Origin of the sequence: Yeguia hominis (assembly GCF_014384705.1) — a bacterium.
In the GTDB taxonomy this organism is placed as follows: Bacteria; Bacillota; Clostridia; order Oscillospirales; family Acutalibacteraceae; genus Yeguia; species Yeguia hominis.
In genome coordinates, this window is sequence record NZ_JACRSN010000004.1 from 1 (window position 1) to 57,671 (window position 57,671).

At 48.7% G+C, this 57,671-nt stretch carries 56 protein-coding genes, 1 tRNA gene and 2 pseudogenes (1 of these 59 running past the window's edge); 41 read left to right on the forward strand and 18 right to left on the reverse strand.

Annotation, left to right across the window (positions count from 1 at the left end; translation table 11 throughout):
- From IAG03_RS14500 to IAG03_RS03600, 19 genes are all read left to right on the forward strand, one after another.
- The coding region (locus tag IAG03_RS14500; protein ID WP_430472435.1) for an IS3 family transposase at positions 1-128 on the forward strand (128 nt) is incomplete at its 5' end.
- A 40-nt stretch (positions 129-168) separates the two neighbouring features.
- On the forward strand, positions 169-2,193 hold the full coding sequence (locus tag IAG03_RS03515; RefSeq protein ID WP_430472436.1) for an AIPR family protein: 2,025 nt from the start codon (positions 169-171) through the stop codon (positions 2,191-2,193).
- Positions 2,194-2,214: 21 nt separating this feature from the next.
- The gene (locus tag IAG03_RS14375) at positions 2,215-3,834 is read left to right on the forward strand and encodes a DNA cytosine methyltransferase (protein WP_249318415.1); all 1,620 of its coding nucleotides are present in this window, start codon (positions 2,215-2,217) and stop codon (positions 3,832-3,834) included.
- A complete protein-coding gene (locus IAG03_RS03525) occupies positions 3,824-4,270 on the forward strand; it encodes a very short patch repair endonuclease (protein WP_249318416.1) in 447 nt (148 codons plus the stop codon). Before IAG03_RS14375 ends, IAG03_RS03525 begins: the two co-directional genes overlap by 11 nt.
- The gene (locus IAG03_RS03530; RefSeq protein WP_249318418.1) at positions 4,267-6,228 is read left to right on the forward strand and encodes a DUF2075 domain-containing protein; all 1,962 of its coding nucleotides are present in this window, start codon (positions 4,267-4,269) and stop codon (positions 6,226-6,228) included. Before IAG03_RS03525 ends, IAG03_RS03530 begins: the two co-directional genes overlap by 4 nt.
- 26 nt (positions 6,229-6,254) lie before the next feature.
- Positions 6,255-6,917, forward strand: coding sequence for an SIMPL domain-containing protein (locus tag IAG03_RS03535; RefSeq protein ID WP_249318420.1), 663 nt, complete (start codon positions 6,255-6,257; stop codon positions 6,915-6,917).
- Positions 6,914-8,017: a hypothetical protein gene (locus IAG03_RS03540; protein ID WP_249318421.1), complete on the forward strand. Its 1,104-nt coding sequence runs from the start codon at positions 6,914-6,916 to the stop codon at positions 8,015-8,017. Before IAG03_RS03535 ends, IAG03_RS03540 begins: the two co-directional genes overlap by 4 nt.
- A 258-nt stretch (positions 8,018-8,275) precedes the next feature.
- Positions 8,276-9,514: a WYL domain-containing protein gene (locus IAG03_RS03545; protein WP_249318422.1), complete on the forward strand. Its 1,239-nt coding sequence runs from the start codon at positions 8,276-8,278 to the stop codon at positions 9,512-9,514.
- Positions 9,511-10,419 (forward strand): WYL domain-containing protein, encoded by a 909-nt coding sequence (locus tag IAG03_RS03550; protein ID WP_249318424.1) that lies wholly within the window; start codon positions 9,511-9,513, stop codon positions 10,417-10,419. Before IAG03_RS03545 ends, IAG03_RS03550 begins: the two co-directional genes overlap by 4 nt.
- A 631-nt stretch (positions 10,420-11,050) precedes the next feature.
- Positions 11,051-12,259 carry an RtcB family protein gene (locus IAG03_RS03555; RefSeq protein ID WP_249318427.1) on the forward strand — a complete coding sequence of 403 codons (1,209 nt, stop codon included), beginning with the start codon at positions 11,051-11,053 and terminating at the stop codon, positions 12,257-12,259.
- Between the two features lie 37 nt (positions 12,260-12,296).
- Positions 12,297-13,766: a DUF2828 family protein gene (locus IAG03_RS03560; RefSeq protein ID WP_249318428.1), complete on the forward strand. Its 1,470-nt coding sequence runs from the start codon at positions 12,297-12,299 to the stop codon at positions 13,764-13,766.
- 241 nt (positions 13,767-14,007) lie between these two features.
- Entirely contained in the window at positions 14,008-14,622 is a 615-nt protein-coding gene (locus tag IAG03_RS03565; protein WP_249318429.1) for a LexA family protein, read from the forward strand.
- A gap of 459 nt (positions 14,623-15,081) precedes the next feature.
- Positions 15,082-15,324 (forward strand): hypothetical protein, encoded by a 243-nt coding sequence (locus IAG03_RS03570; protein WP_249318431.1) that lies wholly within the window; start codon positions 15,082-15,084, stop codon positions 15,322-15,324.
- Between the two features lie 848 nt (positions 15,325-16,172).
- A complete protein-coding gene (locus IAG03_RS03575) occupies positions 16,173-16,352 on the forward strand; it encodes a sigma-70 region 4 domain-containing protein (RefSeq protein ID WP_249318432.1) in 180 nt (59 codons plus the stop codon).
- A gap of 65 nt (positions 16,353-16,417) precedes the next feature.
- A complete protein-coding gene (locus tag IAG03_RS03580) occupies positions 16,418-16,645 on the forward strand; it encodes a hypothetical protein (protein ID WP_249318434.1) in 228 nt (75 codons plus the stop codon).
- Positions 16,636-16,866 carry a helix-turn-helix domain-containing protein gene (locus IAG03_RS03585; protein WP_015559102.1) on the forward strand — a complete coding sequence of 77 codons (231 nt, stop codon included), beginning with the start codon at positions 16,636-16,638 and terminating at the stop codon, positions 16,864-16,866. Before IAG03_RS03580 ends, IAG03_RS03585 begins: the two co-directional genes overlap by 10 nt.
- Positions 16,867-16,973: 107 nt before the next feature.
- Positions 16,974-18,212 carry a tyrosine-type recombinase/integrase gene (locus IAG03_RS03590; RefSeq protein WP_249318435.1) on the forward strand — a complete coding sequence of 413 codons (1,239 nt, stop codon included), beginning with the start codon at positions 16,974-16,976 and terminating at the stop codon, positions 18,210-18,212.
- 443 nt (positions 18,213-18,655) lie between these two features.
- The gene (locus IAG03_RS03595; RefSeq protein ID WP_249318436.1) at positions 18,656-19,225 is read left to right on the forward strand and encodes a helix-turn-helix domain-containing protein; all 570 of its coding nucleotides are present in this window, start codon (positions 18,656-18,658) and stop codon (positions 19,223-19,225) included.
- Positions 19,226-19,540: 315 nt separating this feature from the next.
- Positions 19,541-19,912 carry a TnpV protein gene (locus IAG03_RS03600; protein WP_249318438.1) on the forward strand — a complete coding sequence of 124 codons (372 nt, stop codon included), beginning with the start codon at positions 19,541-19,543 and terminating at the stop codon, positions 19,910-19,912.
- A 169-nt stretch (positions 19,913-20,081) separates the two neighbouring features.
- Here IAG03_RS03600 and IAG03_RS03605 read toward each other — a convergent pair whose 3' ends face one another.
- Genes IAG03_RS03605 through IAG03_RS03615 form a run of 3 tightly spaced genes read right to left on the reverse strand, consistent with a single transcriptional unit; the run spans position 20,082 to position 25,500 of the window.
- Entirely contained in the window at positions 20,082-21,161 is a 1,080-nt protein-coding gene (locus IAG03_RS03605; RefSeq protein ID WP_249318440.1) for a hypothetical protein, read from the reverse strand.
- A 2-nt stretch (positions 21,162-21,163) separates the two neighbouring features.
- The gene (locus IAG03_RS03610; protein ID WP_249318441.1) at positions 21,164-24,226 is read right to left on the reverse strand and encodes a type I restriction endonuclease subunit R; all 3,063 of its coding nucleotides are present in this window, start codon (positions 24,224-24,226) and stop codon (positions 21,164-21,166) included.
- A gap of 2 nt (positions 24,227-24,228) precedes the next feature.
- Positions 24,229-25,500: an FRG domain-containing protein gene (locus IAG03_RS03615; RefSeq protein WP_249318443.1), complete on the reverse strand. Its 1,272-nt coding sequence runs from the start codon at positions 25,498-25,500 to the stop codon at positions 24,229-24,231.
- Positions 25,501-25,667: 167 nt separating this feature from the next.
- Between IAG03_RS03615 and IAG03_RS03620 the strand changes: the two genes are divergently transcribed.
- Entirely contained in the window at positions 25,668-26,234 is a 567-nt protein-coding gene (locus IAG03_RS03620; protein ID WP_283242992.1) for a restriction endonuclease subunit S, read from the forward strand.
- On the opposite strand, the gene IAG03_RS03625 is transcribed toward IAG03_RS03620, so the two are convergent.
- From IAG03_RS03625 to IAG03_RS03655, 7 genes are all read right to left on the reverse strand, one after another.
- Positions 26,231-26,764 carry a restriction endonuclease subunit S gene (locus tag IAG03_RS03625; RefSeq protein ID WP_249318445.1) on the reverse strand — a complete coding sequence of 178 codons (534 nt, stop codon included), beginning with the start codon at positions 26,762-26,764 and terminating at the stop codon, positions 26,231-26,233. The genes IAG03_RS03620 and IAG03_RS03625 overlap by 4 nt on opposite strands.
- Positions 26,765-26,777: 13 nt before the next feature.
- Entirely contained in the window at positions 26,778-27,761 is a 984-nt protein-coding gene (gene xerA, locus IAG03_RS03630; protein WP_249318448.1) for a site-specific tyrosine recombinase/integron integrase, read from the reverse strand.
- Between the two features lie 323 nt (positions 27,762-28,084).
- The gene (locus IAG03_RS03635) at positions 28,085-29,197 is read right to left on the reverse strand and encodes a restriction endonuclease subunit S (RefSeq protein WP_249318454.1); all 1,113 of its coding nucleotides are present in this window, start codon (positions 29,195-29,197) and stop codon (positions 28,085-28,087) included.
- Entirely contained in the window at positions 29,187-30,692 is a 1,506-nt protein-coding gene (locus IAG03_RS03640) for a type I restriction-modification system subunit M (RefSeq protein ID WP_249318455.1), read from the reverse strand. Before IAG03_RS03640 ends, IAG03_RS03635 begins: the two co-directional genes overlap by 11 nt.
- Positions 30,693-30,747: 55 nt before the next feature.
- Positions 30,748-31,830, reverse strand: a complete 1,083-nt coding sequence (locus IAG03_RS03645; RefSeq protein WP_249318460.1) for a Fic family protein — start codon at positions 31,828-31,830, stop codon at positions 30,748-30,750.
- A gap of 9 nt (positions 31,831-31,839) precedes the next feature.
- A complete protein-coding gene (gene fic / locus IAG03_RS03650; RefSeq protein WP_249318461.1) occupies positions 31,840-32,454 on the reverse strand; it encodes a protein adenylyltransferase Fic in 615 nt (204 codons plus the stop codon).
- Between the two features lie 18 nt (positions 32,455-32,472).
- A complete protein-coding gene (locus IAG03_RS03655; protein WP_177465015.1) occupies positions 32,473-32,661 on the reverse strand; it encodes a helix-turn-helix domain-containing protein in 189 nt (62 codons plus the stop codon).
- Between the two features lie 1,106 nt (positions 32,662-33,767).
- Between IAG03_RS03655 and IAG03_RS03660 the strand changes: the two genes are divergently transcribed.
- From IAG03_RS03660 to IAG03_RS03685, 6 genes are all read left to right on the forward strand, one after another.
- The gene (locus tag IAG03_RS03660) at positions 33,768-33,995 is read left to right on the forward strand and encodes a helix-turn-helix domain-containing protein (RefSeq protein WP_249318462.1); all 228 of its coding nucleotides are present in this window, start codon (positions 33,768-33,770) and stop codon (positions 33,993-33,995) included.
- Positions 33,988-34,347, forward strand: coding sequence for a cysteine-rich VLP domain-containing protein (locus IAG03_RS03665; RefSeq protein ID WP_249318463.1), 360 nt, complete (start codon positions 33,988-33,990; stop codon positions 34,345-34,347). The genes IAG03_RS03660 and IAG03_RS03665 overlap by 8 nt, the downstream gene beginning before the upstream one ends.
- A 116-nt stretch (positions 34,348-34,463) precedes the next feature.
- Complete coding sequence (locus tag IAG03_RS03670; RefSeq protein WP_249318464.1) at positions 34,464-35,480, forward strand: AAA family ATPase; 1,017 nt, start codon at positions 34,464-34,466, stop codon at positions 35,478-35,480.
- A 57-nt stretch (positions 35,481-35,537) separates the two neighbouring features.
- Entirely contained in the window at positions 35,538-35,798 is a 261-nt protein-coding gene (locus IAG03_RS03675; RefSeq protein ID WP_249318465.1) for a plasmid mobilization protein, read from the forward strand.
- A 199-nt stretch (positions 35,799-35,997) separates the two neighbouring features.
- Positions 35,998-36,909 carry a ParB/RepB/Spo0J family partition protein gene (locus IAG03_RS03680; RefSeq protein ID WP_249318466.1) on the forward strand — a complete coding sequence of 304 codons (912 nt, stop codon included), beginning with the start codon at positions 35,998-36,000 and terminating at the stop codon, positions 36,907-36,909.
- Between the two features lie 124 nt (positions 36,910-37,033).
- The gene (locus IAG03_RS03685) at positions 37,034-38,245 is read left to right on the forward strand and encodes a site-specific integrase (RefSeq protein WP_249318467.1); all 1,212 of its coding nucleotides are present in this window, start codon (positions 37,034-37,036) and stop codon (positions 38,243-38,245) included.
- Positions 38,246-38,334: 89 nt separating this feature from the next.
- Here the strand turns inward: IAG03_RS03685 and IAG03_RS03690 are convergent.
- Positions 38,335-38,422: transfer RNA gene (locus tag IAG03_RS03690), tRNA-Ser, on the reverse strand.
- Positions 38,423-38,875: 453 nt separating this feature from the next.
- Positions 38,876-39,448, reverse strand: coding sequence for a sporulation protein YunB (locus IAG03_RS03695; RefSeq protein WP_249318468.1), 573 nt, complete (start codon positions 39,446-39,448; stop codon positions 38,876-38,878).
- Positions 39,449-39,707: 259 nt separating this feature from the next.
- On the opposite strand from IAG03_RS03695, the gene IAG03_RS03700 reads away from it, so the two are divergent.
- Together IAG03_RS03700 and IAG03_RS03705 are read left to right on the forward strand one after the other, a co-directional pair.
- Positions 39,708-40,646 carry an ROK family protein gene (locus IAG03_RS03700; RefSeq protein WP_249318469.1) on the forward strand — a complete coding sequence of 313 codons (939 nt, stop codon included), beginning with the start codon at positions 39,708-39,710 and terminating at the stop codon, positions 40,644-40,646.
- Between the two features lie 23 nt (positions 40,647-40,669).
- Positions 40,670-41,866 (forward strand): MFS transporter, encoded by a 1,197-nt coding sequence (locus IAG03_RS03705; protein WP_249318470.1) that lies wholly within the window; start codon positions 40,670-40,672, stop codon positions 41,864-41,866.
- Between the two features lie 331 nt (positions 41,867-42,197).
- Here the strand turns inward: IAG03_RS03705 and tnpA are convergent.
- The 6 genes and pseudogenes from tnpA to IAG03_RS03735 form a co-directional block, all read right to left on the reverse strand.
- Positions 42,198-42,659 (reverse strand): annotated as a pseudogene (gene tnpA / locus IAG03_RS03710) (IS200/IS605 family transposase).
- Positions 42,660-42,960: 301 nt separating this feature from the next.
- Entirely contained in the window at positions 42,961-43,359 is a 399-nt protein-coding gene (locus IAG03_RS03715; protein ID WP_249318471.1) for a VOC family protein, read from the reverse strand.
- A gap of 115 nt (positions 43,360-43,474) precedes the next feature.
- Positions 43,475-44,650, reverse strand: a complete 1,176-nt coding sequence (locus IAG03_RS03720) for an NAD(P)-dependent malic enzyme (RefSeq protein WP_249318472.1) — start codon at positions 44,648-44,650, stop codon at positions 43,475-43,477.
- 277 nt (positions 44,651-44,927) lie between these two features.
- Positions 44,928-46,127: a peptidase U32 family protein gene (locus IAG03_RS03725; protein ID WP_249318473.1), complete on the reverse strand. Its 1,200-nt coding sequence runs from the start codon at positions 46,125-46,127 to the stop codon at positions 44,928-44,930.
- A complete protein-coding gene (locus tag IAG03_RS03730; RefSeq protein ID WP_249318474.1) occupies positions 46,124-46,624 on the reverse strand; it encodes a GNAT family N-acetyltransferase in 501 nt (166 codons plus the stop codon). The genes IAG03_RS03725 and IAG03_RS03730 overlap by 4 nt, the downstream gene beginning before the upstream one ends.
- Positions 46,625-46,654: 30 nt before the next feature.
- Positions 46,655-46,927, reverse strand: a complete 273-nt coding sequence (locus tag IAG03_RS03735) for a hypothetical protein (protein ID WP_249318475.1) — start codon at positions 46,925-46,927, stop codon at positions 46,655-46,657.
- A gap of 829 nt (positions 46,928-47,756) precedes the next feature.
- Between IAG03_RS03735 and IAG03_RS03740 the strand changes: the two genes are divergently transcribed.
- The 13 genes and pseudogenes from IAG03_RS03740 to IAG03_RS14385 form a co-directional block, all read left to right on the forward strand.
- Positions 47,757-48,458, forward strand: coding sequence for a response regulator transcription factor (locus tag IAG03_RS03740; protein ID WP_249318476.1), 702 nt, complete (start codon positions 47,757-47,759; stop codon positions 48,456-48,458).
- The gene (locus IAG03_RS03745) at positions 48,455-50,440 is read left to right on the forward strand and encodes a sensor histidine kinase (protein WP_249318477.1); all 1,986 of its coding nucleotides are present in this window, start codon (positions 48,455-48,457) and stop codon (positions 50,438-50,440) included. Before IAG03_RS03740 ends, IAG03_RS03745 begins: the two co-directional genes overlap by 4 nt.
- 60 nt (positions 50,441-50,500) lie before the next feature.
- Positions 50,501-51,754 (forward strand): glycosyltransferase, encoded by a 1,254-nt coding sequence (locus IAG03_RS03750; protein ID WP_249318478.1) that lies wholly within the window; start codon positions 50,501-50,503, stop codon positions 51,752-51,754.
- 24 nt (positions 51,755-51,778) lie between these two features.
- The gene (locus IAG03_RS03755; protein WP_249318479.1) at positions 51,779-52,234 is read left to right on the forward strand and encodes a hypothetical protein; all 456 of its coding nucleotides are present in this window, start codon (positions 51,779-51,781) and stop codon (positions 52,232-52,234) included.
- 699 nt (positions 52,235-52,933) lie between these two features.
- Positions 52,934-53,671 (forward strand): DUF1638 domain-containing protein, encoded by a 738-nt coding sequence (locus IAG03_RS03760; protein ID WP_249318480.1) that lies wholly within the window; start codon positions 52,934-52,936, stop codon positions 53,669-53,671.
- A gap of 21 nt (positions 53,672-53,692) precedes the next feature.
- The gene (locus IAG03_RS03765) at positions 53,693-54,328 is read left to right on the forward strand and encodes a corrinoid protein (RefSeq protein ID WP_249318481.1); all 636 of its coding nucleotides are present in this window, start codon (positions 53,693-53,695) and stop codon (positions 54,326-54,328) included.
- Positions 54,329-54,629: 301 nt separating this feature from the next.
- Positions 54,630-54,744: pseudogene (locus tag IAG03_RS03770) on the forward strand (transposase); the annotation flags it as partial.
- Between the two features lie 277 nt (positions 54,745-55,021).
- On the forward strand, positions 55,022-55,255 hold the full coding sequence (locus IAG03_RS03775) for a helix-turn-helix domain-containing protein (protein WP_249318482.1): 234 nt from the start codon (positions 55,022-55,024) through the stop codon (positions 55,253-55,255).
- 11 nt (positions 55,256-55,266) lie between these two features.
- Complete coding sequence (locus IAG03_RS03780) at positions 55,267-55,851, forward strand: recombinase family protein (RefSeq protein WP_249318483.1); 585 nt, start codon at positions 55,267-55,269, stop codon at positions 55,849-55,851.
- A gap of 623 nt (positions 55,852-56,474) precedes the next feature.
- Positions 56,475-56,732, forward strand: coding sequence for a phage holin (locus IAG03_RS03785; RefSeq protein ID WP_249318484.1), 258 nt, complete (start codon positions 56,475-56,477; stop codon positions 56,730-56,732).
- A 1-nt stretch (position 56,733) separates the two neighbouring features.
- On the forward strand, positions 56,734-56,958 hold the full coding sequence (locus IAG03_RS03790) for a hypothetical protein (protein WP_249318485.1): 225 nt from the start codon (positions 56,734-56,736) through the stop codon (positions 56,956-56,958).
- A 4-nt stretch (positions 56,959-56,962) separates the two neighbouring features.
- On the forward strand, positions 56,963-57,484 hold the full coding sequence (locus IAG03_RS14380) for a peptidoglycan recognition protein family protein (protein ID WP_346726097.1): 522 nt from the start codon (positions 56,963-56,965) through the stop codon (positions 57,482-57,484).
- A 31-nt stretch (positions 57,485-57,515) separates the two neighbouring features.
- Positions 57,516-57,671, forward strand: the 5' portion of a protein-coding gene (locus IAG03_RS14385) for a hypothetical protein (protein WP_346726098.1). 117 nt of this gene lie beyond the right edge of the window; 156 of the gene's 273 nt are visible here — the first part of the coding sequence; it begins with the start codon at positions 57,516-57,518; the stop codon falls past the right edge of the window.

Here is a 57,671-nt window from a genome sequence, read left to right on the forward strand (position 1 = left end):
CTTCCTTTGAATCCTTCTCTAAGGCGATTGCCGAGTATATTGATTATTACAATAACACCAGAATCCAAGCTAAAACAAAATGGATGCCTCCCTCTAAATTCAGGGAAGCATCCATGATGGAAGCTTAATTATTCATTTTTAAGCCGGTGTCCAGAAAACCGGGTACATATCACTTCCACTGGTGAGGGTTCCTGCGCAGCCTTTGTTGGCTCTGTAGCGCAGTATCTTGTTGAAGCGGAAGTCTTACCGGACTTCACTCCTGCTTTCTATACAAGTACAACATCCAAGAGAAAAATCTATCGTGTAGATGGGTACGTTTTTGACGAATTCGACTATACGATGAATTTAATCATTGCGGATTATGACGGCGTGGAAGAACGGACGATGGGTAAGGTTGTATCTTCAACGAATTTTCAACGCTTAGCCGTGTTTGTGGATCAGGCCCTAAACACGAATTTGTATAGAGAGATCGAGATGAGTACTCCATGTGCAGATTTGGTAGATCTGCTTCGGTTGGAAAAAGAGAGAATTCGAAAATACAGACTTCTCATTTTCACAGATGCAGATGTCAGCGATACGCTGAAGAATCTTGACAATCTCGATATTGGAGGCATTCCTGCTGAATGTCAAATCTGGGACATCGACCGTGTGTTTCGTGTATGCTGCTCTGATCTGGGGCGTCAAAATATTGAGATTGATTTTCGAGAATATATCCCTGCAGGCATCCCTTGCCTGGAGGCCAGCAGCGCTGCGACGGCAGAATATAACAGCTATCTTTGCATTATTCCGGGAAAGGTTCTTGCAGATATTTATGATAAGTATGGCAGTCAATTGTTGGAGGGCAATGTTCGGTCATTTCTTTCTACAAAGGTCGCCGTAAATAAAAAAATCAGGGAAACTATTTTGAAATGCCCCTCAATGTTTTTTGCGTATAACAATGGCGTATCTGCAACCGCAATGGATGTCCAGCTTGAACGTACAGCAGGTGGAACACACATTGTCGGGGCAAGAGACTTTCAGATTATTAACGGCGGCCAGACGACAGCATCCCTTTCTAATACCCGTCATAAGGATAAAGCTGATTTAGAAGGCATCTACGTACAGATGAAACTGACTGAGATTGATGAAAGCGACATGGACCGTTCAACAGAGTTGGTGCGAAATATATCTCGGTCTTCAAATAGCCAAAACAAAGTTACAGATGCAGATTTCTTCTCTACTCACCCATTCCACATACGCATGGAGCAGCATTCCCGGAGAATTTTTGCTCCTGCAGAATCTGGTGCGCAGTATGAAACAAAATGGTTTTATGAGCGTGCCAAGGGTCAATTTCTTCAGGCACAAATGCGTCTTACTCCGGCCAAGAAGCGACAATTCCTGCTGCAGAATCCCAAGAGCAAAGTCATCACTAAAACGGATTTGGCTAAAGTACGCAACACGTGGAGTGAAATGCCCCACATCGTCAGCAAGGGTGCTCAGACAAACTTTATGAAGTTTGCTGAGTTGATTGATGAAGCTTGGACGACCAACGATTCGCAGTTTAATGAGCGATACTTTACAGAAAGCGTGGCGCTGGTTATCTTATTTAAGCATCTCGAAGCGTTGATACCGAGGCAGGAGTGGTATGAACAGGGCTACCGAGCGAACATTGTTACTTATTCATTGGCACTGCTTCATCAGTTAATTCGGAAGCAGTTCAAAAATATGGAGTTGGATTTGCAGAGTATTTGGCAGCGCCAAAGCGTTCCAGAAAGCGTTACAAAAGCTTTGGAACAGATAGCTGAGCAGGTCTTCTATAGGATAACTGATCCAAATAGACCTACAATCAATGTCACGCAGTGGTGCAAGCGCGAGGGATGCTGGAACAGCGTTCAAGAAATTAATCTAATTCTGCCAGCAGAATTTTCTAGTGTATTGATTGGAAAAACTGAAGTGAGGGCAGCAGAAAAAGAAGCGAGAAAAGACCAAAAAGTGCTTTCCGAAACGGAGGCACAGGTTAAAGTACTTCAATATTCTGCAGATCAATGGAAAAAGCTATCTGCGTTTGCGATGCAGAAACGCATGGCATCGCCCGATGAAAATATGGCGTTGAAATATGCATGCCAAATCCCCAACAAAATGCCGAGTGGATACCAGAGCCAACGACTCCTTGCGCTCCTTGATCGAGCATTATCCGAGGGTTTTAACCTTTAACAAGAGAAAGAGGAATGTGTTGTGTACAAAGTTGTGGACTTGTTTGCAGGAGCAGGAGGCCTGAGCCTCGGCTTTATGCAGACGAGAAAATATGATATCAAGGTAGCGTTTGAGAACAGTCCTTATATGCAGGAAACATATCGCCTGAATCATCCCGGCGTTGAAGTACAGGGAGATGTCTGCGCTGCAAATTATGACGAGATTAAGGAAAAATATGGGGATATAGACGTGGTCATCGGCGGCCCGCCCTGTCAAGGCTTTTCTAATGCGAATCGCCAAAAGAACCATGCTATCAGTCAGAATAATATGCTGGTAAAACAGTATATCAGGGCTATTCTCGAACTCAAACCAAAAGCATTCGTTATGGAAAATGTCAGCATGCTGAAATCTGATGTTCACCGATTTTATATGGAAGAGAGTGATATTGAAACTGTCGCAAAATACAAGATTCCTGTTAAATCCACATATCTTCACTTGCTGGATCAGGCGTATGTATTTGACGGCGCACTGGAGATTGTTAAAGATCAGCAGAAGATTCAGCAGTATCTTTGGCCGGAACAGCATTACTTTGAGCTGAACGTTATCTATAAGGCCGCGAAGAATCTTGAAAAAATGAAATCTGCACTTGAAAAGCACAAAAAGAAGCTTTGTGCTGCGGCTGCTGACTATGCGAAATTGCATGATAGTAATCATATCGCCAGTGTCTCTGCGGAAGCATTTCAAGCGATCTCAGAATACTATTCTGGTGAGTTGGATGCGTCTGCGCTCAAAAGCAGGATTGAACCAGCGATTCTGATCCAGCGTATGCTCAGCAAGGCACAGGAGATACACGAAAATCACATAGTTGTGGATGCCTACTCTGTCGAAGATGGAATCGCAGCCGTGATTCGCTCTTTTGCTGTTTACGATTATCTGAAGCGCGTATTGCAGGCACCTGAAAATGGCTACGTTTTGGATAAAGATGTCCTTTGCGCTGCAGATTATGGCGCACCTCAGAAACGAATGCGTTTCGTTGTGATAGGCATTAAACGCAGTATTTCTTCTAAAATAGCCCTTCCTAAAGGCCGTTTTGATGCTGACGAATATCGAACCGTGCGAGACGCCATCACCGATTTGGAAGATGTCGAGCCGGTCGTTGAGCTTGAAGACGACAAAGAAGGGATTGCACTGCAGCCAAAAGAGAACCTGGGTGAATTGGCTTCCTCACTCCGAGATTCTAAAATACTAAAAAACCATATGGTTACAAAAACAACCGATACAGCGATGCAGCGTTTTAAGGCACTCAAACAGGGAGAAAATTTCCACGCTTTAGATGATTCGCTGAAAACCAATACATATACGGACGCATCCCGAACACAGAATACGATTTATCTTAGATTAAACTACGACGAACCCTGCGGGACAGTGGTAAATGTCCGCAAATCTATGTGGATACATCCGACACGGGATCGAGCTATCAGTGTTAGAGAAGCAGCGCGTCTGCAAACTTTCCCAGATAGTTTTGTGTTCTGCGGCTCAAAGGACAAACAGTATCAGCAGGTGGGCAATGCGGTTCCGCCGATTATGGCTAAGTCGATTGCCAAGAAGTTAGCCAAAGTTTTGAAAGACAATTTGCCGGAAGGTGAACAGAATGGCGGATAACCATAGTAAGGAAGTCCGAAGTATAAACATGTCTCACATCCGCAGTACGAATTCGAAACCTGAAGAAATTGTACGAAAGTATCTTTTTGCAGAAGGATTCCGTTATCGTAAGAATGTGAAGAAGCTGCCGGGATGTCCTGATATAGTTCTCCCCAAATATAAAGCTGTAATCTTTGTGAACGGCTGTTTCTGGCATAAGCATGATTGTCCTCGGTTTGTTTGGCCCTCATCCAATCAAGATTACTGGAGGCCAAAAATTCTTAGAAATGTTGAACGGGACAATCAAAGCCGCAAAGAATTAGAAACTCTGGGCTGGAAGGTAATCACTGTCTGGGAATGCGAGTTGAAAAAGAATGTACTTAACGAGACCCTTGGAAAACTGATTGCAGAACTGAAAGCCATTGACTTCAGTGCTGATAATAAGGAGACGACATGAAAAGAGAATATTACACCGCCTCTATCGCCGATTTTTTATCAGACGACCCTGAATATGTACTTGGACAGCTTCTAATAAATGATGAATTCGAGACGACAGACCTGCAGAAAAATGCATGGCGCAGAGAGATAGAAATCCTTCAAGGCCAGCTATACGATTTCCCTGATGGTGAAATTGCGTTTGAATACACCATTCCAAGAATAGGCCACAGAATTGATGTCGTGTGTATTATTCGCGGAATTATTTTTCTGCTGGAGTTTAAGGTTGGAGATAAGGTGTACAAGAAAGCAACAGATGATCAGGTCGTCGATTATGCCCTGGACTTGAAGTATTTCCATGAGGCAAGCCAGAATCGCTATATCGTTCCGATTAGTGTGTCTACTGAGGCGCCGAATGCAGAAAATCGCATTTTCTTTATGGAGGATCAAATAGCCGAGGTATTACACAGCAATAAAAAAACAATTAGCAGTACAATAACTACCATATTAGGAACGGCATCTGATGCGTCTCTGTCGATGACCGCGTGGGGTAATTCGAGATATGCGCCAACACCTACAATTATTGAAGCGGCTCAAGCTCTCTACAGAAATCACTCTGTGGATGATATTTCCAGAAACGATGCAGGCGCACAAAATCTTACAGAAACTACTGCGGCGATCAGCAGAATAATTGATGACTGCAAAGTGAATGGGAGGAAGGCCATTTGCTTTGTTACAGGTGTTCCTGGCGCAGGAAAAACGCTGGCTGGTCTAAATATCGCAAATTCCAGACATCAGTTTGAAGCAAATGAACACGCAGTGTTCCTTTCGGGAAACGGCCCTCTGGTGGATGTCCTTCAAGCAGCCCTTGCAAAGGATTGTGCTATGCGCGAAGGTATTACTGTTGCAGAAGCCAAAAGAAGAACAAAGGCTTTCGTTCAGATTATTCATAAATTTAGGGATGAGGCTTTAATGACAGAGCAGCCTCCCACTGAAAAGGTTGTTATATTTGATGAAGCTCAGCGAGCTTGGGATGAGGCAAACCTTACGGAGTTCATGAGGCGTAAGAAGGGCATTGCGGATTTCGATCAGTCAGAGCCAGAATTTCTGATCCATATCATGGACAGGCACAAGGACTGGGCAACGATTGTATGTCTCGTTGGCGGTGGTCAGGAAATATATACAGGCGAGGCGGGAATTGAGGACTGGTTTCGCACCTTAAAAAAAGATTACCCTGACTGGGATGTCTATCTTTCGGATAAGATGACCGATTCCGAGTATATAGGAAAATCTTCGGTTGACCAACTGTTAGGTGGACGCGATTATACAGTAGAACCCTCACTGCACCTTGGCGTTTCCCTTAGGTCATTTAGAAGCGAAAAACTTGCGGCGTTTACAAAAGCACTGCTGGATAATCATGCAGAACAAGCCGCTGCCGTGTATTCGGAGTTTTGTGAAAAGTACCCGATAGTTATAACTCGCAACTTTGATAAAGCAAAAGGGTGGGTGCGAAAAAAAGCCAGAGGAACAGAACGCTATGGTCTCCTGGCAAGTTCCGAAGGAAAACGTCTTCGCGGTGCCGGAATATGGGTGCCTTCGGAAATCAATCATGTTGGCTGGTTTTTGAACGGTAAGGATAATGTCGATTCGTCTTACTATTTAGAGGTTGCCGCGTCGGAGTTTAAGGTTCAGGGGCTTGAAATTGATTATGGCCTTTTAGCATGGGATGCTGATCTGAGAAGATCAAACGGCGACTTTGACTTTTATCGATTTAGGGGTACAAGTTGGAACCATATCAATATCGAGAAAAGGCAGAAATATCTTAAAAATGCATATAGAGTGCTGCTTACCAGAGCAAGACAAGGTATGGTGATATATGTTCCCCAAGGTGTGCCCTCTGAAGATGATCCGACAAGAAATTATATATATTATGACGAGATATATGAGTATCTAAAGAAATGTGGAATAAAGGATCTATAGGAAATCTGTACGAGGGGGAAATATTTATGACCAGAACCATAACCATCAAGGGCGTCGGCAAGCTGAGCCTGAAGCCGGATCAGGTGGTGGTATCACTGACCCTGAATGCGACCGATAAGAACTACGACAAGACAATGGATACAGCTGCGAAGCATTTGGAGCAACTCCGGGGAGCGCTTGTCGGTATTGGTTTTACAAAGGATGACCTGAAAACTACCAATTTCAATGTGAATACGGAATATGAAAGTGAGCGGGACAAAAACGGCAATTACAAGAGAATCTTCATCGGTTACAGCGTCACCCATCAACTAAAGCTGGAGTTTGATTTTGACTCTCAGCGCCTTTCCCAAACACTTGGAGCCATTGCAGGCTGCATCGCTGAGCCGGAACTGAATGTGCAGTTTACGGTAAAGGACAAAAAGTCCGTGGATGCGGCGCTTCTGGAGAATGCCTGCGTCAACGCAAAGGCAAAAGCCGGTATCCTCGCCAAGGCTTCCGGTGTGACGCTGGGCGATCTGATTTCTATCGACTACAATTGGGGCGAGCTGCATCTGTTTTCCCAGACTCAGTATGATATGGAGGACAATTGCATGAGAATGGCCAGTGCCGCACCTACCAGTATTGAAATCGAGCCGGACGACATCGATATCAGCGACAGCGTGACATTTGTGTGGGAGATCAGTAAATGAATGCAGCGATTTTAGGCGAACTCATCCATCTCTATGAAGAGAATATGGACACCCTTTATGGCGGTGCACATAATGAGATTTTTAAGTGGAGGGCCTTAAAGACCTTCCAGCGGGAGTGGTTCCGAAACGATTATCCCGATTTTGCTTCCCGATTCAATGCCGCCACAAAGGACTTTTCGGTCCTGATCGACAACAGCCGTATGCATCCCCGGAACGCCGTCGTGAAGCTCTGCGAAAAGGATTCTGCCGAAGTGGAGCACCTGTTCTGCGATGTTCTCTTTGCCGAGGATCACGGCGATCTGAAGCTTCGGCAGGAACATATGGATCAGTTCCTGGACGGAATGGAACGGCTGCGCATTGCCTATTATCCGGGCAGTTGGTCCTTTAAGCACGATCGGCACGCAGCCTCTGCGTATCTGGCCATGTATGCGCCAGAGGACAATTACATTTACAAGTACAGCGAGGCCGCCCAGATGGTTGCCTATGGAGAATACGGATTTGACATCGGGTCCGGCGGAAGCTTTGACCTGAGCAAGTACTACCAAATGTGCGATGAAATCGTGGATCAGCTGAAAGCGCATCCTGAATTCCTCCGAAAGCATTTCGACAAGCTCCGCAGTGACGACCATTGTGCAGAAGAGCGCAGCCTGCATTTGTTGGCGTTTGATTTAATTTACTGCTGCCGGACCTACGGCTACTATAAGGAAATCCCCTACGTCCCAAAAGCAAAATCCCCGAAGCGGACAAAAGTGATCGAGCGACAGGAAGCCGATGCGGCAATACGCCAGGCTCGGATTGCAGATATTACAGCTCAAATTAAGGATTTGAGGGCGTCGCTCCCGGATGTTTCGGATATTTCGCTGGTGAATGTTGCCGTCACTTCCAGGCTATACGGTGGCGGAATGGTGACGGAGCATAATCTGAATACGATTCGGGTCCGGTTCCCAGGTGCAACAAAAACATTTATTCTGGATGCAAAATTCCCGCAGCGCCCAACCTTTGAAAATGATGCAGATGTGGTCGCTGCCTACACGGAATACACGAGTATCAGCGGCAAAATCGAAAAGCTGGAAAAACAGTTGAAGCAGTTGGGCGGTTAAATCTGTCTTTTGGGTGGTAAATATGAAAGCACTAACCTACGTAGAACACGTCTAAGGCTGCAGGAACTGCCGGAACCGTTTGCGCCCGCACTTTGAGGAGATAACCGCTGAGAGAGCCCTTTACCTTGCCTTCGGGAGAGATAATATTGGAAGCCCTCATGGAGGAGTGCACGGAATAACAAGATTTCGCAATCTTTTTTCCGTGAACTGTAAGCAAAAACAATATAAAATCCATTATCATGAAAGGGGTGTGTCTGCATGGCTTATAACGAGCTCATTAAAAACTTTGAAAAAGTCAGAGCTTATATGCGTGAGTTTTATGTGTATGGCTTTAAGAGCAGAACAAAATATGATGCCAAGAGTGCACGCTCCTATGATGATGAACGCCGCAGGCTGGAGAGCTGGTTGGGAGACTACATGCGGTTCACGCAGACGCCGGAAGGAAAGAACGTTTTCCTGTCGGTAGATAGCCGCGTGACCCGTAAGAACCCATTCTATAAGGCGTGGAAGGCCAAGAGCTTTACGGATGGAGATATCACACTGCATTTTGCGATTTTTGATATTCTCTATGATCCTGAAACAAAAATGACGCTTACAGAGCTGATTGAGGAGATCGATCAGCGGCTGTCATCCAGTATGGCCTTTGATGAGTCTACCTTGAGAAAGAAACTCAAGGAGTACGCCGAAGAGGGTATCATTCGGATGGAGAAGGATGGGCGGAAGGTCCTGTATAGCAGAGCTCCGGATACGGACATCACTGCCTTGCATGATGTGATCGACTTCTTCAGCGAGGTAGCCCCGTGCGGCGTTATCGGCTCATTCCTGCAGGACAGGCAGCCGAAGCACCCTGAGCTGTTTTCCTTTAAGCATCACTACATAACGCAGGCAATGGATAGTGATGTAATGGCCACACTGTTTGAGGCTATTCACGGCCATCGCTACATCACCGTTGACAATTTGGGCAAACATTCAAACGAAGTCAGAACGGTTCGGTTAGTCCCACTCAAGCTCTACATAAGCACTCAAAACGGAAGACAAAACCTTTTGGCCTTTCACGAAAAAGCCAATCGCCTGAATTCCTATCGCTTGGACTATATGTCCAACATCAGGATTGAAGATGAGATTTGCGAAAAGTTCGATGCGCTGCGCGCCGCACTCAGCAAAGCTGAAGCCCATATGTGGGGCGTGAACTGCAGATGGAATGTCAAGCATACCGAGCATGTGGAGTTTGAAATAAAGGTTGAAGACGATGAGCAGTTTATTGTCCGCCGGCTGGAGAGAGAAAAACGCTGTGGGTGTGTAGAGAAAATCGACGACAACCACTACCGGTACGTTGCAGAGGTTTTTGACACAACAGAAATGCTGCCGTGGATACGCACATTTATCTCCCGCATTACGAGAATGAGCTTCTCAAATCGAACGGCTGAAAACAAATTCAAGGCAGACATTCAGGAAATGTGCCGTATGTATGGGCTTGACGGAGGTGCTGCACAATGATTTTCAGTGAGTTATACTCCGCCTATTACAATACGGTCGCAAAAATCATGGAAGCAGCGTTTAACCCCGAAGCAACCGAGAAGGATTTGCAGCGCTGCGTTATGGAAGAAGCATTTTCTGAGAGCGTCCTGACCATACTTCCTGCGCTGAAGTCCGGGAAATGGCCGCTGCTTCACGAGGATCTTTCGCCGGTTCTGTTACATAAGCCCACCATGCCCTTGACCAATCTGGAAAAGCGGTGGCTGAAGGCAATAGCAGAAGATCCCCGTGTTAAGCTGTTCGGCGCCAAGTTCCCCGAGCTTGACGATGTGGAACTGCTCTTCACAAGGGATGACTATAAAATCTATGACCAATACAGTGACGGAGATCCTTTTGAAGACGAGGCCTACATAGAGCATTTCAGGCTGATGCTTTCTGCTATACAGAGTGATCGGCCTGTTCAAATGACTATGGTGAACCGTCACGGCAGGAAGGTGCGGGTTCGCTTTTATCCCAAAGGATTTGAGTATTCGTTAAAGGACGACAAGATCCGTATATTGGCTGCCGGGTGTAAATTTAGGCAATTCAATCTTGGAAGAGTTTTAAGCTGCGACTTTTATAACGGGCGGGGCCCGTGGCGCGAGAAGCCTAAAGCAGAGCGTCGGAAGAATCTGACCTTGCTGATCACCGATGAGCGCAATGCGCTGGAGAGAGCCATGCTGCACTTTGCGCATTTTGAAAAGCAAGCAGAGCGAACAGACGATGGCAGATATATCCTGCGGCTGAAGTATTACGAAAACGATGAGACCGAGATCGTGATCCGCGTGCTGTCTTTCGGTCCGTATGTCAAGGTTCTGGAGCCGGAAAGCTTCGTGAATTTAATAAAAGAACGACTCATTTCTCAAAAAAGCTGTGAACTCAAGTGAGTTCGCAGCTTTTTTTCCGTGAAATGCCTGCGTTTGAACCGTATAATATGCGTGTAAGATGCAGATGACGAAAAACTGCTTCTTATCAGAGGTACTTACAGCAATTGTTTTTCTTATTAGAAAAGGACTAAAAATCCTTGTCGCTGGCGGACATTATCCGTTAAAGGATGTACCTTGTTTGTAAAAGATGCATACAGCAACCAAAAGACGATGATAACGCACCTCTCTTTGAGCTGGAGCGATGGCTTGCCGAAAAACTGCATCTTGAAAAGGCACCAACAGCAATGACGAATAGCTAAGTGGTTATAGCAGATGACTCATAATCATCGTTCGCGGGTCCGAATCCCGCTTCAAATGGTGCCTTGTTTTTGTGAAAGACGCGAACAGCGATTATATATCTTATGTTACCGAAACATTAACTGGATAACCGGAGATTGCTGCCGGGCAAACATTGGTGAGGTGAAATCCCTCGCATGTATTAAAAAAAGAGCGCGTCTTGTATAAAGGCATCTACAGCAATGAAGTGGTACGATCTGACAGCCGGAACCTGTCGAAGGCAGGACACCGACTTCGATTTTACGGGTTCAATTCCCGGTGATGCCTTGTTAATTAAAATGAAAGGAGCGGCACGATGATTGAAATCAAAGGAAAGGTAAATACGGCGATCTGTTATGCAACGGTTGTAGAGGGCGAAGCGATTGAACAGATCCGCAGAATGTGTGACCATGATTTCACAGCAGGATCTCAAATACGGATCATGCCCGATGTACATGCCGGAAAGGGCTGCACGATCGGCACCACAATGACGATCACAGATAAAGCGGTTCCTAATATCGTTGGAGTCGATATCGGCTGCGGCATGTATACTGCTGAGCTGGGTAAGGTGGATGTTGATTTTGAAAAGGTCGATGCTGCCGCTCATGATATTCCCAGCGGAAGAGATGTTTGGGAAGGGCGCATGGAGCGTTTTGACCTGACCGGACTTCGCTGTTATAGAAACCTGAAGCAGGCAAAGCGCTTGGAGAGAAGCCTGGGGACGCTGGGCGGAGGGAACCATTTTATTGAGATTGATGCAGCTTCAGACGGCACAAAGTATTTGGTGATCCATTCTGGCAGCCGTAACCTTGGCAAGCAGGTTGCGGAGCTCTATCAGTCTTTAGCCATCGACTTAAATGTCGGTAAGGCAGATTACTTCGAGCGTCGGGATGAGCTGATCCGTACCTATAAGGAGCAGGGCCGCAGAGCTGAGATTCAGGCCGCATTGAAGGCTATGGAGAAGGAATGGGCAGCAAAGGAGCCGACGATCCCTGCAGACCTTTGCTATCTGTATGGCACCTACTTAGAGGATTACCTCCACGATGTAGAAATCTGCCAGCAATTTGCAAGGCGCAGCCGTGAAAGAATGGCGGAGATCATTTTAGAAAAGACCGGAATGACTGCGCTTTCTTCTTTTCACACCATACACAATTATATTGATACGAAGGAAATGATCCTTCGCAAGGGTTCTATTGCAGCCCATGACGGAGAACTTGTCTTGATTCCGATCAATATGCGGGATGGCAGCGTGTTGGCTCGCGGAAAAGGAAATCCGGAATGGAATTATTCTGCCCCGCATGGCGCCGGACGCCTTATGTCTCGTACAAAGGCAAGAGAAACGCTGGATTTAGAGGCGTATAGGAAGACGATGGAAGGTATCTACACGACATCGGTCAATGAGGCCACCATCGATGAAGCACCCATGGCATACAAGTCGCTGAAGGACATTATCGATGTCATCCGAGAGTCTGTCGATGTGATCGAAATACTAAAACCTATTTACAATTTTAAGGCGTCTGAGTGATAAAATTCTTCTGCGCCATCTGATTGGAGGAATTGAAATGTTGAATCATTTGAAGAGTGAGGCGAATATTGCCTACACAGAAAACGGCGCAGTTACCAACGCAAGCACAATGTCTGACTGTCTGGATCTGTTCGCAGGCATCGGCGCGCTCCGTGCAGCCGACGATCAGGAAATCATCAGACGCTTTGTCCGTGCATATGCGGAGGACGCGGATATTGCCATGAAGATCCTGTTCTTCGGACGCGATGTTCGCGGTGGCCTTGGTGAGCGCCGGGTGTTCCGCGTTATCATCAATTGGCTTGCCGAGAACAGAGCGGAGTCCTTGCGCAAGAACATTGAGCTTATCCCTGAGTTCGGACGCTACGACGATCTGGTATCTCTCATCGGCACGGCCTGCGAAAAGGATGCTTTGCGTACCATTTGCAAGCAGCTGGAGGCCGACCTTGCGTCTGACGCAGAGGTGTCCCTGCTGGCGAAATGGCTTCCGTCTGTAAATGCGTCCAACGCAGAGACGGTCCGCAAAGCAAAACGCATCGCCCGCTATCTTGGAATGTCCGATGCGGAGTATCGCAAGACCCTTGTAGAGCTGAGAAAGAAAATCCGCATCATAGAGAATCATCTCCGCGAGAAGGACTACTCTTTCGACTATGCGAAGCAGCCGTCCAAGGCCATGTTCAAATACCGGAAAGCATTCCTGCGTAATGATGGTGAGCGCTATAACGCGTTCCTGGAGGCTGTAAGCAGCGGTGAAAAGCAGCTGCATGCAGATAACCTTGCTCCTTATGAGATCGTCAGATCTGCGCTGAATGCAAACCGGTGGGGCTTTCATGCTGACTTGACCGTCGGAGAGAAGGCTGCACTCAATGCGTCCTGGGCGTCACTTCCCGACTTCTGCGACAACAGAAATGCGCTGGCAGTAGTGGATACATCCGGATCCATGTACTGCCATGACAACGCGCTGCCGGCGGCTGTTGCGCTGTCCTTGGGACTGTATTTCGGAGAGCGTAATACCGGCATATTTCATAACCATTTTATCGAGTTTTCCGCTCATCCGCAGCTTATTGAGATCAAGGGCAAGACCTTTGCCGAGAGGCTGGAGTATCTGTGCACCTTTAACGAGGTTGCCGATACAAATGTGGAAGCGGTCTTTGATCTGATCTTGGATGCGGCAGTGCGCAACAATGTCCCACAAGAAGAGCTGCCCGAGACTTTGTATCTGATTTCGGATATGGAGTTCAACGCCTGCGTTCGAAATGCATCTGTGTCTAATTTTGCCAGTGCAAAGCGCAGATTTGCGGAGCATGGGTACAGATTACCTCAGATTGTCTTCTGGAATGTTGCGAGCCGGAACAGCAATCAGCCCGTGACAAAGAACGAGCAAGGCGTTGCCCTGGTTTCCGGATGTACGCCGCGTCTGTTTTCCATGGTGGCAAGCGGAGACCTTTCCCCTTACTCTGTCATGATGGATATCATAGAGTCAGAGCGGTACGCAAAAATTTCAGCATAAAGCGAAGGCGGTACCTACCGGTATCGCCTTTTCTTTCATATGAATCATCCCAGGGCAGGCCAAACGAAGAACACCCAGAATCTGGACAGGCATGAATTGATAACGAAAAAACAATTATATGAGGTGACGAACAAAATCGCCACCTCGTTTTGCTTTTCTACAAACCTATTGCATTTCTTTTTTGCCTGAGTATAATAGCATTATGGGATTTGAAATCCCATATAGAAGCAGAGGTGCTGATATGAGAACAAAGAATCAAGAAACTCTGGACAGGATATTGAAGTTCGTCAACAAGTATTATCAGGAGCATCACAGCTCTCCTACGATCAACGATGTTGCTGAAGGTGTCGGCGTTGCCAGATCCACTACGCATCGCTACCTTCAGGAGCTGAGTGACCGCAACCTGATTGATTACGGCAGAGGTATCTTGTCTGCTCCCCAGAGCGCCAAAATGAAAACGGCCTATGTATCCGCCCCGTTAGTAGGCTCTATTCGCTGCGGCAATCCGGAGGATGAGGAAGAGTCGATTGAGGAGTATGTCAGCCTCCCGGTCTCTATGTTTGGCAAAGGAGATTTCTACATTCTCCGCGCCAAAGGCGATTCCATGGTGGATGCCGGAATCGACGAGGACGACCTGCTTGTCATCGAACGCAATTGCCCTGCTCTCGAAGGGGATATAGTCGTTGCGCTGGACGAGGACAACCAGAATACGCTGAAGCGATATGCCGGCTACGACGAGGACAGCGGGTATTACATTCTCGAATACGAAAACGAGGCTCGATACCCTGGCAAAACAATAAAGGTGCGGAGCTTTCAGGTACAAGGTGTTGCTCGGCACGTAATCAAATCACTCTAAACAATAATCTTGATTCGATGGGAGATGTGTTGTTTTGAATGCAAAAGATGTGAAATGCCCTATTTGCGGCACAGTCAACAGGAGTCTCGATTTAGATAAGACCGACGGATGGATGGAATGTGAACACTGCCATAACGCCGTTCAGATATTGGAGTACGCTAAAAGCAGGCGTGTTCCGGTATATCAGATGGCGGATTGCAATCTCCTCGTTCCGTTGAGCAAAAAAAGATAAAAGGAGTATGGCGATGCTGGAGGACTGGACGATTTACTCTTGGTATTGCCCAAACTGTAAGACGCAGGTAGCGGGGCTAAAAAACAAGAAAAATCAGATTAGAGTTATTTGCACGAAATGCAGTGCCGAAATGGTCCGCACGGTAGTGGGCAGAAGGCACGATGTGATTGACATATATGCACCGATTGGAATGGAGCATAGTGACTTGGAATTGAGGGAGCATTGATATGACGATGTTAGAGGCTTTTGTAAAAGAGCGCAACGAGGCGCTGTTCAGCCTTGACCGAAAGAAGATCGAGGCCTACATGATCAAATATGGAGAAACGGAAATTGCGCAGACACCCGATGTTGTTTTCTGGGCATCCGTGTACAAGGCCATTTGCGGTATCAAGGATGCGCCGGAAGCCATTGTAAGCAAGGCAAAGGCATGGCTGCACGAGCATGGCATGAGCCCTAATCTGGCGGGATGATAATCCCCCCATTGATCTGCCTGAAGAACATCGAAGCGAGTTCCTATAACAACTGAATCAACGACATCACGACGGAACGGTCGGGCTGAAACAGGGCCACGCTAAATCCGCTTCCAGGTCACTTGATCGTGGGCAGCAGCCCGAACATGAACCGGTAGTTATTCCAGACATACGTGAGAGGCCACCGGCAAGGTAAGACACTATAGTTCTATCTATAGGTCTGCCTTGTCGGTGGCCTTTTTTGTTTTTTACCGACATTACAAATACATATTCGCAGCCTGAAGTACAAGGGCCAAGGATACAAATACGCTGATTTCAAACTCTTTTGAAAAAGCAGTATGGGTACCCTTAGATTTCTGCGCCCTTTTTAGGCAGGTAGCATCGGGAGTCCTTTTCGCCAGCGTAGTTGTGTCCTTTAGACCGCAGCAGGCGGAAAGGACTTTTTATGTGCGACCAGTGGCTCTGCTATATCGCTGAATACCCGTGATCTCTGAATTTTTGACTTTCACCCAAATTCAAAAATTCAAAGGAGATTACGACAAATGGGATTTAATTATGGACTCGAAAAGAGAAAGTTCACCGAGGAGTGGAAGAAGCTCTACCGCGAATATAAAGCTGCCGGCATGAGCGAAGAGGATATTTAGGATATCTATGCGTTCGACCTGAATGTGTTCAGGAAAAACAGGACGGAGTTCCAGCGCACACAGCCCCTCTCAGAAAGCTCCTGTGACGACGGAACCGAACAGGGTGAATCTATGTCTGCCTTATTAAAAAAGTTCTCCAACGCACTTTCTGCGTGCGACAAGTACGCTTTCCAAAGTGACCCCCGCTTTGCGTGAGTTGATGAAATGGAGAATGACGAATTATATCGGAAGATTATTTCTCTGCCCAAAAGAGATATGGACCTGCTGACGCTGATCGCATTTGAAGGATATTCACAGCGGGAGGTTGCAGAAATTCGCGGCATTGCCCCCGCCGCGATCTGCAAAAAGATCGCAAAACTCAAAAAACTTCTGTATGGGGGTTAATTTTTGCCCGTTTTCGTTGCCTACCAAGTGGAAGGATTATTTTGAAAACAAAGGAGCATCAGAATATGAACTATTTGAGCGAGAAGAACTCCGTTTTGAATAGACCGATGTATTTGTGCCTTTGCCCGGTTTGCCTTGGTCAGTTCCTCGACACAGGAATCTATAAGATCGTGCGGGAGAATCACGGACAAGCAAAAGAGCGCTGTGATTTCTGTAATTATCGCAACGGGTACGATTTCATCATCTACTCCAAAGCGGAAAAGAAAGATGAGGTGGCAGACGAATGGCAATGAAAAAGTCTGAGCTGAGAGAACTGTACTTGATGATGTTTCCGGAGTATCCGGACATCGTGAACATCACTCAGCTCCAATCGATGCTTGGTATCAGCCGCCATCTTGCCTATGACTTGATCAATGACGGGTATATCAGAGGCCTGAAAATCGGAAATGCTTTCCGGATACCCAAGGTCAATGTCATTGAGTATGTCATGGATCAGGGAAAAAGTGCGATTTGAACTCCGTTTTGATAATCGCATATTTGAGTATCTCCCACCGACCGAATAAAATATAGATGTCGGTGGGAGATGCCTGTAACAATTCAATGATTCCGGAGGTAATAAAAATGGTATCAGGAACTCTTGCGCTGAAGAACGGCTACTATTATGCCGTTCTCAGCTATCGGGATGCAGCAGGAAAGCGTCATCAAAAGTGGGTATCGACAGGATTGCCCCAAAAAGGCAATAAGCGCCGGGCAGAACAGGAACTTATTCGTATTCGCAGCGAATTTGAGGTTCCTCGGGTTGCCGGAGAACTAAGCTCGAATATGCTCTTTGCAGACTATTTGGATCAATGGCTTGAGATTGTCAGAGCGAGAATCAAGCCCGCAACATTCGGCTCGTATCAAGGAATGGTCAAAAGCACGATTGGCCCGTATTTCCGTAAAAAGGAGCTAACCTTGAAAGAACTGGAGGCTCGGCACATCCAACAGTTTTATACGGAGAAGCTGAAAACCGTCACGCCGAATTCGGTTATCCACTATCATGCGGTAATTTATCAGGCCTTGAAGTATGCGATGAAAACCGACATGGTACCGCAGAATGTTGCTATGAAGGTGGATAGGCCGAGGAAAAACTCGTTTCAGCCGACCTTCCTTGATGCGGAGCAAATGCAGAAGCTGTTTGAGGTTGTCAAGGGAACGCGGCTGAAACTTCCGGTTTTGATTGCTGCGTTTTATGGACTGCGCCGTGGCGAGGTGCTCGGGCTAAAGTGGGATGCGATCGATTTCAATCGCGGAACGCTGACCATCAAACGAACAGTCACTGAGGCAACGATTGACGGCACCATGAAAATTATCGAGCAGGATTCTGCTAAGACCAAATCAAGCCTGAGAACGCTTCCCTTGGTGGGGAGCTTCCGCGACTGCTTTCAAAAGGTAAAAGAGGCCCAGGAGCTAAACAAGAAGGTTTGCGGCAATTGCTATAACTACGATTATGACGGTTATGTCTTTGTGAATGAACTGGGAGAGCGCATGCGCCCGAACTATTTGACGGAGTACTTTCCTAAGTACATAGCAAAACACGGGATGCCGAAGATGCGGTTTCATGATCTTCGCCATAGCTGCGCCAGCTTGCTGCTGGCTAACGGCGTGCCGCTGAAGCAAATCCAGGAATGGCTCGGCCACTCGGATTTCAGCACGACCGCTAATATTTATGCCCATCTCGACTACAGATCCAAAATATCCTCGGCGCAGGCCATGGAGCAGGGAATGCTTCTTCCGAGGTCAGATGATTTCGGGAGCCGCTGGGAAAATGTAACCGAGCAGGGCAAAATAACAGAACCGGATTTGAACCCCGTTTTTTGACTAAAAAAACACGCTGTTCTAACGCAAAAACGGCCAATTCTAACGCCGTTCCAACGCGAAAATCGGAAAATTCAAGGAGTCGGACGAAAAAGGAAAGTCCAGCAAACCCTTGAGTTTACTGGACTTTTTTGGCGGAGAGGATGGGATTCGAACCCATGTGCGATTGCTCGCAAACTGATTTCGAGTCTTTTATGCAACTGTGACGGGGGTGTCCGTTTTGGGGTCGTTTCTGTAAGCCCCGTACCCGCCGAAAGCCGCTTGAAATCAGGCTTTTTCGCCCGGAAAGCCTTGCTGGACAGGCTTTTTTGAAAGTGGGTTCAAATCGGCATTTTTCCCGATTTTGGAGAGAAATGCGGGAAGATAGGAGAGAAAAATCGGGAGACGGCCATACACCGCAGGATAGAGCTTCCAACCGACGAAAATCTATTTTTGAGGTGTTACAAATGGATGTATTCCCCGTTAACTGGGACAGCGTTCCCGAGGTGATGAACAAGGAGCAATTCTTCCGAATATGCCACATCAGCAAGTCCACGGCGCTGCATCTGCTCAAAAGCGGCAAGGTGCCCTGTGAGTGGTCGGGTAAGAAAACCCGGTGCTATAAAATCCGAAAAGAGGATGTGAAAGCATATTTGGAGGAACGGGCGATTTTCCCTGAACTCTACTCTGCGCCGAAGGGCTGGTACGGCACCCACTATGTGGCGAGGCTCTCTAAGGAGCTGCCCGAGTACACCCTCCGGCAGATGCACGGCTACTATGAAAAGCTGCTGCGCAAATATCCGGACGTGGTCACGGTAAAGGATGTGGTGGCCCTGACCGGCTATACCCTGACCACCGTCCACAACTGGTGCAGCCGTGGGTCACTGAAAGCCTTCCAAAAGGGACTGAAGTTCTGTATCCCGAAAATTTTTCTCGTGGACTTCTTTTGTTCCCTGACCTTCCGCTCCATTACCCGTAAAAGCCTCTGGCATATCCAGACGCTGAACGAGTTCAGCAGGAAGATGAAGCGGAAGTGATCTTTGCAACGATTTAAGGGCATTTGCAAAGTTCGTTGTAAAAAGTGTGCCCGCACAGCAAAAGTTCGCTGCATTTTTTGTGGATACAAGGTGGGGGCCTGTTGCAGATGTACGGAATTGCCCCGTTCGGGCCAAAATACAGGTGCATCGTATTTTGGCCTAAAGCCTATAACCTGTCACAATATCGTACTGACCTTGCGATTCTGAAATTCGCACACTCGCACCTGCCTTTCGGTTTTGGTAGACTGTAACCGAAAGGCGGGTGCATTTTGCATTGCAGGCCTGCCGGGGAAATTTTGAATGGGAGGATCACATATGAAATCGCTATTTGAGCAGCTGGGCGGCACTTACACAAGGCAGGGCGACTACTGCCTACCGGATGTTTGCTTACCACCCGAAGAAGAACGCCCCATCGGCATTTACGGCCAGCGGCGGCGAGCTTATCTGAAGGAGCATCACCGAGTGCTGTATTATAACCTGCTGACCGCCGGGACGCTGGACGGGCACCTTGCAGACATCGAGAAGCAGGCGCAGGAACTCTTTCTTCGGCTGGTAGAACAATACGCAGATGCCGAGGGTGTGACGGAGGAGGTAAAGGCCAATGACCCGCAGGCGTGGGTGCGGAAGATGAACGGCATCCGACATCGGGCAAACGAGGCCGTGATGCAGGAGATTGTATACGGGTAACGAGCAAGCGGAGGTCGATGGCCTCCGCTTGTTTTATATACAGCTCTGACCGAACGAAAAAGAACAATGTTCGGAACAATATCAAAAATTACCGGAACAATGTCATTGTTTTATCGGAACTATGTCAAACTAAATTTGATATTGTTCCGAACTTTATCAGAGCAAGAGGTCAGAAGCTTTCCGGTACAAGCGCCAGTTTGTTGATTGATTCGTGTGCCCGCACTAGCGCATCATAAACTGCCAAAACATCTTCGGAGTCCCAAGTTCGCAGAGATTTTTCATCAATCACACCGGCACTTTCCTGAATGATCTTCGCAAGCTGTTCTTCATCTGCAACGGCGACAACAGCTTGAACCGCTGCATTGCTCTGTGCCTTTTTCAGATTTAGAATAAGGCTATCGATGGAACCTTTAGACTGTACCTCAAAAACATAAATTGCTTTCCCCATATTGCCGATTTTAGCTTCCCAGACAGCATCCACAACTGCGCCTGTTGCAATCTTTACTTCAGAGCGGCTGTCAAAGCCAAGCAGCTTTCCTATGTCCACCAGCTTGTCTTTGATTTCATCGTGAAGCGATCTTGAATCTCTGGCAGAAACGGGCTCCTGAGAAATAGAAATTGCATCTGTGGTGGGGACATCCTTTTCTGCGAGAGGGAGAATTTCATCCCACAGGAAATAGTCAACAGCCAGCAAGTCCGAATCAGCAGCGCCTGCTTTTTTCAGACTGGATGCAATTTCCTTTGCAACCGCACACACTTCAGTATATTTCTTTCCGGTGTATTGGTAGTTGTACTTGGGCATATTCGGAATCCCCAAGTAACCGTAACAAAGAATGGTTGTCTTGTTGAATACGATGTACTCCTGCGGATTCATATAGGAAAGCAGTTCACTGATTGTAGCAGGTCCCATACCTTTTACAGATTTCAGAAAAATATCCCACCGCTTCTCTACAGAGGCAGATCCGTACAACAGGTCGGCTAACTGCTTTTTAAGCGTAGAAAAGCCATTATCTTCAATCAGCTTATCGACAACATATTTTTTGTTTCCCCACATCAGAACTGCCCAAAGCCTGCTGATATACTCAAGGAAATCTTCTTCGGTCATTGCCAAGAGCTTATCTTTGGTGAAGGATTGGTAGTATGCTTTTCGCTCTTTCCGTTCATTCCAGTTTTCTTCGTAATATGCGGCATTGGTGGATTGCTTTTTTATAAACGCCTGAATTGCTATAGAAAGCTTCTGTGTGTCCATACTCACTCCTCCATATTATCCGTCCAAAGCTCGCACTGCGTCATAACAGTTTGAACAGCATCGTCCATCCCTTCGGGCGGATACTTATGTTTTTTCAAAAGGCGTTTAATCAGCATGCGCATTCTTGCCCTTGCCTGTTCACGCCTGTTCCAGTCAATCGTGCGGTTCTTGCGAAGGGTTTCAGCAAGTTCCTTGGTAATGGCGATCAATTCATCATTTTTATAAAAATCTTTGATTGCCTGTGGCTTTGTCAGCGCATCATAGAATGCTAACTCATCCGCCGTGAGGCCAAGTTCTTTACCTTCGTTGTGCGCAGCGGCGATCTGCTTGGCAAGCTTCATCATCTCATCAATGACCTGCTCATTTGTCAGCATACCGTTCAGATAGGCGTTCATCGCCCGCTGCATAATCTCACTGAATTTTTCGGATTTGACCACATTTGTCCTGCGGTAAATCTGAACCTGCTCGGCGATCAATTTTTTCAGCAATTCTACGGCGAGATTCTTTTCCTTCATCTTGGAGATTTCTTCAAGGAACTTCGGATCAAACAGAGAAAATTCGGAGTTAACATCAGAAAACAGATTGATGACGCCGTCACTCTTGATGCTCTGCTTCAAAAGCTCATTGATCCGGGCATTCATCTCCGGGAGAGAAATCTTTTGCCCACCGCCCTGATTAGTCAGCCGAATGACAAGGACACGGACAGACTCAAAGAAAGCTGCTTCAAACCGCATCGGCTCATCTACCAAGGAAGAACAGAGAGACAGCGCTTGGTGAAGCATCAGTGCCTCTTTGAGGAAAGTATCCCGTTCTTCCTCCAATTCCCGTCCCATTATGAAGTTTACAGCGCCGCTGATTGTTTTTGCCCGCTCAAGATCCGTGCCGGACATAAACTTTGAGTAGTCGTAGTGATGGAACAGATCTTGGCATATAGAGAGCTTTTCGAGGAACTTGGGATATGCAACCTTTGCGACATCGGTATCGCCATAGTTCTTTTTATCCCGTACCGTATAGTCGTTCATTGCCTGCTTCAAGGCGGAAGCGATACCTACATAGTCGACGACAAGACCGCCTTCCTTATCACGGAAGACTCGATTGACACGGGCAATGGCCTGCATCAGGTTGTAGCCCTGCATCGGTTTGTAGACATACATTGTTGCAAGGGATGGTACATCAAAGCCCGTCAGCCACATATCTACGACAATAGCAATTTTCAGGGGACTGTCATTATCCTTGAATTTCTGTGCCAGTTCGTCTTTGTGGTGCTTGTTTCCAATGATTTTACGCCATTCTTCCGGGTCTTTGTTGCTCTCGGTCATTACAACGGCGACTTTTTCCGTCCAAGCCGGACGCAGTTCGAGAATGCGGTTGTATATCTTCATAGCAATGGCACGAGAATACGCAACAATCATCGCTTTACCCGTGAGCAGGTTCGCACGGTTATTTTCGTAGTGGTCAAGAATGTCGCAGACTAACGAATTGATCGTCTGGTCGTTGCCCAGGACAGCCTCCATCTGGCCAAGTTGTTTTTTGCTCTGCTCGATAACCTGCGGATCGGCGTTATTGGCCATAATATCATATTCAGCATCAATGAGGCGCAAGGTGGCTTCATCCAAATGCAGTTTGATAACACGGCTTTCATAGTAGACCGGGCGTGTTGCACCATCCTCGACAGCCTGCGTCATATCGTAGATGTCAATGTAATCACCGAACACCTCACGGGTGCTGCGATCTTTGGAAGAAATCGGCGTACCGGTAAAGCCGATGTATGTAGCATTGGGCAAGCTGTTGCGGATAATGCGAGCCGTGCCAACAACACGTTTGGCGACTTCTTCGCCATCCTCGTTAGTTGTGATTTTGATTCTCTCCGCAAGCCCGTACTGCCCACGGTGGGCCTCATCTGCCATCACGACGATATTGCGGCGCTCAGAAAGTGGCTCGTGGGATTCCTCAAACTTCTGCATTGTAGTAAAGATAATCCCGTTTGCCTGTCTGCCGGCAAGCAGCGACTTCAAATGCTCTCTACTTTCTGCGTGGATAGGTTCCTGCCGCAGAAATTTTTTGCATTTGGCAAACTGGCCGTAAAGCTGATCGTCAAGGTCGTTGCGGTCGGTAAGCACAACGATCGTGGGACTGTCCAAGGCATCTTGCAGTAGATGCGCATAAAAAACCATAGATAACGACTTTCCGCTGCCCTGTGTATGCCAAAAAACACCGCCCTTGCCGTCGGTCACGGTTGCGTGCTTGGTAGATTCGATTGCTTTTCTTACTGCAAAATACTGATGGTATCCGGCAAGAATTTTGAAGCTCTTGATCCCCTCGTTTGAAAAGCATATAAAGTTTTTGATAATATCCAGCAGGCGATCTTTTTGGAACAACCCTTCAAAGAAGGTGTCAAACTGTGCATACTGGGTATTTTCATAACTGCCGTCTTTTGTTTTCCACTCCATAAAACGATCTTCACCTGAGGTGATCGTTCCTGCCTTGGAAGTAGATTGATCGCTCATCACACAGATGGCGTTGTAAATGAACATCGACGGAATTTCCTGCATATAATTCCGAAGCTGCCGATAGGCCTCAGAAGCGTCTGTTTCCTCACGGGAGGGGGATTTTAGTTCAACAAGAACAACAGGCAAGCCGTTAAGAAAGAGAATAATATCCGGACGCTTGTTGCTGTTCTCAATGAAGGTCCATTGATTGGCAACGATAAAGGAGTTGTTTTCGGGGTGGGAATAGTCAGCGAGATACACAATGCCGGAACGCTCCTCGCCTTTTTCTAAGTAGCGGACCGGAATGCCGCTTTGCAGGTACTCCATAAATTCGGCGTTCTTCTGCACAAGCTCGCCATTTTCAAAGTTGCGCAGCTTGAATAAAGCGTCGTTAATGGCGTCAGCAGGTAAGCCCTTGTTCAGACGATACAAAGACTCCTCCAATACAGTATCATAGAGCGGGCTCTTAAAGTCCCGTTCCACATCTGGGCCATAAACATACTCATAGCCCAAATCGTTTTTGAAAAGCTCGATTATAGCGTTTTCATAATCAGCTTCTGTGTTATATCCCGGCATATTTACTCCCCACCTTTTATATTGGTTGCAGTATAATCATTTACTGCTTGTCTCAGGCAAGTGGTAATCTGTACAGCTTTTTCTTTTGCTTCTTTTTTATCCTTGAGCTTTACAAAATAATAACCTGAGATAGACATTCGAAGCTTGCTTATGATTGCATCTCGGTTATACCAATCAACAGCGAAATTGCTTTGAATGATTCCTTTTAGATCTTCAATTTCTTTTGGCTTGGCTATACCACTCAAAAGATTAGACAGATTAGAGAGGATATAGGTGTTCAAGGATTCATCGTCAAGATTTTGAGGCGTACTATCTGCTTTTGCATGTGTGTCATACTTCTCAAAATCGGCAACTGCTTGTACATTTCCGCTATTTATATATTTGATATAACTGAGCTGGTGCTCCAATTCAGGAAACAGGGTTGCTTCGTTAATGTTGTACAGGTCAAGCTCTTTCAGGATTTCTTCCTTATTTTCACCACGAATGAAGAAGAATTCTTTTTCAAATGCATTCCGCAGATCGCCCCTCGATTTGGATATAACTGATTTTGCTATATCAGCGACGCCTGAAACAGAAAAGAGACTGGCTAAGAGGAATACACCGCTTTGCTTTCTTAATCGCTCATTCGTATATGTAGGAGTGACCATATAGTTTTCCTGAACAATCTTTGCAAACTCTTGAAACCCGTTTTGCGTGGACCACTTTTTCCTTGTTTCTTCGTCGATTATATGATCCCGCTTTAATCTGGCAAGGACATTCGCAACCGTGTTTTCTTTTGAAAGATCGTAATTTGCTAATGCGGAGACGATTTGAACTTCAAGATCCGTTGGCAAAGAGGGATAGTAGTTTCGGGTGTAGTAAATCACTCCGTATGGCTCGTGTTTTTCCTCACCGTCATCGTCAATATAAGATTCCTCGCCGTGACATTTACAAGCAAAGTACAGCGCTACCAGCGGGTTTGTGGTCAGATCCAGCAGTCTTGTACACATACCATAGTGTTGATACTTTGTCATAATGTCAAAAGTCGTATGAAATTCTTTGAATTCTGCCGGGATTTTTTGCAAAGGAATCTGCATAAGCCGGTGCTCTATACTAAGCATATTGTTTCTAAATATGCTCGGCTCAATATCCCAGAATTCTGCATCTTGCCCGCGAAAATATAGCTCAGTGGAGGTACCGTCATCAGATTCCTTCAGTGCTTTTACAGCGCTGATAAATGAACTGACAGAATCAATCTCGGTCAGCTCGCCAACTTCTAGTTCTTTATAAGCCAATGTGTTACCTCCTCTTTAGCGCAGCAACTATAGTATGTGCCATTGTATTCTCAATGAATGAGTTGTTTTTGTGTATGGGATAGGTAAATGATAATTTAGAGCAGCAAGCAAAAGCGCTCTATAAAGACTGGTTCTTAGATTTTTCTCCATTTTCAAGCGATGGCACACTGCCCGAAGGATGGAGAATCGGAACCGTTGGTGATATTATCCAACTCCACGACTACAAACGAGTCCCGCTTTCAGGCACCGAAAGGAGCAAAATGGCGAAATTATACCCATACTATGGGGCGACTTCGCTTATGGACTATGTCGACAACTACTTGTTTGACGGGATTTATCTACTGCTTGGTGAGGATGGAACTGTTGTTGATAATCTGGGCTTCCCAATTCTGCAATATGTTTATGGTCGGTTTTGGGTAAACAATCACGCACACATAATCACCGGCAAAGAAGGCTTTTCTGTCGAAGAACTCTACCTGTTTTTCGGCTTGACCAATATAAAGTCCATAGTAACAGGCGCTGTTCAGCAGAAGGTCAGTCAGCAAAACTTAAAGAAAGTCCCGGCAATTATTCCTTCAAGCACTGCGCTTTTCTCTTTTGACGAACTCATTCAGCCAATCTTTTCTCAGATACGAAATTTACGAGATGAAAATGCTCGATTAACTTCACTGAGAGATACTTTGTTGCCCAAGCTAATGTCCGGCGAACTGGATGCATCTGTCATCGAGCTTTAAGCCGCTAAATTATCATTTATCTTTCTATTTGCGGCGATTTTATCATCCAAAGATTTCAGAATTCCGGATATGGATTGCTGTGTTTCTAAGTCTGGAACTTTGACCATCAGCGTTTGAAGGACATCCGTCTGGACTCTTTGTCTGCCCGATGAACCAACCATAGACTTGATTGCAGGTCCCCTTACTATGGGACTGGTAACAAGGTAGTAAAGAAAATCAGGATCACATCCGTCTTTTGCTCTGAACACAATGTACTCGGTGGAACCAAATCCGACCTCACCATTTTCAAGTACGCTAACCTTTGCAGTTTTGCCATTTTCAAGACACGGTGTAATGCGAGCCATTATGGTGTCTCCGTTACGAAATTTTGTACCACCGGAATATGGTTCTAATTCAAATCCGGGTACATCTCTACAAAATGGCTGCAATTTATCCATTGAAATCTTTTTTGCAATGCTTCCTTTTTTGAGTGACTCACGAGGATTAAATTCGGCAATCTCGTCTAACCTTTTTTCAAACCATTTAGCCACTTCATTCACCATCCTATCCGATATATTTTCTGTGTGCCAATTTTACATTACTCTGCTTGACCATTGCGTATTGCAAAGTCGTGTCAATCCGCTTGTGCCCCAGTAATTGCTGAAGCTGTTCTATGGGCATTCCTTTATCTATCGCCATTGTGGCCAGCGTTCGTCGGAACTTGTGCGGATGCACTTTGTGTACGCCCAACTGCCTGCCCAATTCCCGTAATCTCGTCTCGACACCGCCTATGGATAGGCGTTTAAAAGGTGCTTTCAGAGAAACGATCAGTGCTGGATTATCATCATTGCGCCTTTCCAAATAGGCTTGCAGGTGCAGCTTTGTTCGGGCGTCAAAGTAGACCATTCGCTCTTTGTCTCCTTTGCCAAACACCACGCACTCCCGCTCTGCAAAATCCACATCATCCCGGTTTAGAAGCACCATTTCTCCAACACGCATTCCGGTTGAAGCAAGCAGGTCGATCATCGCCAAATCCCGCATTTCAGAGCAGCTATCCCGCATCAGCTCAAGGGTTTCGTCAGAGTAGGTTTCCTTGATATTTGACGCTGTTTTGACCTTATGTATCCGGCGAACGGGGCTTTTAAGAATATAATCCTCATCTTCCAGCCAAGAGAAGAACGATGAAAGAATACGCCGAATGTTATCTATGGTCACTCGGCTGGAATGGCGTTCCCTTTGGTAATTCGTCAGGTACTGACGAATATCCTCTGTCACAATCTCCTTGATTGGTTTCCCGATGCCGTCAAGCATTGCCTGTGTGGTGGCCTGATAGTAATTCAGTGACTTTTCGGAACAACCCTCAATACGCTTGGCGGCAAGAAAAAGTGCTAAAAGGTCTTGCTCCTGCTCCTTGGTCTTGCCATCGGAAGGACTAATGTCATAATCCCACAGAGTGTGCAGTAAAACCTCTTGCAGCTTTTCGACTTGTGCGTTGTTCAGGTATGAAAGCATATCTGTAACAACAGTTTGAATCAATTTTTGTCTCATTGTCGTTCTCCTTTTCCAAAAGAGAACGATACACAGCGGCTGTTCCTTTGATAAAACTCTCGCCACTGATGAGAGCAATATACAGTCAGTTATATAGGTCTAAATCGTCGTGATCTTCTCCGTCATAATGATTGTAATAGTGGAACCCGTCTTCAAGTGGCTTTTTGCAGTCACAGCAAACATCCCAGTATCCAAATTCTTCGTTTTCGGTGAAAATAGCACTCTGTTGACGACATTTACAGTATCCAATTTTTTCAATAGGAACACCTTTGAAGTATTGCACCTAATACCCCCCTTTTTAAGCTAAATGATAATTTAGCGGCTTAAAGCTCGACGGCGGATACATCCAGTTCGCCGGACATCAGCTTAGGCAAAAGACTGTCCCTTAAACCCGCCAATGTTCGATTCTGTGTTTCTAAAACTTTCTGCTGTTCAAATATCGGCAAACAGAAGTTGTTGAATTCTTGTATGGTTTTGCTGTCCGGAACGATTGCAGGAACAGACTTCATTGTTCCTCCGGAAACTTCTTTGAATGTTGAACCGGACGCTAGTCTCTCAATCATTGATAGATTCTGCTTCAAGTAGTAATAGACATAAGCGGTACCAATTTCAGCATTAGGAACAACCGACTTAAAACCCTGATTCGTCGTGATATTTCCAGCAGCAATAGCAATATAACCGATGGGGGCACGGGATGAAAACAAAACTGTTCCTTCGGGCATGACAGTCGCACTGCTGTTTTTTAGTCCAAGCTCGGTAATGTCGCTTTCGCCGTGAGTTATGAATTTTGATTTATTAATTGATAAATCCTTCGGGGTTATCCAAGCAATCCCGTTCTTAGTGTAGTATTCCGGCCTTGCTTTGGAGGGTGTGCTTCCGCCAATAACAGTTCCCAAATTGCTAATGGTACCTGTTTCCCAACTCGGATCAGTATTAGTAATGAACAGTTCCTGGTATAACGCCTGAGCTTGCTGCTCTAAATTATCATTTATCGCTGTATTTAGAAAGATTTTTGCCTCGATACTGCCCAAAATACTTGCAATTTTATTTTGATATTCAATAGGCGGAAGTTCTATTTCTTGTTGGGCTAGCACTTTCACCGACAGGCCGGGTTGTGCCGATTGCCCAGACAGGCGGCCTAATTGCATTCTTGAAAGCAGATAAGCTAAATAACGAATATTGCTTTTATCATTTGCACAAACCACAACGGCGTGTTCCGTCATATACGCCTTGCCCGAAAAGTACCGAACATTCCCGCAGAATGCGCCTTGGCGGCCGATAATTGCGCACTCACCGTCAAAGTTAAAATGGTTAGTAAAACCTCTTTGACCATTTCCGCCAAACACAGGATATTCCCCTTCTGAACTAATTTCACTGGCTCTGATGTTTTTTCCACTGCTAAGTCGTGAACAGACATCTGATAGATTATATTTCATACCCAATCGCCCCCAGTTTTTTGCGGATTTCATCCTCCAGCTCGTGGGACTTTTTGAACATCTCCGAAAGCTCAGAGGTTAAACGGGTCATCTTCTCCTCGAAGGGTTCGCCGTCATCCTCAACTTCTTCGATGCCCACATATCGGCCCGGAGTCAGAATAAAGTCCTGCTTTTCGATCGCCTGAAGGTCTGCCACAGCACAGAAGCCCTTTACATCTTCCAATGTCCCTTCTTGGAATGCTTCGAAGGTATCTGCTAATTTTTGAATGTCCTCGTCGGTGAAATCTCTGTGCTTTTTATCAACCATATGTCCCATCTTTCGGGCGTCAATAAAAAGCGTCTTGCCCTTTTGCTTTTTATTCTTGCTGATAAACCAGAGGGTGACGGGAATGGTCACGCTATAAAAAAGCTGTGTCGGCAGAGCTACAATTCCCTCCACAAGGTCGGCCTGAATGATGCGTTTTCTGATTTCCCCCTCACCGCTGGTTTGAGTGGACAGCGCACCATTTGCAAGAACAAGACCTATCTTGCCGTTGGGGGCGAGGTGGTGGATCATATGTTGAATCCACGCGTAGTTGGCGTTACCGGCGGGGGGCGTACCAAACTGCCAACGCACATCGTCCTTCAGCTTTTCCTGTCCCCAGTTGGAGAGGTTGAACGGCGGATTTGCCATAATAAAATCTGCTTTCAGCGTAGGGTGGAGGTCATTAAAGAAAGTGTCTGCCTGGTACGGCCCGAAGTTGGCATCGATACCACGGATCGCCATATTCATCTTCGCCATTTTCCAAGTATCGGCGTTTGACTCTTGCCCATAGACTGAGATCTTCCCCCGGTTTCCTCGATGTGCTTCTATGAAATCGGCTGACTGAACGAACATACCGCCAGAACCACAGCAGGGATCGTACACACGGCAATTTTCGTAAGGCTTTAGAATTGCAACAATCGTTTTAACGATACTTTCCGGCGTGTAGAACTCGCCGCCCTTAACACCTTCGTATGCAGCAAACTGCTGAATGCAATACTGATATGTTTTTCCAAGCAGATCCTTGTTTTCTTTGGTATCGCTCATATCCATATTGGTGAACAGGTCAACCACATCGCCCAAAACACGCTTGTCCAAATCTGGGCTTGCATAGTTTTTAGGCAGCACATTTTTCAGGCTTTTGTTCTCTGCTTCAATAGCCCGCATTGCATTGTCGATGAGTGTGCCAATTTCAGGGGTGTGAGCAGCAGAAGCAATCTTGCTCCACCGTGCATCCTCCGGTACGAAGAAAATGTTATCTTCGGCGTAGGCGTCACGGTCATCTTCGAAGCCGTCGCCCTCAGCGACAAGCTCCTGATAACGCTTTTCAAACGCATTGGATATGTAGCGCAGGAAAATAAGTCCTACGATCACTTTTCGGTATTCTGCTGCGGGGATATGTCCCCAAAGGACACAGGCAGCGTCCCAGATTTGTTTTTCAAAGCCGATTGTGGCGTTGTTTCCGTTAGCCATAGAATGAATCCCTTCCTACGTTATTTTTTCGCATTGCATTGGAGCGTGCGATAAATCAAACCAACACTTCCCATTTTCCGTATCTCTTACCGCTTTCTCGGCGGATATAGTTTTTACCTTGCAGCGACTTCATAATTCGCTTTACAGTGCTGAGAGATCTCCCCGTTGCTGCAACCAGCTCTTGCTGTTTGATGGCCGGATTTTTTGCAATTAACTCCAAGATGGCCAGTTCTTCCAACGAACATTCCAAAGTGTCAAATTGAGACTTTGGAACTTTGGAATTGACACTTTGAGAATTGCTTTCCTCCACATAATCAATGTGCATATAGCGGTTCTTCAGCTCGTAATCCGTGCCCAAAAGGAGATTGCCGAAGAACATCTCCAAGAACTTTGTGGTGGAGTGAACACCCTTTTGCAGATTTGTATAGTTCGCTCGGACCAAGGCGTTGCGGAAGTACCACGAATTCTTTTCAAAGGCGTCGTTGTTCACACGGAAGCCGAAGGTTTTCATATATTTGATCATAAAGACGGCGGTGGCACGGGTATTTCCCTCGCCGAAGGGATGGATTTGCCAAATGTCCGAAGCGAATTTTGCCAAATGTTTCACCGCTGCATCTACGGACAAACCCTCATAGGAGAACTGTTTTTCAGTGGCAAAATCGTAATCCAGCGTATCCTTGATACTGTTCCAGTCCGCATAGATCACGGTGTCGCCGTTCAGCACCCACTCTTTCTTGGTGATGTTGTACTGCCGAACCTGTCCCGCGTGACGGAACACGCCTTCAAACAGCCTGCGATGGATGGAGAGCCACTCGGCAGGCGAGAATTGGAAGGCTTTTTCGCCCAACAGCTTTGCAATTCTGGCGGAGACGATGTCCGCTTCTTTCGTTTCGTTCTCTATTTCGGTGCGGGTGGTACGCTGCTCATAATAGCTATGAATGCGCTGCTGGGCTTCATCGATGGTGATTTTGCCCTCAATGTGATCCTTGGCCGTATCCAGCAGATAGGCAGAGGTGTTCAGCCCGTCAACCGCCTGCAAGCCAATGGCGGTCTGCCACGCTTCACTTTTTTCTGCCCGGTCCGGTTCGCCTTGCTTAATATATTCTTCCAGTTCAAATTGCCAATTCTGATCGGGCATATCTGCACCTCATTCCTTGCTCAAATCTTCCGCCTTGAAGGTCGTGTACCCTTCGTAATAGTAGCTGTGGTCAATACCCTTCATATACACCTCACGGCTGCCCACCTCATCGGTCAGTGCCGCCTTCAGCAGTACCTTGATCTCCACATCCTTGATGGGGCTGCGCTCCATTGCAAGGAGATAATCCTCTTTATCCACCTTGCTCCAGTCCATGACCTTACCAATTTCGGTTTTCAGGATATGGTAAAGCCAAATGCGGGTGCTGCGCCCATTGCCCTCCCGAAAGGGATGGGCAATATTCATTTCCACATATTTTTCGATGATCTCGTCAAAAGTGGACTGCGGCATCTTGTCGATGTTGGCTAGTGCCGCCTCCAGATAGATCAGCGGTGCAAAGCGGAAATTGCCCTTCGCCAGATTCACCGTGCGCAACTCACCGGCGAAGTCGTAAATATCTTCAAACAGATATTTGTGAATTGCCTGCAAGGTCAAGAATATACCTGCTGGCAGGGCATCAAGCACGCCGTTTTCAAACAGTTCTACCGCCTTTTTCTTGCTGATGCGTTCTTCTTCACGGGCAAGATCGGCGGAGCTTGTCAGCCCAAATTTATTTTCCAGTGCCATATCGCACCTCCAAAATAATTACTTATCCGCCGCCACGCCGGACTTCATCCAAGCGTCTACTTCACTGACCTTGAATTTCCAAAGGCGGCCTATTTTCGCAGCGGGCATATTTCTTTTCTCTATCCAAGCGAGCACCGTATCACGGCTGACGCCGAGGTATTCGCAAATCTCTTTCATTGAGTACCAGCGTTCGATGGTCGGTTCCATTAAAATGTCCTCACTTTCAGGCAGTTTCCGATAGCTACAATTATACAATTTAAGTATATCACGGCGATGCCGATTTATCAAGGATTATTGCGGATTTACGAGGGATTCAGAAGAAAATCTTATAATTAAAAGTGAAAGGTTTCCCCGCTCGGTTTACTGATTTGAGCGGAGAAACCTTTTTTGCTACATATCTCTTTTTTCGGAAACGCCCCCACAAATGGTCTTGCAATTTTGAGAATAAGTGAGGACGGAAAATTTTTCGAGAATTTTCTCGAAAACACCCCCACAAACGGCGCCCCTTATTCAGAGTAAGTGAAGGGAGAAATATTTTTGTGGGGAATTTTGAAAAGTACCCTGCCAAATGGCACCCCTTATTCAGAGTAAGTAGAGGGACCTTTTGAAAAGTTGAGAGAATTTTTCAAATTACTTTGCCAAAATCTCAAAAAATTTCCCAATTGGTTAGTAGGAGGGGCACTTAAAAAATTTTTCTAAAACCCATTTGTTATTTGCCAGAAAAGTTCCCAGTTGATTAGTGGGAGGGGCGCTTAAAAATTTTCTTCAAACTTCTTTTTATTTTTGCCGGAAAAATTCCCAATTAAGTAGTAGAGGGGTTCGCAGAAAAATTCTCAAAAGTTTTTTCGTTCAAATCCGAAAAAATTTCTCAGTTGGTTAGTAGAGAGGCTTTCAGAGGAAATTTTCAAAATTCCTTCGTACAAATCAAAAAAATTTTCCCAGTTGATTAGTGAGGGGGTTAAAAAACAGGCCTTCTCGCTGCCTACCTATTGAGGGGACTCTCTCCCTGTGCACCTTGAAAATTGAATTGCCGCCTCCAAAGGATATGCTTCCGGCAAGTGACGCCACGACTTCCCGATAATTCAGGGCTCCCGCAAAATCAAAGATTTTGTGGGAAGAGGAGCAGCAGTGAAACGAATGAGCTTTCGCACGAGTGCGGAAGCGAATGATATGGAACTTGCTGCGACGAGAGCGCACCAAAGAAGCAATACGCCGTGGTGAGATTCCGGGGCAGGAACGATGCGGATGAGCGGCAGCAAGCAAAAACCGCCGCAGAAATGCGGCTTCAGAACAGACAAAGGAGGTTCAAACCTATGAAGAAAGGAGAGCTCAGAGAGCTTTATCAGATGATGTTTCCGGAATACCCGGACATTGTGACCGTTAAAGAGCTTAGGGAGATGCTGGGCATCAGCCGCAAGCTGGCGTACAAGCTGATCGACTACGGGTATATCCACGCCGTGAAGATCGGCACGACGCTGAAGATCCCGAAAATCAGCGTCATCAACTATGTAATGGAGAAAGAGGTGAAGAAGGTTGGATGAGATCAAACGCCTGACACCCGCCCAAAGGACACGCTGCAACCGGCTGATCCGGCGGCTGTGCGCCAACTATGATGGCGGCAACTGCCTGCCGTTGGACGATGGCGAGGGCTGCGTGTGCGTGCAGATGATTTCCTATTCGCTGCTGTGTAAGTACTTTCGGCGGGCGGTTCTACCCACCGACAAGGCACTTTACGCCGACATTTACCGGCAGCGCACACGGCTCTGCGACCGATGCGGAAAGCCCTTTGCACCCGGCAGCAACCGGCAGAAGTACTGCCCGGAATGCGGCCGCTCCATCCGGCGCAAGCAGAAGGCAGACTCGGCCAGACGGCGACGCAACGTCGAACATTAAGCGCCGGGAAAGCCTTGATTCCCGGGGCTTTTTTGAGGGCGAAGCGGGTGCGGGTGGCCGTTTCCATCTGCACCTGTCAAAATTCATTTCTAACATTCTACAAAGGAGAAATTTCTATGGGTAACAAACTGAAAACCGTGGACGCAGAGACCCTGCTGTCCACGCCGATGAGCAAGACGATGTTCGTCGTGGACGGACTCATTTCGCAGGGTGTCAATGTCATCAGCGGTGCCAGCAAGATCGGCAAAAGCTGGCTGATGCTGTGGCTGGGGCTGCAAGTGGCGCAGGGAAATTCCGTTTGGGGTTTGCCCACGCTGCAATGCGATGTGCTCTATCTGAGCCTTGAGGACACCCAGCGCCGCATCAAAGACCGGCTCTACAATCTTACCGACAGCGCCCCGGACAATCTGTATTTTGCCGTGACCTCCGGGCTGATCGGCGGCGGGCTGGAGGAGCAGATCACGGATTTCCTGACCGAGCATCCCGCCACCAAGCTGGTCATCATTGACACGCTGCAAAAGGTGCGGGACTCCAAGGGCAGCGCCGGAAAGGCAGGAATGTACGGCAACGACTACGATGACATTTCCTCCATCAAGCGCATTGCCGACGGCTTCAACATCGCCATTTTGCTGGTGCATCACCTGCGAAAGCTGCAAGACAGCGACGATCCCTTTAACGATGTCAGCGGCTCCACCGGTATCATCGGCGCTGCGGACACCAACTTCATCCTGCGCCGTAAGCGCAGCGGAAACGCCGCTACGCTGCTGGTCAGCGGGCGGGATGTGGAATATCAGGAACTGACCTTGCAGTTTAACGACCTTGTCTGGGAGCTGGTGGAGCGCAAGAACAGCGAGGACATTCATAAGGCGGAGCTGCCGAAATTTCTGTTTCGGGTGGTGGACTTTATGGAGTGCCGCACCGAATGGGTAGGCACGGCTACGGAGCTGCTGGCCGAAATGAAGGAGCAGGAGGTCACGCCCAATATGGTCACAAAGTATCTCGGCCAGTTCGCCTATGAGGTGCTGGAGCCGCTGGGCATCGAGTATCGCACCAAGCGCACAGGCAAAAGCCGACTCATCAAATTTCTGCGCCGTGACGGCGATGACGCAAATGACGCCGGGATCGCTATATAAGGAAATCCCCGTCACAACCGTCATTGCCGTCACAAACCGAAGAAAGGGGGTGAACAAATGCGCAGCAAAAACTACGGGATCAATGTCCGTGTGACCGAGCAGGAGAAGCAGAAGCTGCTGGAAAATGCCCGGTTCTGTTCTCTGTCGCTGTCGGAATACTTGCGGCGGCTGGGGCTTGGGAAAGAGGCCAAAGCGGCCATCACGGGGCGGGATTACCGCCTGTTTCGGATGCTGAACGGCCTGAAAGCGGAGCTTCCACAGCTTCAGAAAGAGGAAATTCTGAGCAGGCTGGAAGCAATTTTGAATGAATTAAAGTAAGCGAGAATTACGCCTGCGCAGTCTAAGCGAGCAGACTGTTTTTACTCCTGTCGGAGCCAAACAGTGTATCCGCTTGCGATGCCTGCGTCATCTGAGCGAGCAGCGCGTTTTTACTCCCGGCAGGGCCGGAGCGCAAAACACTCGTTAGGGCGTGCCCTAAGACCCCGAAAGAAAAAACTATGAAAGTGAGGACAACACAATGAGAAAATCTGATTTTACTTTACCCACGCTGGACGATCTGTTTTCCACGCAGGCGGAGCGGGACGATGCCAAACTGGAGCGGGTGCGGAATATTCCACTGGCCGAGCTGCACCCGTTCAAGGGTCACCCCTTCAAGGTGCAGAACAACGAGGAGATGCAGCGGATGATCGAGAGCATCCGCAAGGTGGGAGCCATTACCCCGGCGCTGGCAAGGCCGCTGCCCGACGGTGGTTACGAGCTGATCTCCGGCCACCGGCGGCTGGCGGCGTGTCAGGTGCTGGGCGTTGAGACGATGCCCGTCATCGTCCGGGAGCTGTCCGACGATGAAGCGGTGATCGCAATGGTGGACGCCAACTTGCAGCGAGAGACCATACTGCCCAGCGAAAAGGCATTCGCCTACAAGATGAAGCTGGATGCAATCAAACATCAAGGTGTCACTTCTGTGCAAGTTGCAGAGAAGTTGCTTAGCGTAGAAAAAGTGGCAGACGATGCAGGTGAGAGCAAAGACCAAGTGCGAAGATATATCCGCCTGACCTACCTGATTCCCGAGCTGCTTTCGATGGTGGACGACGGCAAGATCGCCTTCAACCCGGCGGTGGAGCTTTCCTACTTAGACTCGTATCAGCAGCGGGCGGTGCTGGACGCGATGGCGCTGAACGACTGCACCCCGTCCCACGCCCAGAGCATCCGCCTGAAAAAGCTGGCGCAGGAGGGCGTGCTGGATGACCAGATAATCTACGCCGTGCTGGCGGAGACGAAACCAAACCAGCAGGAGCGGCTGAAATTCAAGCGGGAGGAGCTGCGGAAATACTTCCCCTCCGGCTACACCGAAGAGCAAATGCGCCGGGACATCATCAAGGGGCTGGAATTGCTGAAGCGGCAGAGAGAACGAAACCGGGATGCCCGCTGATTCGTACCGATACGGCTGCAATCAAACAAATCGCAGAATAGAGAGAACCCCAAACCGGTGGTATACTGATGCTGTCGGTTTGGAGTTCTGTTCTGCAAATAGAAAGAGACAGGAGGAAAACAAAATGGTAGCAGGACATCTGACTTTGAAAAACGGCAAGTATTATGCCGTGCTGAACTACAAAAACGCCGGAGGGCAGCGAAAAACGAAATGGATCTCGCTGGGACTTTCCGAAAAGGGAAATAAGCGCAAGGCCGAGGCGGAACTGGCAAGGCTCCGGGCGGAGTTTGAACCGCCCAAAGAGGCGGGCGACCTGAGCAGTGATATGCTGTTCGCCGATTATCTGTTGGAATGGCTGGAGATCGCCAAGGGAAGTCTGGCCCACGCAACCTACGGTGCCTATCAAGGACTGCTGAAAAGCACCATCGTCCCTTATTTTCGCAAGAAGAAATTGACACTGCGGGAACTGGAAGCCCGACATTTGCAGATGTTTTATTCCGAAATGCTCAGGCGGGTCACGCCCAATACCGTTATCCATTATCACGCCGTCATTCACTCAGCACTGAAATATGCAGTCAAGACCGATATGCTGATCCAGAATGTGGCGGACAAGGTGGACCGGCCCAGAAAGAACAGCTTTCAGCCGGTCTTTCTCTCGGCGGACGAGATGCAGGAGATGTTTGAAGCCCTTCGGGGAACCAAGCTGGAGCTGCCTGTGCTGGTGGCTGCCTTTTACGGACTTCGCCGTGGCGAGGTGGTGGGCTTGAAATGGGATGCCATCGACTTTGAGCAGGGCACCATTTCCGTAAAGCGCACCGTGACCTCAACGATCATCGACGGCAAGTATCAGGAGTTTGAGCAGCAATCCGCCAAGACCAAGTCCAGCCTGCGCACACTGCCGCTCATCGGCAGCTTCCGGGAATACTTTATGCAGGTGAAAGAGGCGCAGGAGCTGAACAAGCAGGTCTGCGGCAACTGCTACAACTATGAATACGATGGCTTTGTATTCGTGGATGAGTTGGGCGAGCGGATGCGGGTGGAATACCTGACCAACGCATTTCCGAAATTTCTGGAGAGTCACGGTTTGCGCCGGATGCGCTTTCACGATCTGCGTCACAGCTGTGCCAGCTTGCTGCTGGCCAACGGCGTCCCCCTCAAACACATTCAGGAGTGGTTGGGGCACAGCGACTTTACCACCACGGCGAACATCTACGCCCACTTGGATTACAAGTCCAAGATCACTTCGGCGCAGGCGATGGAGACAGGGCTTGCTCTGCCGGAGGGCGGCGACTTCAGCAGCCGCTGGAGTTCGATCAGTGCCGGGGAGAACAGCTGATTTTCTCCCTTGAAAACCGAAGATCGTGCAGGCTTATCCTTTGGGCAAAAATAAAAAAGCCTGTAATCGGCGTGATTACAGGCTTTTTGTGGCGGAGAGTTAGGGATTCGAACCCTAGAGACCTTTCGGTCTACAGCATTTCGAGTGCTGCACCTTCGACCACTCGGACAACTCTCCGTGTCTATTTTCGTCCGGTTTTCTTTCCAAAAATTTGCTCAAAAATTCGTTGGAGAGAAAACAGGAGAGACGGCAAAAAATATTCGATTTTGAGATTTTCTGTGTTGAGGAACATCAAGGAGAAGCGGGGGGACGAAAATCACAGGCCCTGCCGAAATTTCGAGTCAGCCCCGTTATGACCACTTCGATACCTCTCCGGATAAAATTGTATTGATATCTGCACGTGATCCGTTCGCATTTTGCATTCAGACACATAAAACGGCTTGCACATAAGCACATCAAAGAAGAAAATCGGACCGCACAGCCAATTGTCTAAAACAATCGCTCCGTCCGGCGGCTTCCGATGTGTTTTGAAACGCATATCAACACAATGCTTATCTATTTTACGGAAAATGGCGCAAAAAGTCAAGGGGTTTCGGGCGGAATTCTAAAATTATCCTGTGAAACCCGTGTTTACGGGGTGGTCTGCGGTTCTCCGGCGGCAAATCCCGCGTTTGCATAGACCTTCGGCACCTCGCCCACCAGAATGGCCTCCGCAACCAAAACATTGGTCTCGACTTCCATTTCACCGCGCGATCCCGGCAAAAACGTGTGGATTCCGGCCAGCACAATCTGCAGCGGAACTTCCGGACCACGCCCATAGAGCCATTCATTTCCCAGCAGCGTTCCGATTGGCAGCCGCACCTGCTGTGTCTGCTCCCCGAGCGCCTCATTGACACGCACGAGAACCGCCTCTTTCAGCAGATTCGCGCTTGCAGCGTCTGTTGTCATACGGGCAACTGTGCCGCTGCTCGTATCAATCTGCGAGAGGCACCCGACAAGTGCGTCGTTGTTTTCGTGCAAAACCTCGCCGACGGCTTCGCTGATGACCTTTGTCGCAAAGCGTTTGGCCTCATTTTCTGCAGAAGCCTGCAAAATTGGTGCAAACCAGACGCGGAACACCAGAAGTCCCAGCAGAAAGAAAATCCCGCAAAAAAACAGTTTCCCCTTTGCGTTTAGGCGTCTGCCCGCTCCTCTTTGCCGCACTGGGATCCCTCCCCTTCTGACCCGCTTTTTCTCTATCCTATGCTGATTTGAAAAAAGTGTGCCAAACCGGATGGATTTTTCTCTTTTTTCTTGACTTCACCCAAAATTTCCGATATAATCGCCTTGGCTTATTAAAATACATTTAAAAAGTAATTTTTAAGCGTCAAGGAGGCGATGCGGCATTTTAAAACGGCCCCCAAAAGATACTGCGGCAATCCGCCTTGCAAACAGGCGCGCTGTGCTGCGCTGCCTGCGAAAAATGAACTGTGCATCCGTACAGACGCTTGCGCAGCAAACCAGTCTCAGCTACGTCACGGTAAACAACCTGATCCGACAGCTTTTGGAAAGCACAGAGGTTCTTCCCGGAAACCTGCTTCCCTCCGCCGGCGGACGGCCGTCGCAAACCTATCGATTTCGCCCGGATTTCCGGCATGCCGCCGTCGTATACGGTCACACACAAAACGGGTGCGACACCCTGCATCTGCGCGTGACGGACCTGTGCGGCAAATCGGTCTACCGCAGCGATCTCCTTCCCGACCGCGTCACACTCTCGTATCTGATGCAATTACTGGCCGATGCCTTCGCCCAATATCCGGACATTGCCGCCGTCGGGATCGGCCTTCCCGGAGAAGAACTGGACGGCGTAGTCACAATCAACGATTACACGGACTTGGTTGGAACCCGCCTGACGGCTTCCCTCTCCGCGGCCTATGGCGTCCCCGTTTTCTTTGAAAACGACATCAACGCCGCCATTCTGGGATTTTCTGAAGAAGCGCACGCCTCCGAAAGCTGTACAGTCGGCATTTATTTCCCGGGAAAATACATTCCCGGCGCCGGTATCCTTTTAAACGGAGAAATCTATCGCGGAAAGCAGCACTTTGCCGGAGAACTGCGGCCGCAGCCCTTTGGGATCGACTGGCTTGCTCCGAAAAGCCGCGCGGAGACGCTTGCGGACACCGCAAAGCTGTGCAGCGCCATCTGCTGTCTGCTTGCGCCGGACACCATTGTCCTCTATGGCGAGTCTCTTCCGGACGATACCGCAGAAATCGTCGCGCAAAAAGTTTGCGACCTGTTATCCGGAAAATTTTGTCCGCAAATCGTTCTTTCCCACGCATTTGAGCCCCATTTTGAAAAAGGCATGATCCGCCAAACCCTCGAACGAGTCGAAGAAGCGCTCCTGCAGGAAGCGCATTTTTAAGGTTACATAGGAGGAACCCCGACATGGCAGCTTTACTGCTCATCGTAATTTATCTTGCATTCATCAGCCTTGGCCTACCGGACTCCATTCTCGGCTCCGCCTGGCCGGTGATCCACAAAGATCTCGGCGTTTCGGTTTCGTCCGCTGGTATCATCACCATGACGATCTGCGGATGCACCATCATTTCGACGCTGCTCAGCGAAAAGGTCATCAATAAATTCGGCACCCACGCGGTCTCCTTTGTCAGCGTCCTGTTGACAGCAGGCGCGCTCATGGGTTTCAGCTTTTCTAAAAGTTACACGCTTTTGCTGATTCTCGCCGTACCGCTTGGACTCGGCGCCGGTTCCATCGACGCTGCGCTCAACAACTACGTTGCCGTGCATTTTAAAGCCACCCACATGAACTGGCTGCACTGCTGCTGGGGACTTGGCGCAATGCTCGGACCGATCATCATTTCCGGGTACATCATGAAACCGAACGGCTGGCACACCGGGTACCGCATTATCGCCTCTATTCAGATGGTTCTGGCCGTCATCGTACTCCTCAGCCTTCCCCTCTGGAAAAAAGTCCAGTACCAGGAAGCTGCCGACATGGAGGAAAAAAGCGCACACCAAAAGGCGGCGAATATCTGGAAGCTTAAAGGCGTCAAAGTCACGCTGTTCGTTCTGTTTTTCTATTGCGCCGCAGAGCTTGCAACCGGACTCTGGGGAAGCAGCTTCCTCGTCCAGCACCGCGGCTTTACCGAAGAGAAGGCGGCCGCCGCCATTTCCATCTACTACGGCGGAATCACCATCGGCCGGATGCTCGCCGGATTTGTCAGTATGAAGCTCAGCAATACCAACCTCATTCGCTTTGGTGTCGGAATTTCCGCGTTCGGCGCCGCGTTGCTCCTGTTCCCCGCGCCGGATATTGTCCTGATGGCCGGTCTGCTGCTTGTCGGAATCGGGTTCGCGCCGATCTATCCTGCAATGCTGCATGAAACACCGCGCCGGTTCGGCATCGCAAATTCGCAAAAAATCATCGGCTACCAGATGTCGTGCGCCTATGTCGGCATCACCTTTATGCCGATGCTGCTCGGACAGGTTTCCCGCTGGACCAGTCTCAGCATCTATCCGGGCGTGATTATCGGCTTTATTCTGCTGTGCGGTCTTTGCGCGGAACTGGCTTCTTGTGCGGTTGCCAAAAGCAAGGCTGCGCTTTCTGCGGAAACCGAAGCCTGAGAACCGGCTTTTAAAGAATTTTTCAGAAAAAAAGAAAATTTGTTAACTCGTCGGAATTTTCTGAAAGCGCATATTATTGCATATTTCCGAAAGCAGGCATCCAAAAACACAAACTTCAAAATTCAGCCTTAAAATTTGCTTTTGAAAATTCATTTTTAAAAGGCACGAAAAGACACGGCACGACGTAGTCCTTCTAAGTCAAAACCGCCGGCTAAGCCGGCGGCTTGAATAAGCCCTAGAAGGGCTTGGTACAGACGCAGCCCCTGAAGGGGCGCCGAAGGGGTTTGCCGACCGCATTCCTTCCTCCGGCAGCCTCTAAAGGGGCTTTGTTTTATGCCTTCTTGTTCACGCTACCCGTAAACGGGTCTACGAATTCTTTCAGTTCGACCTGATCCGCTATCTGATCCTCGGTTAGCTGGTTCTTTATGTACTCCTGTATTTGCTTTTTATTTCTTCCTACCGTATCCACATAATATCCTCGCGCCCAGAAATGTCGGTTTCCATACTTGTACTTGAGGGTTGCGTGCCTGTCGAATATCATCAGACTGCTCTTTCCTTTGAGATATCCCATGATTTGCGATACGCTGTACTTCGGCGGAGTCCTGATGAGCATATGTACGTGGTCTCTGCACAGCTCCGCTTCGATGATTTCGATTCCTTTTTGCTGGCATAGTTGCCTCAATTTCTTCCCAATATCTACCTTGATTTCTCCGTATATCGCCATTCTCCGATATTTCGGCGCGAATACTACGTGGTATTGACATCTCTATGTCGTATGATCTAATCTGTTTATGTCTTTTTCTTTTACGTGAAAGTCCTGTTTTGATTGTTGTGTGGTCGGCAAACCACTTCTTATCTAACAGAGAGCTTTTTTCTTGTCTACTCTACTCCTCGCTATAAGCTATTTTTTTACCCCCGGCATAGCCGGGGGGTGCCTTTGGTACAACCAAAACGAAAAGAACCGTTCTACTGCTAAAAAACAGAGAACGGTTCTTTTTATGTTTGCGTTTTTGCACGCATCCGTCCGGCCTTTAAGGCCAATCCGGCATGCACTGCAACATTCGGCGTGAAACTGCGTTTCCGGCAGAGCGTCCTTATTTCAGAATCTGACAGAACTCGATTTCTTCGCCTGTCGGGGAACCGATTTTAAAGTAACGGCTGCCCTTTTCCCAGAACGTTTTGAGATCCTGTACGCCGCCGGTTGTGCAGCGATATCCCTGCTGCATGCAATACGCATAGTCGGCTTCGATATCATCCGAAACATAGGAAAGATGGTCGATCCGGCCGTCGTAAAGCGCCGGGACACCCTCCGGCGGGGAAATCAGCTCGTAGCAGACACCAGACTCGTTGCGGATAAACTTGACTACGGTTCCGTCGGCGCCGACGAAATCACCGATGAGCGAAAAGCCCAGGACATCGCAGTACCATTTTACCGTTGCATCGATATCGTTCGTGAAAAGTCCGAGATGATCCAGTTTCCGATTTTTAATCATGATCTGACACTCCTTTGTTTTATCAAAATGCGCCATACGCCTGCTTTGGGCAGTCGCACGGCGCAATTCTATCGAGTCAAAAACGGCAATTTACCGCCAAACCGAACGCAAAGCCTTACAGTCTTGCGACTCCGGAATCACGCGCCGCCTGTGCAACGGCTGTCGCAACTGCGTCGCGCACACGCGGGTCGAACGCAGCCGGGATGATATAATCCGCGCTGAGCTCTTCGTCAGAGATCAAATCAGCCAGCGCATGTGCCGCCGCAATTTTCATTGCATCGTTGATATCGCTTGCACGGACATCGAAGGTTCCGCGGAAAATGCCCGGGAATGCAAGCACGTTGTTGATCTGGTTCGGGAAGTCGCTGCGGCCGGTTGCGATGACCGCTGCGCCGCCTGCCTTTGCATCATCCGGGAAGATTTCCGGCGTCGGGTTCGCGCAGGCAAAGATGATCGGATCTTTCGCCATCGTCTTGACCATTTCCGTCGTCACGCAGCCGGGCGCCGAAACGCCGATAAAGACATCTGCACCCTTGAGCACATCCGCAAGCGAACCGGCCTTTTTCTCGCGGTTCGTAATTTTCGCCATTTCCTCTTTAATGGGATTCATGCCTTCCTGACGTCCCTCGTAAATGGCGCCTTTCCGGTCGCAGAGCGTAATGTTGCGGAATCCGCCGGAGAACAGCAGTTTGGTGATCGAAATTGCCGCAGCACCTGCGCCGTTGACAACAATCTTGACCTCTTCCGCTTTTTTTCCGACAACGCGCAGCGCATTGAGCAGGCCGGCATAGGTGATGACCGCCGTACCGTGCTGGTCGTCGTGGAAGATCGGAATATCACATTTTTCCTTGAGTTTCTTTTCAATTTCAAAGCAGCGCGGCGCCGCGATGTCTTCAAGATTCACACCGCCGAAGCTGCCGGAAATCAGATAGATGGTATTGACAATCTCATCGACATCCTTGCTCTTGATGCAGAGCGGGAATGCATCGACATCGCCAAATGCTTTAAAGAGGACGCATTTGCCTTCCATAACCGGCATCCCGGCTTCCGGTCCGATATCGCCGAGTCCCAGGACAGCGGTGCCATCTGTTACGACGAGGCACATATTATGTCGGCGGGTCAGGTCGTAGGAGCGGTTCACGTCCTTCTGGATTTCAAGGCAAGGCTCTGCGACGCCCGGCGTATAAGCCAGAGAGAGGTCTTCCTTGGTCGAAACCGGAACGGTTGCAACCACTTCGATCTTACCCTTCCATTCTGCGTGTTTTTTCAAGCTTTCCTTTGCGTAGTCCATGTTGTATCCCCTTTTCCTAAAAAATTTCCCCTGCAAGGCACACAGAGCACCCGCCCTATATCCTTGCAAGCATGATCGCCATCAAGATTTAGCATAGCATATCTGCATATTTTTTGCAAGTTCATCCCCGATGATGCGTGTTAAAATCTCATAAAGAAATTCTGTGTTTTGTATAGATACCTCTTTTTCTCAATAACTTTGTCGAATTTCGCCGATGAAACATTGGCGTTTTCCAAAAGTCTGGGGATTTTCTTATTCGACGGCAGGATATTGCAGATTATAACGTCCGGACACGCAGAAAGTCTCCCTCGGAAAGCGCAAACGGACAGTCCATGGTGATGCGCTCCTGTGCATGCGGCGCAGCCGTTACCGGATTTCCCCACGAATCTGTCAGGTTTTCGGCCAAAAACGAAAGGCCCATGGAATCCGGAGAAACAACCTCCATCCGATCGCCCTGCACAAACCGGTTTCGCTGTTCGACCGTTACCCGGCCGTTTTCATAGGATTTCACCACTGCGGCAAACCGGCAGCTCTGGCGGTACACGCCGTCGTTCGGCTCCGGATGCTTTAAATCGCCAAAATAGAAGCCGCTTGCGTAAGGCCGGTGGCTGACGGCAAGCAGTTCCTCCTGCAGGACCGATTCCGGCGCAGAATGATCGATCGCGCGCCGGTATGCGTTCGTAACGGTCGCGACATAGTACGGCGTTTTCATTCTTCCCTCAATTTTCAGCGACATGACGCCCGCTTCGCGGATTGCATCCAAAAATGAAAGGCAGTTTAAATCATGCGAGCTTAAAATTGCCGCGCCGTCCGCCTCTTCTTCTACCGGCAGATAGCTTCCGGGCCGGGTCTCTTCCACAAGATGATACCGCCACCGGCAGGACTGCACGCATTCTCCGCGGTTTGCGCTTCTTCCGGTCAGATAGGCGCTTAAAAAGCAGCGTCCGGAATAGGCCATGCACATCGCGCCGTGGACAAATGCTTCCAGCTCCAGCTCCGGCGGCGTGTTGGCACGAATTTCGGCAATTTCGGGCAATGTCAGTTCCCGCGCGAGAACGATCCGGGAAGCACCAAGTGCAGCATAAGCCTGCGCCGCGCGGTAGTTCTGACAGTTTGCCTGGGTACTGATATGAATCGGCAGCCCGGGTGCGGCTTCCCGGAACACCGAAAGCACACCGAGATCCGAAATGATGGCAGCATCCGCGCCCGCTTCCCAAAGCGCTTTGGCATACGCCGGAAGTGCCGGAAATTCTTCATTTTTTGCAAACGAATTGACCGTTACATAGAGTTTTTTCCCGTGTGCGTGCAGATATGCTGCCGCTTCCTGGATGCCGTCCATCGTAAAGGCCGCTTTCTGCGCACGCATCTGCAGCGCCGGACCGCCGAGGTAAACGGCGTCCGCGCCAAACCGGCACGCCGCCCGGACCGTTTCAAAATCGCCCGCCGGCGAAAGCAGTTCTGTTGTTGTGGTACTCATGTGTTCTCTCCTGTTTTTCCGGCCAGTGTCCGCAAGGTTTCTCCCGTCACGCGATAAGTGGTCCAGTCATCCATCGGGCAGGCGCCCAATGCGCGGTAAAAGCCGATACTCGGGTGATTCCAGTCAAGGCAGGCCCACTCCAGCCTTCCGCAGCCCTCCCGGACTGCAATTGCCGCCAGATTTTGCAACAGCAGTTTGCCGATGCCCTTCCCGCGCGCTGCCGGTGTTACATAAAGATCTTCCAGATAAATTCCCGCACGTCCGAGGAACGTTGAAAAATTATAAAAATACAGTGCAAACCCACAGGGGACTCCGTTCTCTTCCGCCAAAAGCACACGGGCTTTCTGCTTCTGAAACACCCACTCGCGCAAAAGCGCTTCAGTTGCAATCACTTGATCTTCCATCTTCTCATAAGCGGCAAGTTCGCGAATAAACCGCAGGATAACCGGAACATCCGCTTCATCAGCCGGACGGATCTGCACCCGTTCTCTGTTCATTGTCCATTCTCCTTTTGCAGCGCTCCGGGTTCAGCACCCGAGAGACATAAAAAATTGCTCGTACGCATCGTCAAAATAATCGTACGGTGTGACGCCGCCGCCATTTGTGCTCTTCAGCTGGTTGCAGCTCATCTCTTCCCCCATTCCCACAAGTTCCCCGATTGTCAGCGGGATACCCAGGTCACAGGCCAGCTTGCAAAATGCGTCCATGGGGTCTTTTTCGCGGCGCGTCTCCAAAAAACGCGCTTTGATTGCCGGATCCGACAGCGCCAGTTCCGATAACTGCAATAATTTTTCATTCATCCTCAGCCGCCTCCTTGGAAGTCTCTCCATTTTATAGTATAATATATTTTCAGGCCGCAGCCCGCCCGGAGCAAGTTTTAGAAACTATCTCCCCGATGCCGCAACTTTAAGCCGCATTTTCGAGCCGTAGTTTCGAGCCGCAGCCTGCCCGGAGCAAATTTTAGAAGCTGTCTCCCCGATGCCGCAACTTTAAGCCGCATTTTCGAGCCGCAGCCTGCCCGGAGCAAATTTTAGAAACTGTCTCCTCGATGCCGCAACTTTAAGCCGTATTTTCGAGCCGCAGCCTGCCCGGAGCAAGTTTTCGGAACTGTCTCCCCGATGCCGCGGCGCACATGCTGAGTCAGCCGGTCGAGCCGCAGCCTGCCCGGAGCAAGTTTTAGAAACTATCTCCCCGATGCCGCAACTTTAAGCCGCATTTTCGAGCCGTAGTTTCGAGCCGTAGCTTGCCCGGAGTAAATTTTAGAAGCTGTCTCCTCGATGCCGCAACTTTAAGCCGTATTTTCGAGCCGCAGCCCGCCCGGAGCAAATTTTAGAAGCTGTCTCCTCGATGCCGCAACTTTAAGCCGTATTTTCGAGCCGCAGCCCGCCCGGAGCAAATTTTAGAAGCTGTCTCCTCGATGCCGCAACTTTAAGCCACATTTTCGAGCCGCAGCCTGCCCGGAGCAAATTTTAGAAGCTGTCTCCCCAATAGTATATTATAACACGTCCTGCAGCATCTTGCAAAAAGGCTTTGGAACGCTTTTTTACAGAGCCTTAAAGAAATCTTAATAAAATTGCTACTTTTTCTTTAAACACATCTCCGATACAATAAATATGGAGGGAAATCGATATGGAACATATTCTGATTTGCGACGACGATAAGGACATTGTCTCCGCACTGCGGATTTACTTAACCTCAGAAGGCTACAAGACCTTTGAAGCCTATACCGGTGAACAGGCGCTTGCGCTGGTGCAAGCAGAGACCATCCATCTGGTTCTGATGGACATCATGATGCCCGGACTCGACGGCATCAGTACAACTGCCCGTCTGCGCGAAACCAGCAATATTCCGGTGATTCTCCTGACTGCAAAGAGCGAGGACACCGACAAGGTTCTGGGCCTCAACATCGGTGCGGACGATTACATCACAAAGCCGTTTAATCCTGTCGAGGTCATTGCGCGCGTCAAGGCGCATCTGCGGCGCTACACAAACCTCGGCGGTATTCCAAAAGCCGACCAGTTTCTCCTGCGTGTGGGCGGAATTGAGATGGATGACCGGACCAAAACCGTGACAGCCGAAGGCGAACCGGTCAGCCTGACCCCCACGGAATACGATATTTTAAAACTTTTCATGCAGCATCCGGGCGAGGTATTCTCTTCGGCGCAGATTTACACCGGCGTCTGGCACGATGCGCCGTTCGGCAGCGAAGGAACCGTCGCCGTCCATATTCGGCACCTGCGGGAAAAGCTGGAAATCAATCCCGCTGAGCCGCGTTATCTCAAAGTTGTTTGGGGACAAGGGTATAAGCTGGAAGGAGGAACCAACGCATGAAGGCGATTTCCTGCCGGATGCCGGTCAAAATTGCGGCGTTCTTTCTGCTTTCTGTATCTCTCGCGTTTTGTGTTCTCGGCGGGCTCGGAATTTCGCTTCTCGCAGAGGCCGGTTACTATGACGCTGACCCGCCAAGCTTTTATGACTCCACTTTCTGTGAAACCGTTACAGAAGAATACGCCAACGAGGTATTCAATACCTACATGGCATTTTCCCAGACGGACACAGACGCCAGCAGCCAGTTCCAAATAGAACAGCTGAAAAAGAAGTTTTCTTCTGAAAACACCAATTTCTTCTTTATTCTGCAAAACGGCAGCGGAAATATTTTATTCTCAAACTACGATGACAGACTCGAATACGGCAGCAACATCAGCTATCATATGGATTATGACAGCGTTTCGTATTCCAATCATTCTAACAATCTGCTGCTCTCCTCTGCGGTGATCCACTGCTTTGTGCGCGACCCGATCAGCGCAAACGATGATTACGCCGAAGCGCTGCATTTATTCAATCTGCTCTTTTCGGTTCGCTACACCCTCATTGTGCTGACCGTGCTGCAGCTGCCGCTGATTCTGTTTGGGCTGACGCTCTTGCTGTGCGGCGCCGGATACACCCCCCATCAGGACGCCGCTGTCCTATCGGGCTTTCACCGCATTCCGTTTGATCTGTACGTTCTTCTGCTTGCGATTCCGGTCGTGCTCTGCTTTGGGATGTTTTTCTCGATCTATGACCGCTTTTTCTGCGACGGAATCAGTTACCAGAGTCTGCCCTTCAGCTACGTCTCTCTTGTCCTATGGATCTTTCTCGGGCTTCTGGTCATCGCCATGTGCGTAGACGCCCTGCTTGCGACAATCGTTGTCCGCGTGCGCGTGGGCAATTTTTGGAACAACACCGTTCTCGCGCATCTTCTGCGGCTGATCTGCCGGCTTTTGCGCGAAATCGGCCGCGGCTTCCGCTCGGTATTCCGCAATCTTCCGATCGTCTGGAAACCGGTGCTGGGCTTTCTTGCATTCGTGCTGCTGGGGATGCTGTTCACCGTCTGGTTCCGGTACAACTGGAGCATCATCGCGCTGCTCTGCTGGATTCTGCTGTATGTCGCTGCATTTATTCTGGTTCTCCGGTCAGCCGTACAGCTTTCCCAGCTGAAAAAAGGCGGCGAAAAGCTGGCGCAGGGCGATCTTGACTACAAAACCGATACCCGCCACATGTTCTGGGAATTCCAGAAACACGGCGAAAATCTCAACCGCATCAGTCTCGGAATGGCGCGCGCCGTAGAGGAACAGATCAAAAGCGAGCGTCTGAAAGCCGAACTGATCACCAACGTCTCGCACGACATCAAAACGCCCCTGACCTCGATCATCAACTATGTGGACCTGCTCCAAAAAGAAGATCTCGGCAACGAAACGGCACAAGAATACGTTCGCGTTCTCGACCGGCAGGCCGTCCAGCTCAAAAAGCTCACGGAGGATCTCGTGGAGGCCTCCAAGGCGTCTACCGGCAACATCGCCGTCCACCCGGCGCGCACGAACGTCGTGGAGCTTCTGGGACAATCGGTCGGCGAATATGAAGAACGCTTCGAAAAAGCCCATCTAACGCCGATCATCACCGCCACCGCGCCGGATATTCCCATTCTTGCGGACGGACGGCTGCTCTGGAGGGTATTTGACAACCTGCTCGGCAACATCATCAAATACTCCCAGGCCGATACACGCGTCTACCTCAGCGTAACAGAACGCGACAACGTCGTCTCTGTTGTGTTCAAAAACATTTCTCGCGACTCGCTCAACATTCCGACCGACGAACTGATGGAGCGTTTTGTCCGCGGAGACAGCGCCCGCACAAGTGAAGGCAGCGGCCTCGGACTCTCCATTGCGCAGAGCCTGACAGAGCTGCAGGGCGGACGCTTTGCTCTTGCCATTGACGGCGATCTTTTTAAGGCGATCGTTTCGTTTGATCGGCTTCTCATTTCACCAGACACATAACCTGCCGTGCATACGGCCCTGCGCCCTGTTTGCACGCTGCCCAGAAAGGGGTTTCGACCAATGAAAGCACTGACACTGGCAAATTTCATCATCGGCGTTCTGTTCACACTCTGCTATGCGTACCAGATTCTGTACATGATCCTCGCAATCGTCAAAAAGCCGAAACCGGACGATAAGCCCGCAAAAAAGCACCGGTACGCGGTTCTGATCTCTGCGCGGAATGAAGCGGCGGTCATTGGCCAGCTCATCGAGAGCATTGCGGCGCAAAAATACCCCAAAGAGCTGGTTTCCGTTTTTGTCGTGGCCGACAACTGCTCGGACAGTACCGCAGAAATCGCACGGCAAAAAGGCGCCACCGTCTACGAGCGCTTTGACACCCAGCATATCGGAAAAGGCTATGCGCTCAAATTTTTGCTCGGCAAAATCGACGCTTCGCTCGGCTATGACGCGTTCGACGGATATTTTGTCTTTGATGCGGACAATCTGTTAGAGGAAACGTTCATCGACGAGATGAACAAGGTCTTTAACAAGGGCTACCGCGTCATCACAAGCTACCGCAACTCCAAAAACTACGGTACAAACTGGATTTCTTCCGGATATGCGCTCTGGTTTATCCGGGACTGTAAGTTCCTCAACAATGCCAGAATGCTGCTGCACACCAGCAGCTCCGTGGCGGGCACCGGCTTTCTGATGCACCGCGATATTGTCAAAAAGAACAACGGCTGGAAGCATTTTACACTCACAGAGGACACGGAGTTCACCATTGACTGCATCACGCACGGCGAAGAAATTGCCTACTGCAATTCCGCTATTTTATATGATGAACAGCCTGTGACCTTCCGCCAGTCCTGGAACCAGCGTCTGCGCTGGGCAAAAGGCTATGTGCAGGTATTTCTCAAATACTGGAAGCCGCTCCTCAAAGGCGTATGTCGCGGAAATTTTGCCTGTCTCGACATGATTCTCACCTATGTTCCGGCGATTGTCCTGACCTTCGTAAGCTTTGTTCTGGGGCTTGCGTTCGGAATTGCCAGCCTCGTGACCATGAGCGGCACACTCGGCAGCCTGCTTCTGATGCTGCTGGGCGGACTGGGCGGCATGTACCTGATGATGTTCTTTGTCGGGCTCGTGACCGGCGTGACAGAATGGAAGCGGATTCACTGCTCTGCAGGCAAAAAAATCCTCTCGTTCTTCACCTTCCCGCTCTTTATGATCACCTACATTCCGGTCTCCATCACCGCGCTCTTTAAGCGCGTGGAGTGGAGCCCCATTCAGCACACCGCCTCCAAAACGCTGGACGAGGTCCGTGCTGGCTGACTGCGCAAAAAAGGAGGCAATATTATGCAAGTGCTGCGCAAATTCAGCTTGATTTCCGCACTTTTGTGTCTCTTGCTTCTGCTGCTTTCCGGATGTCTTGCGAAAACGGTTTCGTTCCAGTACGCGCCGTTTCAGGATGAAACCGCGTTTGTTCTGCAGGCGGAGCCAAATTCCAAGCTGCGTTATACCATTACCGTCTGGGATCCCGCCGAGACTTCCGGCGTTACCATGTCGCTTTTGACGGTAAACGGCGAATTTTTGCAGGAAATCCTCCTTTCTGACGGCAAAAACAAGGGATCCCTGCAGCTGCCGGAAAGCGAGAGCGAACCTTCCATTTTCCTACTCCGGTTCCACGGAAACGCAGCGCGCCTTCTTGCAGAATTCCAGTCCGAAGGCACCGTTTCGATTCAGGATTCCGCGCCGGTTTTCAGCAGTTCGGAGCACACAAGCGGCGACGCGCAGGTCCGGCCGGCGTCCTGACGATTTCATATCCTAAAAAATTTCAGCCAAAGAAAGGCCTCATACTTTGCGCACCGCAGCGGCGGCTTTCCCCCCATTTAGGCGTCGCTGGCCGCCTGGAAACGCCTTTACGCAGAGCGTTCTTCTGCACACATTTTCGCGGCGCAGACCGCCCTGTAAATTCAGGCGCCAACCTTGCCGGATCACAGAAACAAGCCATGCGGCTTTCCCGCAGGAATGGCGTATTGGATTCCAAGAAACCTCTTTCATTTTAAAAAAGACCTGTAGAAACAACCAGCAGTGCGCACGCTGGTTGTTTTGCTGTATTGGGGCTCTTACACGAAAACGGCATCGACGAAAATCCTCGGCTCCGAAACGGTGCATCCGCTGCTTTTTACAAAAAATGCATGCTTTTCCAGTTTTAAACGCAATCAGAAGCTCGGATTTCGCGACATTCCGGCGTATTGCGTGCTACGCCGGGGCGCGCCAAACTGCGTTTTCTCGAAGTGTTTCATTACAAAAAAGATTTTCACAGACCGATTTCAAATCGCAGAGTGTCTGTTCCGGCTTTCTGCAGCTTGCGCGAAAAGCAGCTTTCCGGATTTTCTCCGGAGCAACCGCAGATTCCAAAAATTTGTAGAAACTCGTACCCGGCATTGTCTTGTAAAATCGGCGGAAGTTTGATAAGATAAACAAAGAAACTTCGAAAAGGGGGATTTCATGCGGATTCATATCGTTGCATGCCGTGTTTTTATGCGGGAACTGAGCTACTATGCAGCGCAAAGCAGCAATATCATTGAAATCTCCTGGCTGCCGCAGGGCCTGCATGCAACGCCGAAAATTCTGTACCGCATGCTCTCTGAGACGCTCGACACACTCTACCGGCAGATCAAAGACGGCGTTGTCCGGCACTCTCCGGATGTCATCGCCCTCTGCTACGGACTTTGTTCCGGCGGCGTGGTCGGACTTGCGGCAAAGGACATTCCGCTTGTTGTTCCGCGCACCGATGACTGCATCGGCATTTTTCTCGGCTCGCAGGAAACCTATCTTGAAAAATTTGAAGACGACAGCGGGATCTACTGGCTCAACAACGGCTGGATTGAGTCCTCCTTCGACCGCAACAAAGGCTGGCAGAGCCGCCTGTTGCGAAAATACACCGAGCTTTACGGCGCCGATAACGCCGCGTATCTTCTGGAGGCTGAAAACGCCTGGGTGCAGAATTACCACACCTGCGGGTTTATCACCTCTCCGGTCTATCACAACCCCGCGTACCCTGCCCTTGCCCGGCGGTTTGCGGAGGAAAACGGCTGGAAATATGCGGAAACCGACGGCAACATGCGGCTGATCGAACAGCTCACCCGCGGCGCCTTTGACGAAAAAGAATTTTTGATTTGCCCGCCGGGATACCGGATTGCGGCAACTTATGATGCGTCAAAATTCTGCGCGCAAAAAGAATAACCGAAAACGGAGGGATTCGTGATGGAAAGCTTACAGGAAATCAGCAAACTGCTCCAAAAAGGACGTGCACCGCAGGTCAAAGAACTTGTCCAGCAGGCGCTCGACAGCGGTGAAAATCCGCAGAAGATCCTGGAAGAAGGCCTTCTCAGCGGAATGTCCGAAATCGGTGAAAAATTCAAAAACAATGAGGTCTTTGTGCCCGAGGTTCTCATCGCCGCACGCGCCATGAACGCGGGAATTGAGGTACTGCGTCCAAGCCTCGTCGCTGCCGGCGTCTCTTCAAAAGGCACCGCTGTGATCGGTACTGTCAAAGGCGACCTGCATGATATCGGCAAAAACCTTGTCAAAATGATGCTCGAAGGAAAGGGAATTTCCGTTATCGACCTCGGCGTCAATGTCTCTGCCGAGGCCTTTGTCGCTGCCGCTGTCGAACACCATGCGGATCTCATCTGCTGCTCCGCGCTGCTCACCACGACCATGAACGAGATGGGCAGAGTTGTCGCAGAAGCACAGCGGCAGGGCATCCGCGACCAGGTCAAAATCATGGTCGGCGGCGCGCCGGTGACCCAAGCTTTTTGCGACCGGATCGGCGCAGACTGCTACACCGCAGACGCAGCCTCTGCTGCAGACGCCGCGCTCTCGTTCTGCGTGGCGTAAAGCACCCGTCTTTTCGGGTTCCTGGTTCTCGGCACGCTTTTTGTCACCCGTCGGACTTCGAACCCCGCACCGCTGTCCCCCCAGCAATTTTGAGTTTTTAAAACCGCCAAAATTAAAGACCGAACGGCATTCCGGATGGGATCCGTTCGGTCTTGTGTTATGGCTTTAGCTAGTTGAGGACGGAAGGTCCGAAACAAACAACCACCCGCTATGCGGGTGGTTGTTTGTTATACAAAAAATTTCCCCAAAGTAGTACAATAAGGTTGTTCAAGTCTTAGAGAACTACGAAAGGAGAGTTTTAATGGCTAATAGCACAAATCGTCTATCACACACAAAATGGTTATGCAAGTACCACATTGTAATTGTTCCAAAAATACCGCAGGAAAATAATATATTACCAAAACCGAAAAGAGGTACTGTCAAGATTTATAAGAATAATTGTAAATAGGCCACTCTGTTTCACGCCGGAGCGGTTTTTTATGTTTGATCGCTATGGGAGTTAGTGCCGGGGTCAGGGGATATGCCGGCGGTTACTCGCCGGGGGTAATCGCCGAAATACCCGACAAATAGACAAATAGAAAAATCACTTTTGCACTTCTGAAAAATCCGCAAAAAATATAAAGGCAATTTTAGGGCTTGATAATATCTATAAAACGCGATACAATAATATCACGATAACAAGGAGGTAATCCCATGAACGAAAAAGAGATTGTTACCGCTGCTATGAAGACTCTCGGTTGGAATCAGACTCAGCTTGCCGAAGCAGTTGGTTACAAAACACAGTCCGCAGTTAGTAGCCGCCTAACCGGAAACAGCATGAGAGTAGATACCTTCGTAAAAATACTCTCTGCTATGGGCTACGAGGTTGTGGTCAAAAGTACTTCTCCACAGAAAAACAAGAACCAGTGGACGATTTCATATGATTGAGGGTGGGTTGCATGAGATGGGGATATGGCCGAGTCAGTCCCAAAGGACAACGGCTCTATGGTATGTCACTTGAAGATCAGCTTGAAAAGCTACTGGCTCAAGGTATCGACCAAGAGCATATTCTACTGGACACCTACACTGGCACGAAGATCGACAGGCCGAAGTTCAATGAAGTCCTCTCTAAGCTGAAACCCGGTGATGAATTAGTGGTGTGTAAACTTGACCGCTTTGCCCGTACTGCTCCCGAAGGAGCCATGTTGGTTCGTGACTTGGTGGAACGGGGTGTTAAAGTCAATATTCTCAACATGGGCGTTGCGGACAATACGCCAATGGGAAAAGTTATGGTGACAGTCATGCTTGCGTTTGCCGAGTACGAGCGAGATATGATCGTTGAAAGAACCAGTATGGGTAAGGCCATGAAGCGTGAACATGATCCTGACTGGCGGGAAGGTCGCAAATCAAAAGAAATTGACAACGAGCAGTTTGAAAAACTCGCTCAAAAACAAAAAGACGGTCTTATTACCGTGGCGAACTGTTGCCGGGAACTTGGCATTAGCCGCTCTACATGGTATGATCGAGTAAGAAAGGTTGGGTAAATATGAAAGCTGTCCTTTGGCTTTTGAGTACCGTTTTCTTGATAATTTTTTTGTTTTTGGTAGTCGCGTATTTAGGCGCTCGCACATCGAATGATTTCCTTCTCATACTTGCAGCAATAATATTTCTCCCCGTTATTGTAGCAATGATGAAAAAGAAATAGGCTTCTGCGAGGGCAGGAGTAACAGCCATGACGGGCTATCCGTGTAGAAATACATGGGTAGCCCTTTCTTATTTTAGGAGGTAAGTAAATGAATATAAATTATAAAAAACTGGCAGATTCTATTCTCGTGGTAATTGATCGGCGACGCGATGATTCGGGGGGCGTATAATGACCTTTTTCCCTATGTCGTAATTGGGAAACTGATACTTGTTCTATGACGTATTTCCGGATTCGCCATTGGTACAGACCAACGCTGATACAAAAATCATTAACCTGAAAAAAATCCCGCTTCCCTACCATTATATGCCGTTCCATTGACGCTCGACAGGTGGGCTTGTCAGAAGCAACGAACGTGCTGATTTTAGACGACTGCGTGGAGGGGCGCGAGGAAGCAAAGAGCCGTCAGCGGCTCGATGATAAGTGGTAGGTCATTTCCGACGATATTATAAAGGAGAAATCATCATGAAAATCAACTGGAAAATGCGATTTCGTAATAAGACTTGGTTTGTAACTTTTATGGGCGCAGTCTTAACCATCGTATATCAAATTTTAGGCATGGCTGGAATCTCCGTACCGGTTTCGCAAGATGCACTCACAAACATTTTAATGATGGTCGTGAATCTGCTTGTTCTGCTTGGAGTAATTATCGACCCGACTACCAGTGGTGTAACCGATAGTACAAGAGCACTTACATATGACGAACCGAACGGAGAGAAGTGAGATGAATGATATTCTTGTAGCGCTGATTACAGGCGGTCTGGCGCTCATCGGGTCTGCAATCGGGGTGTTTTCCGGGATTAAAACCAGCCAGAAGGTGACAGAGGTCAAAATTGAAGAATTGACCCGCGAGGTGCGGGAACACAATCATTTTGCAAAGCGAGTCCCCGTTGTAGAGGAGCAAATTAAAGTCATCAATCATCGAATCGAAGATTTAGAAAGGAGATAATCATATGAGTAATAGCAAATTGATATCGTTCACCAAAATTTCTCCAAACAAAAATAGTCCGAGAAATCACAAAATCGATACCATTACGATTCATTGTGTCGTTGGTCAGTGTTCTATTGAAGTGCTCGGGAATGTTTTCTCAAATTCTTCTATAGAAGCATCGTCTAATTATGGCATCGGATATGATGGGAAAATCGGAATGTTTGTGGAAGAAAAAGACAGGTCATGGTGCAGTTCGTCTTCGTCAAACGACAATCGAGCAATTACCATCGAGGTCGCAAGTGACACGAGCTATCCGTATGCAGTAACAGCAAAAGCATATGCCGCGCTGCTTAATTTGGTAACAGATATTTGTAAACGGAATGGGATTAAAAAGCTTGTATGGTCGAAATATAAATCGGATCGGGTAAACCATCGAAAAGGATGCAATATGACTGTACATCGCGATTATGCTAATAAATCCTGCCCCGGCGAGTATCTGTATTATAAAAGCATCCGGAAATTGCAGCAATTGCAGCAGAGGTAAACAAGCGCTTAAATAAAAGCCGGTATACCGTGTGCGGAAAAGCTGGAAAGATACAAAATTTCAAATTGGTACATATACTGATTTAAAAAAGACTAAAAAGGCAGCGAATCAACATAAAGGTTATTTCGTTTTCGATGAATTCGGAAAAGCCGTTTATCCTATTGTAAAACCTAAAAGCTACACAGTG

What these genes read in the sequence shown, in the direction of transcription:
- IAG03_RS03525 (WP_249318416.1), top strand. Translation starts at nt 3,824, where the DNA reads ATGGCGGATAACCATAGTAAGGAAGTCCGAAGTATAAACATGTCTCAC.
- IAG03_RS03530 (WP_249318418.1), top strand. Translation starts at nt 4,267, where the DNA reads ATGAAAAGAGAATATTACACCGCCTCTATCGCCGATTTTTTATCAGAC.
- IAG03_RS03535 (WP_249318420.1), top strand. Translation starts at nt 6,255, where the DNA reads ATGACCAGAACCATAACCATCAAGGGCGTCGGCAAGCTGAGCCTGAAG.
- IAG03_RS03540 (WP_249318421.1), top strand. Translation starts at nt 6,914, where the DNA reads ATGAATGCAGCGATTTTAGGCGAACTCATCCATCTCTATGAAGAGAAT.
- IAG03_RS03545 (WP_249318422.1), top strand. Translation starts at nt 8,276, where the DNA reads ATGGCTTATAACGAGCTCATTAAAAACTTTGAAAAAGTCAGAGCTTAT.
- IAG03_RS03550 (WP_249318424.1), top strand. Translation starts at nt 9,511, where the DNA reads ATGATTTTCAGTGAGTTATACTCCGCCTATTACAATACGGTCGCAAAA.
- IAG03_RS03555 (WP_249318427.1), top strand. Translation starts at nt 11,051, where the DNA reads ATGATTGAAATCAAAGGAAAGGTAAATACGGCGATCTGTTATGCAACG.
- IAG03_RS03560 (WP_249318428.1), top strand. Translation starts at nt 12,297, where the DNA reads ATGTTGAATCATTTGAAGAGTGAGGCGAATATTGCCTACACAGAAAAC.
- IAG03_RS03565 (WP_249318429.1), top strand. Translation starts at nt 14,008, where the DNA reads ATGAGAACAAAGAATCAAGAAACTCTGGACAGGATATTGAAGTTCGTC.
- IAG03_RS03570 (WP_249318431.1), top strand. Translation starts at nt 15,082, where the DNA reads ATGACGATGTTAGAGGCTTTTGTAAAAGAGCGCAACGAGGCGCTGTTC.
- IAG03_RS03575 (WP_249318432.1), top strand. Translation starts at nt 16,173, where the DNA reads ATGGAGAATGACGAATTATATCGGAAGATTATTTCTCTGCCCAAAAGA.
- IAG03_RS03580 (WP_249318434.1), top strand. Translation starts at nt 16,418, where the DNA reads ATGAACTATTTGAGCGAGAAGAACTCCGTTTTGAATAGACCGATGTAT.
- IAG03_RS03585 (WP_015559102.1), top strand. Translation starts at nt 16,636, where the DNA reads ATGGCAATGAAAAAGTCTGAGCTGAGAGAACTGTACTTGATGATGTTT.
- IAG03_RS03590 (WP_249318435.1), top strand. Translation starts at nt 16,974, where the DNA reads ATGGTATCAGGAACTCTTGCGCTGAAGAACGGCTACTATTATGCCGTT.
- IAG03_RS03595 (WP_249318436.1), top strand. Translation starts at nt 18,656, where the DNA reads ATGGATGTATTCCCCGTTAACTGGGACAGCGTTCCCGAGGTGATGAAC.
- IAG03_RS03600 (WP_249318438.1), top strand. Translation starts at nt 19,541, where the DNA reads ATGAAATCGCTATTTGAGCAGCTGGGCGGCACTTACACAAGGCAGGGC.
- IAG03_RS03605 (WP_249318440.1), bottom strand. Translation starts at nt 21,161, where the DNA reads ATGGACACACAGAAGCTTTCTATAGCAATTCAGGCGTTTATAAAAAAG.
- IAG03_RS03610 (WP_249318441.1), bottom strand. Translation starts at nt 24,226, where the DNA reads ATGCCGGGATATAACACAGAAGCTGATTATGAAAACGCTATAATCGAG.
- xerA (WP_249318448.1), bottom strand. Translation starts at nt 27,761, where the DNA reads ATGAGACAAAAATTGATTCAAACTGTTGTTACAGATATGCTTTCATAC.
- IAG03_RS03635 (WP_249318454.1), bottom strand. Translation starts at nt 29,197, where the DNA reads ATGAAATATAATCTATCAGATGTCTGTTCACGACTTAGCAGTGGAAAA.
- IAG03_RS03640 (WP_249318455.1), bottom strand. Translation starts at nt 30,692, where the DNA reads ATGGCTAACGGAAACAACGCCACAATCGGCTTTGAAAAACAAATCTGG.
- IAG03_RS03645 (WP_249318460.1), bottom strand. Translation starts at nt 31,830, where the DNA reads ATGCCCGATCAGAATTGGCAATTTGAACTGGAAGAATATATTAAGCAA.
- fic (WP_249318461.1), bottom strand. Translation starts at nt 32,454, where the DNA reads ATGGCACTGGAAAATAAATTTGGGCTGACAAGCTCCGCCGATCTTGCC.
- IAG03_RS03655 (WP_177465015.1), bottom strand. Translation starts at nt 32,661, where the DNA reads ATGGAACCGACCATCGAACGCTGGTACTCAATGAAAGAGATTTGCGAA.
- IAG03_RS03660 (WP_249318462.1), top strand. Translation starts at nt 33,768, where the DNA reads ATGAAGAAAGGAGAGCTCAGAGAGCTTTATCAGATGATGTTTCCGGAA.
- IAG03_RS03670 (WP_249318464.1), top strand. Translation starts at nt 34,464, where the DNA reads ATGGGTAACAAACTGAAAACCGTGGACGCAGAGACCCTGCTGTCCACG.
- IAG03_RS03675 (WP_249318465.1), top strand. Translation starts at nt 35,538, where the DNA reads ATGCGCAGCAAAAACTACGGGATCAATGTCCGTGTGACCGAGCAGGAG.
- IAG03_RS03680 (WP_249318466.1), top strand. Translation starts at nt 35,998, where the DNA reads ATGAGAAAATCTGATTTTACTTTACCCACGCTGGACGATCTGTTTTCC.
- IAG03_RS03685 (WP_249318467.1), top strand. Translation starts at nt 37,034, where the DNA reads ATGGTAGCAGGACATCTGACTTTGAAAAACGGCAAGTATTATGCCGTG.
- IAG03_RS03700 (WP_249318469.1), top strand. Translation starts at nt 39,708, where the DNA reads ATGAACTGTGCATCCGTACAGACGCTTGCGCAGCAAACCAGTCTCAGC.
- IAG03_RS03705 (WP_249318470.1), top strand. Translation starts at nt 40,670, where the DNA reads ATGGCAGCTTTACTGCTCATCGTAATTTATCTTGCATTCATCAGCCTT.
- IAG03_RS03715 (WP_249318471.1), bottom strand. Translation starts at nt 43,359, where the DNA reads ATGATTAAAAATCGGAAACTGGATCATCTCGGACTTTTCACGAACGAT.
- IAG03_RS03720 (WP_249318472.1), bottom strand. Translation starts at nt 44,650, where the DNA reads ATGGACTACGCAAAGGAAAGCTTGAAAAAACACGCAGAATGGAAGGGT.
- IAG03_RS03725 (WP_249318473.1), bottom strand. Translation starts at nt 46,127, where the DNA reads ATGAGTACCACAACAACAGAACTGCTTTCGCCGGCGGGCGATTTTGAA.
- IAG03_RS03730 (WP_249318474.1), bottom strand. Translation starts at nt 46,624, where the DNA reads ATGAACAGAGAACGGGTGCAGATCCGTCCGGCTGATGAAGCGGATGTT.
- IAG03_RS03735 (WP_249318475.1), bottom strand. Translation starts at nt 46,927, where the DNA reads ATGAATGAAAAATTATTGCAGTTATCGGAACTGGCGCTGTCGGATCCG.
- IAG03_RS03740 (WP_249318476.1), top strand. Translation starts at nt 47,757, where the DNA reads ATGGAACATATTCTGATTTGCGACGACGATAAGGACATTGTCTCCGCA.
- IAG03_RS03745 (WP_249318477.1), top strand. Translation starts at nt 48,455, where the DNA reads ATGAAGGCGATTTCCTGCCGGATGCCGGTCAAAATTGCGGCGTTCTTT.
- IAG03_RS03750 (WP_249318478.1), top strand. Translation starts at nt 50,501, where the DNA reads ATGAAAGCACTGACACTGGCAAATTTCATCATCGGCGTTCTGTTCACA.
- IAG03_RS03755 (WP_249318479.1), top strand. Translation starts at nt 51,779, where the DNA reads ATGCAAGTGCTGCGCAAATTCAGCTTGATTTCCGCACTTTTGTGTCTC.
- IAG03_RS03760 (WP_249318480.1), top strand. Translation starts at nt 52,934, where the DNA reads ATGCGGATTCATATCGTTGCATGCCGTGTTTTTATGCGGGAACTGAGC.
- IAG03_RS03765 (WP_249318481.1), top strand. Translation starts at nt 53,693, where the DNA reads ATGGAAAGCTTACAGGAAATCAGCAAACTGCTCCAAAAAGGACGTGCA.
- IAG03_RS03775 (WP_249318482.1), top strand. Translation starts at nt 55,022, where the DNA reads ATGAACGAAAAAGAGATTGTTACCGCTGCTATGAAGACTCTCGGTTGG.
- IAG03_RS03780 (WP_249318483.1), top strand. Translation starts at nt 55,267, where the DNA reads ATGAGATGGGGATATGGCCGAGTCAGTCCCAAAGGACAACGGCTCTAT.
- IAG03_RS03785 (WP_249318484.1), top strand. Translation starts at nt 56,475, where the DNA reads ATGAAAATCAACTGGAAAATGCGATTTCGTAATAAGACTTGGTTTGTA.
- IAG03_RS03790 (WP_249318485.1), top strand. Translation starts at nt 56,734, where the DNA reads ATGAATGATATTCTTGTAGCGCTGATTACAGGCGGTCTGGCGCTCATC.
- IAG03_RS14380 (WP_346726097.1), top strand. Translation starts at nt 56,963, where the DNA reads ATGAGTAATAGCAAATTGATATCGTTCACCAAAATTTCTCCAAACAAA.